Source organism: Aquabacterium sp. A08, from assembly GCF_011742065.1.
On record NZ_JAAQQT010000616.1, the window covers coordinates 1 to 53,714 of the forward strand.

The 53,714-nt window shown below is 67.9% G+C and carries 56 protein-coding genes, 1 tRNA gene, 1 pseudogene and 1 riboswitch; of the genes and pseudogenes, 32 read left to right on the forward strand and 26 right to left on the reverse strand.

The window, feature by feature from the left end; all coding sequences use genetic code 11:
- Positions 1-410: pseudogene (locus HA630_RS10595) on the forward strand (endonuclease Q family protein); the annotation flags it as partial.
- Between the two features lie 52 nt (positions 411-462).
- Here HA630_RS10595 and HA630_RS10600 read toward each other — a convergent pair.
- Positions 463-858, reverse strand: a complete 396-nt coding sequence (locus tag HA630_RS10600) for a carboxymuconolactone decarboxylase family protein (protein WP_101049508.1) — start codon at positions 856-858, stop codon at positions 463-465.
- A gap of 54 nt (positions 859-912) precedes the next feature.
- Between HA630_RS10600 and dinB the strand changes: the two genes are divergently transcribed.
- Together dinB and HA630_RS10610 are read left to right on the forward strand one after the other, a co-directional pair.
- Complete coding sequence (gene dinB / locus HA630_RS10605; RefSeq protein WP_166834580.1) at positions 913-2,163, forward strand: DNA polymerase IV; 1,251 nt, start codon at positions 913-915, stop codon at positions 2,161-2,163.
- A gap of 187 nt (positions 2,164-2,350) precedes the next feature.
- The gene (locus HA630_RS10610; protein ID WP_166834582.1) at positions 2,351-3,928 is read left to right on the forward strand and encodes a PAS domain-containing methyl-accepting chemotaxis protein; all 1,578 of its coding nucleotides are present in this window, start codon (positions 2,351-2,353) and stop codon (positions 3,926-3,928) included.
- Between the two features lie 61 nt (positions 3,929-3,989).
- On the opposite strand, the gene queF is transcribed toward HA630_RS10610, so the two are convergent.
- Genes queF through yaaA form a run of 3 tightly spaced genes read right to left on the reverse strand, consistent with a single transcriptional unit; the run spans position 3,990 to position 6,547 of the window.
- Entirely contained in the window at positions 3,990-4,844 is an 855-nt protein-coding gene (gene queF / locus HA630_RS10615) for an NADPH-dependent 7-cyano-7-deazaguanine reductase QueF (RefSeq protein ID WP_166834584.1), read from the reverse strand.
- A gap of 12 nt (positions 4,845-4,856) precedes the next feature.
- Entirely contained in the window at positions 4,857-5,753 is an 897-nt protein-coding gene (locus HA630_RS10620) for a 2OG-Fe(II) oxygenase (RefSeq protein ID WP_166834586.1), read from the reverse strand.
- Positions 5,754-5,770: 17 nt separating this feature from the next.
- Positions 5,771-6,547, reverse strand: a complete 777-nt coding sequence (gene yaaA, locus HA630_RS10625) for a peroxide stress protein YaaA (RefSeq protein WP_166834588.1) — start codon at positions 6,545-6,547, stop codon at positions 5,771-5,773.
- On the opposite strand from yaaA, the gene HA630_RS10630 reads away from it, so the two are divergent.
- Positions 6,546-7,259: a pseudouridine synthase gene (locus HA630_RS10630; RefSeq protein WP_166834590.1), complete on the forward strand. Its 714-nt coding sequence runs from the start codon at positions 6,546-6,548 to the stop codon at positions 7,257-7,259. The two genes, yaaA and HA630_RS10630, sit on opposite strands and share 2 nt — an antisense overlap.
- 110 nt (positions 7,260-7,369) lie before the next feature.
- Entirely contained in the window at positions 7,370-10,435 is a 3,066-nt protein-coding gene (locus tag HA630_RS10635; protein ID WP_166834592.1) for a valine--tRNA ligase, read from the forward strand.
- Positions 10,436-10,536: 101 nt separating this feature from the next.
- On the opposite strand, the gene HA630_RS10640 is transcribed toward HA630_RS10635, so the two are convergent.
- Complete coding sequence (locus tag HA630_RS10640; RefSeq protein WP_166834594.1) at positions 10,537-10,764, reverse strand: sulfurtransferase TusA family protein; 228 nt, start codon at positions 10,762-10,764, stop codon at positions 10,537-10,539.
- Between the two features lie 93 nt (positions 10,765-10,857).
- Positions 10,858-11,826, reverse strand: a complete 969-nt coding sequence (cysM, locus tag HA630_RS10645; protein ID WP_166834596.1) for a cysteine synthase CysM — start codon at positions 11,824-11,826, stop codon at positions 10,858-10,860.
- A gap of 66 nt (positions 11,827-11,892) precedes the next feature.
- Here cysM and HA630_RS10650 point away from each other — a divergent pair.
- Together HA630_RS10650 and HA630_RS10655 are read left to right on the forward strand one after the other, a co-directional pair.
- Positions 11,893-11,980, forward strand: a tRNA-Leu gene (locus HA630_RS10650).
- Between the two features lie 113 nt (positions 11,981-12,093).
- A complete protein-coding gene (locus HA630_RS10655) occupies positions 12,094-13,419 on the forward strand; it encodes a tyrosine-type recombinase/integrase (RefSeq protein ID WP_166834598.1) in 1,326 nt (441 codons plus the stop codon).
- Positions 13,420-14,030: 611 nt separating this feature from the next.
- On the opposite strand, the gene HA630_RS10660 is transcribed toward HA630_RS10655, so the two are convergent.
- Positions 14,031-14,612 (reverse strand): recombinase family protein, encoded by a 582-nt coding sequence (locus tag HA630_RS10660; RefSeq protein ID WP_166834600.1) that lies wholly within the window; start codon positions 14,610-14,612, stop codon positions 14,031-14,033.
- Positions 14,613-14,825: 213 nt separating this feature from the next.
- Here HA630_RS10660 and HA630_RS10665 point away from each other — a divergent pair, with 213 nt between their 5' ends.
- Together HA630_RS10665 and HA630_RS10670 are read left to right on the forward strand one after the other, a co-directional pair.
- Positions 14,826-15,926: a type I restriction endonuclease gene (locus tag HA630_RS10665; RefSeq protein WP_166834602.1), complete on the forward strand. Its 1,101-nt coding sequence runs from the start codon at positions 14,826-14,828 to the stop codon at positions 15,924-15,926.
- Positions 15,927-16,279: 353 nt separating this feature from the next.
- Entirely contained in the window at positions 16,280-17,260 is a 981-nt protein-coding gene (locus HA630_RS10670) for a calcium/sodium antiporter (protein ID WP_166834604.1), read from the forward strand.
- On the opposite strand, the gene HA630_RS10675 is transcribed toward HA630_RS10670, so the two are convergent.
- On the reverse strand, positions 17,233-18,162 hold the full coding sequence (locus HA630_RS10675; RefSeq protein WP_166834606.1) for an SDR family oxidoreductase: 930 nt from the start codon (positions 18,160-18,162) through the stop codon (positions 17,233-17,235). The two genes, HA630_RS10670 and HA630_RS10675, sit on opposite strands and share 28 nt — an antisense overlap.
- Before the next feature lie 78 nt (positions 18,163-18,240).
- On the opposite strand from HA630_RS10675, the gene HA630_RS10680 reads away from it, so the two are divergent.
- Positions 18,241-19,272 (forward strand): CDP-6-deoxy-delta-3,4-glucoseen reductase, encoded by a 1,032-nt coding sequence (locus HA630_RS10680; protein ID WP_166834608.1) that lies wholly within the window; start codon positions 18,241-18,243, stop codon positions 19,270-19,272.
- A gap of 56 nt (positions 19,273-19,328) precedes the next feature.
- Here HA630_RS10680 and HA630_RS10685 read toward each other — a convergent pair whose 3' ends face one another.
- The 5 genes from HA630_RS10685 to HA630_RS10705 are packed head-to-tail and all read right to left on the reverse strand — an operon-like array spanning position 19,329 to position 23,418.
- Positions 19,329-19,934 carry an SCO family protein gene (locus HA630_RS10685; protein WP_166834610.1) on the reverse strand — a complete coding sequence of 202 codons (606 nt, stop codon included), beginning with the start codon at positions 19,932-19,934 and terminating at the stop codon, positions 19,329-19,331.
- Positions 19,935-19,939: 5 nt separating this feature from the next.
- Positions 19,940-20,845, reverse strand: a complete 906-nt coding sequence (cyoE, locus tag HA630_RS10690) for a heme o synthase (RefSeq protein ID WP_166834612.1) — start codon at positions 20,843-20,845, stop codon at positions 19,940-19,942.
- Positions 20,842-21,993 (reverse strand): heme A synthase, encoded by a 1,152-nt coding sequence (locus HA630_RS10695; protein WP_166834614.1) that lies wholly within the window; start codon positions 21,991-21,993, stop codon positions 20,842-20,844. The genes cyoE and HA630_RS10695 overlap by 4 nt, the downstream gene beginning before the upstream one ends.
- A 2-nt stretch (positions 21,994-21,995) precedes the next feature.
- Positions 21,996-22,721: a hypothetical protein gene (locus HA630_RS10700; protein ID WP_208300060.1), complete on the reverse strand. Its 726-nt coding sequence runs from the start codon at positions 22,719-22,721 to the stop codon at positions 21,996-21,998.
- Positions 22,678-23,418, reverse strand: coding sequence for an SURF1 family protein (locus HA630_RS10705; protein WP_166834616.1), 741 nt, complete (start codon positions 23,416-23,418; stop codon positions 22,678-22,680). The genes HA630_RS10700 and HA630_RS10705 overlap by 44 nt, the downstream gene beginning before the upstream one ends.
- Before the next feature lie 15 nt (positions 23,419-23,433).
- On the opposite strand from HA630_RS10705, the gene HA630_RS10710 reads away from it, so the two are divergent.
- Positions 23,434-23,658, forward strand: a complete 225-nt coding sequence (locus tag HA630_RS10710; RefSeq protein WP_166834618.1) for a twin transmembrane helix small protein — start codon at positions 23,434-23,436, stop codon at positions 23,656-23,658.
- 99 nt (positions 23,659-23,757) lie between these two features.
- On the opposite strand, the gene HA630_RS10715 is transcribed toward HA630_RS10710, so the two are convergent.
- The 8 genes from HA630_RS10715 to HA630_RS10745 form a co-directional block, all read right to left on the reverse strand.
- The gene (locus HA630_RS10715; protein ID WP_166834620.1) at positions 23,758-24,639 is read right to left on the reverse strand and encodes a cytochrome c oxidase subunit 3; all 882 of its coding nucleotides are present in this window, start codon (positions 24,637-24,639) and stop codon (positions 23,758-23,760) included.
- 55 nt (positions 24,640-24,694) lie between these two features.
- Positions 24,695-24,901 carry a DUF2970 domain-containing protein gene (locus HA630_RS10720; protein ID WP_166834622.1) on the reverse strand — a complete coding sequence of 69 codons (207 nt, stop codon included), beginning with the start codon at positions 24,899-24,901 and terminating at the stop codon, positions 24,695-24,697.
- Complete coding sequence (locus HA630_RS10725) at positions 24,898-25,509, reverse strand: cytochrome c oxidase assembly protein (RefSeq protein WP_166834624.1); 612 nt, start codon at positions 25,507-25,509, stop codon at positions 24,898-24,900. The genes HA630_RS10720 and HA630_RS10725 overlap by 4 nt, the downstream gene beginning before the upstream one ends.
- 5 nt (positions 25,510-25,514) lie before the next feature.
- Complete coding sequence (locus HA630_RS23645; RefSeq protein ID WP_243855445.1) at positions 25,515-25,625, reverse strand: cytochrome oxidase small assembly protein; 111 nt, start codon at positions 25,623-25,625, stop codon at positions 25,515-25,517.
- A gap of 19 nt (positions 25,626-25,644) precedes the next feature.
- A complete protein-coding gene (gene ctaD / locus HA630_RS10730) occupies positions 25,645-27,264 on the reverse strand; it encodes a cytochrome c oxidase subunit I (RefSeq protein ID WP_166834626.1) in 1,620 nt (539 codons plus the stop codon).
- Between the two features lie 35 nt (positions 27,265-27,299).
- Complete coding sequence (gene coxB, locus HA630_RS10735; RefSeq protein ID WP_166834628.1) at positions 27,300-28,496, reverse strand: cytochrome c oxidase subunit II; 1,197 nt, start codon at positions 28,494-28,496, stop codon at positions 27,300-27,302.
- Positions 28,497-28,596: 100 nt separating this feature from the next.
- Positions 28,597-29,079 (reverse strand): DUF2244 domain-containing protein, encoded by a 483-nt coding sequence (locus HA630_RS10740; RefSeq protein ID WP_371809240.1) that lies wholly within the window; start codon positions 29,077-29,079, stop codon positions 28,597-28,599.
- A 127-nt stretch (positions 29,080-29,206) separates the two neighbouring features.
- Complete coding sequence (locus tag HA630_RS10745) at positions 29,207-30,136, reverse strand: biotin synthase (RefSeq protein WP_166834632.1); 930 nt, start codon at positions 30,134-30,136, stop codon at positions 29,207-29,209.
- A 38-nt stretch (positions 30,137-30,174) separates the two neighbouring features.
- Between HA630_RS10745 and HA630_RS10750 the strand changes: the two genes are divergently transcribed.
- Positions 30,175-30,897 carry a ComF family protein gene (locus HA630_RS10750; protein ID WP_166834634.1) on the forward strand — a complete coding sequence of 241 codons (723 nt, stop codon included), beginning with the start codon at positions 30,175-30,177 and terminating at the stop codon, positions 30,895-30,897.
- Positions 30,898-30,907: 10 nt separating this feature from the next.
- Entirely contained in the window at positions 30,908-31,369 is a 462-nt protein-coding gene (gene trmL, locus HA630_RS10755; RefSeq protein ID WP_166834636.1) for a tRNA (uridine(34)/cytosine(34)/5-carboxymethylaminomethyluridine(34)-2'-O)-methyltransferase TrmL, read from the forward strand.
- Positions 31,370-31,381: 12 nt separating this feature from the next.
- Here trmL and HA630_RS10760 read toward each other — a convergent pair whose 3' ends face one another.
- Both HA630_RS10760 and HA630_RS10765 read right to left on the reverse strand, forming a co-directional pair.
- Positions 31,382-31,837 carry a MaoC family dehydratase gene (locus HA630_RS10760; protein ID WP_166834638.1) on the reverse strand — a complete coding sequence of 152 codons (456 nt, stop codon included), beginning with the start codon at positions 31,835-31,837 and terminating at the stop codon, positions 31,382-31,384.
- Positions 31,838-31,896: 59 nt separating this feature from the next.
- Positions 31,897-32,667, reverse strand: a complete 771-nt coding sequence (locus HA630_RS10765) for a sulfite exporter TauE/SafE family protein (RefSeq protein WP_166834640.1) — start codon at positions 32,665-32,667, stop codon at positions 31,897-31,899.
- A gap of 41 nt (positions 32,668-32,708) precedes the next feature.
- Here HA630_RS10765 and HA630_RS10770 point away from each other — a divergent pair, with 41 nt between their 5' ends.
- The 13 genes from HA630_RS10770 (at position 32,709) to tolA (ending at position 42,405) form a co-directional block, all read left to right on the forward strand.
- Positions 32,709-33,347, forward strand: a complete 639-nt coding sequence (locus tag HA630_RS10770; protein ID WP_166834642.1) for a trimeric intracellular cation channel family protein — start codon at positions 32,709-32,711, stop codon at positions 33,345-33,347.
- Positions 33,348-33,369: 22 nt separating this feature from the next.
- A complete protein-coding gene (locus tag HA630_RS10775) occupies positions 33,370-33,804 on the forward strand; it encodes a DUF1841 family protein (protein WP_166834644.1) in 435 nt (144 codons plus the stop codon).
- Between the two features lie 512 nt (positions 33,805-34,316).
- Positions 34,317-35,174, forward strand: coding sequence for a lytic transglycosylase domain-containing protein (locus HA630_RS10780; protein ID WP_371809241.1), 858 nt, complete (start codon positions 34,317-34,319; stop codon positions 35,172-35,174).
- A gap of 7 nt (positions 35,175-35,181) precedes the next feature.
- Positions 35,182-35,317, forward strand: a riboswitch (ZMP/ZTP riboswitch).
- 36 nt (positions 35,318-35,353) lie between these two features.
- Entirely contained in the window at positions 35,354-36,598 is a 1,245-nt protein-coding gene (gene glyA, locus HA630_RS10785; RefSeq protein WP_166834646.1) for a serine hydroxymethyltransferase, read from the forward strand.
- Positions 36,599-36,605: 7 nt separating this feature from the next.
- Positions 36,606-37,055 (forward strand): transcriptional regulator NrdR, encoded by a 450-nt coding sequence (gene nrdR, locus HA630_RS10790; RefSeq protein WP_166834648.1) that lies wholly within the window; start codon positions 36,606-36,608, stop codon positions 37,053-37,055.
- 51 nt (positions 37,056-37,106) lie between these two features.
- Positions 37,107-37,748: a riboflavin synthase gene (locus HA630_RS10795; protein WP_166834650.1), complete on the forward strand. Its 642-nt coding sequence runs from the start codon at positions 37,107-37,109 to the stop codon at positions 37,746-37,748.
- Positions 37,749-37,760: 12 nt separating this feature from the next.
- Positions 37,761-38,900, forward strand: coding sequence for a bifunctional 3,4-dihydroxy-2-butanone-4-phosphate synthase/GTP cyclohydrolase II (gene ribBA, locus HA630_RS10800; RefSeq protein ID WP_166834652.1), 1,140 nt, complete (start codon positions 37,761-37,763; stop codon positions 38,898-38,900).
- Position 38,901: 1 nt separating this feature from the next.
- Positions 38,902-39,372, forward strand: a complete 471-nt coding sequence (ribH, locus tag HA630_RS10805) for a 6,7-dimethyl-8-ribityllumazine synthase (protein WP_166834654.1) — start codon at positions 38,902-38,904, stop codon at positions 39,370-39,372.
- Positions 39,369-39,926, forward strand: coding sequence for a transcription antitermination factor NusB (gene nusB, locus HA630_RS10810; RefSeq protein ID WP_166834656.1), 558 nt, complete (start codon positions 39,369-39,371; stop codon positions 39,924-39,926). Before ribH ends, nusB begins: the two co-directional genes overlap by 4 nt.
- Positions 39,901-40,350, forward strand: a complete 450-nt coding sequence (gene ybgC, locus HA630_RS10815) for a tol-pal system-associated acyl-CoA thioesterase (RefSeq protein ID WP_166834658.1) — start codon at positions 39,901-39,903, stop codon at positions 40,348-40,350. Before nusB ends, ybgC begins: the two co-directional genes overlap by 26 nt.
- Positions 40,347-41,057: a protein TolQ gene (tolQ, locus tag HA630_RS10820; protein ID WP_166834660.1), complete on the forward strand. Its 711-nt coding sequence runs from the start codon at positions 40,347-40,349 to the stop codon at positions 41,055-41,057. The genes ybgC and tolQ overlap by 4 nt, the downstream gene beginning before the upstream one ends.
- 13 nt (positions 41,058-41,070) lie before the next feature.
- Positions 41,071-41,511: a biopolymer transporter ExbD gene (locus tag HA630_RS10825; protein WP_166834662.1), complete on the forward strand. Its 441-nt coding sequence runs from the start codon at positions 41,071-41,073 to the stop codon at positions 41,509-41,511.
- Positions 41,512-41,520: 9 nt separating this feature from the next.
- Entirely contained in the window at positions 41,521-42,405 is an 885-nt protein-coding gene (tolA, locus tag HA630_RS10830; protein ID WP_166834664.1) for a cell envelope integrity protein TolA, read from the forward strand.
- A gap of 20 nt (positions 42,406-42,425) precedes the next feature.
- Here tolA and dnaE read toward each other — a convergent pair whose 3' ends face one another.
- The 3 genes from dnaE to HA630_RS10845 form a co-directional block, all read right to left on the reverse strand.
- Positions 42,426-45,992, reverse strand: a complete 3,567-nt coding sequence (gene dnaE, locus HA630_RS10835; protein ID WP_166834666.1) for a DNA polymerase III subunit alpha — start codon at positions 45,990-45,992, stop codon at positions 42,426-42,428.
- Between the two features lie 107 nt (positions 45,993-46,099).
- The gene (locus HA630_RS10840; RefSeq protein ID WP_166834668.1) at positions 46,100-46,654 is read right to left on the reverse strand and encodes a flavodoxin family protein; all 555 of its coding nucleotides are present in this window, start codon (positions 46,652-46,654) and stop codon (positions 46,100-46,102) included.
- A gap of 52 nt (positions 46,655-46,706) precedes the next feature.
- Complete coding sequence (locus HA630_RS10845) at positions 46,707-47,408, reverse strand: pirin family protein (protein WP_166834670.1); 702 nt, start codon at positions 47,406-47,408, stop codon at positions 46,707-46,709.
- Positions 47,409-47,521: 113 nt separating this feature from the next.
- Here HA630_RS10845 and HA630_RS10850 point away from each other — a divergent pair, with 113 nt between their 5' ends.
- The 6 genes from HA630_RS10850 (at position 47,522) to HA630_RS10875 (ending at position 53,548) form a co-directional block, all read left to right on the forward strand.
- Positions 47,522-48,484, forward strand: coding sequence for a LysR family transcriptional regulator (locus tag HA630_RS10850; protein WP_166834672.1), 963 nt, complete (start codon positions 47,522-47,524; stop codon positions 48,482-48,484).
- A gap of 52 nt (positions 48,485-48,536) precedes the next feature.
- Positions 48,537-49,628, forward strand: a complete 1,092-nt coding sequence (locus HA630_RS10855; RefSeq protein ID WP_166834674.1) for an NAD(P)/FAD-dependent oxidoreductase — start codon at positions 48,537-48,539, stop codon at positions 49,626-49,628.
- Positions 49,625-50,545, forward strand: a complete 921-nt coding sequence (gene gluQRS / locus HA630_RS10860) for a tRNA glutamyl-Q(34) synthetase GluQRS (RefSeq protein WP_166834676.1) — start codon at positions 49,625-49,627, stop codon at positions 50,543-50,545. The genes HA630_RS10855 and gluQRS overlap by 4 nt, the downstream gene beginning before the upstream one ends.
- Before the next feature lie 82 nt (positions 50,546-50,627).
- Entirely contained in the window at positions 50,628-51,398 is a 771-nt protein-coding gene (gene trmB, locus HA630_RS10865) for a tRNA (guanosine(46)-N7)-methyltransferase TrmB (protein ID WP_166834678.1), read from the forward strand.
- 33 nt (positions 51,399-51,431) lie between these two features.
- Positions 51,432-52,580 (forward strand): bifunctional diaminohydroxyphosphoribosylaminopyrimidine deaminase/5-amino-6-(5-phosphoribosylamino)uracil reductase RibD, encoded by a 1,149-nt coding sequence (gene ribD / locus HA630_RS10870; RefSeq protein ID WP_166834680.1) that lies wholly within the window; start codon positions 51,432-51,434, stop codon positions 52,578-52,580.
- A gap of 20 nt (positions 52,581-52,600) precedes the next feature.
- Positions 52,601-53,548: a pseudouridine synthase gene (locus HA630_RS10875; protein ID WP_166834682.1), complete on the forward strand. Its 948-nt coding sequence runs from the start codon at positions 52,601-52,603 to the stop codon at positions 53,546-53,548.
- The last annotated feature ends 166 nt before the right edge of the window (positions 53,549-53,714 follow it).

Genomic DNA, 53,714 nt, shown 5'->3' on the forward strand with positions numbered 1-53,714 from the left:
TGCTCGACGCGTTCGTCTCGCTGTACCAGGCGGTGTGCTTTCCCATCTACCGCATCCCCCGGGTGCGCCGGGCCGACCACCTGGTCTTCGACCGCACCGACCTGCCTTACCTGAACGCGGTCGAGAAGTTCAACTGTTTTTACTGTTCTTACGGCAACGGCGTGGTGTCGTATGCGCGCGAAATCGCGGCCCGCACCGAGCAGTACTGGTGCCCCATCAAGCACGCGCGGCGCTGGCACGGGGCGCACGAGCGCTACCCGCATTTTTTCGAACACGGCGACGCCGAAGCCTTCCGCCAGGGGCTGGAGCGGCTGCGCCGGCAGTATGAAGACGGCGGCCCGATCAGCCCCCAGCACGGCGGGGGCACCGGGACCGCACCGCCACCGGCCCCGCCACCCAGCCGCCCTTGAGCGGCGGGGCCCCGCGACAGCTCGGTGGCCCGGCCGGCAGCGGCCTCAGACCTCAGGCCTTGGGGCCGTCCACCACCTCGGCGGCGGAACGGAAGGCCTCCACCGCCGTGGGCAGGCCGCAGTAGATGCTGGCGTGCAGCAGCACCTCCTGAATCTCCTCGGGTGTGGCGCCGTTGTTCAGCGCCCCGCGCACATGGCCCTTCAGCTCGTTCTGCTTGCCCATCGCGGTCAGCATGGCCACGGTGATCAGGCTGCGGGTTTTCAAATCCAGCCCCGGGCGCTGCCACACGTCGCCCCAGCCGTTGCGGGTCACGTACTCCTGGATGGGGGCGGTGAACGGCGTCAGGCCGGTGAAGGCGCGGGCGACGAAGTCCTCGCCCATCACGCGCTTGCGCGTGGCCAGGCCGGCGTCGAAATCTTTGCTGGGGGTGGGGTGCGATGGGTTCATGGGGTGTGTTCCTTGCAAAACCACAGCATAGCGGAGCCCTACACCCGCGGCGCTATGCTCGCCAGCGTGACCGACGCCTCCCGCCCGCCCCGCCCGACCCGGCGTATCGCCCACCTGGACATGGACGCCTTCTATGCCTCGGTGGAATTGCTGCGCTACCCCCAGCTCACCGGCCTGCCGCTGGTGATCGGCGGGGGCCGGCGCGCGGCCGATGCGGCGCTGGAGCGCGCCCACCCCGGTGTGGCCCCGGCCGAGCTGCCCGTGGCGGCCTTCCCCCGCCTGCGCGACTACGCCGGCCGCGGCGTGGTCACCACCGCCACCTACGCCGCGCGGCAGTACGGCGTGGGCTCGGCCATGGGGCTGATGAAGGCCGCCCAGCGCTGCCCCGACGCCATCCTGCTGCCGGTGGACTTCGACGCCTACCGCCGCTGTTCGCGCGCGTTCAAGGCCGTCATCACCGAGATCGCGCCGGTGATGGAGGACCGCGGCATCGACGAGGTCTACATCGACTTCACCGACGTGCCTGGCGGCCAGCGCGAGGGCGGCCGGGTGCTGGCGCGGCTGATCCAGAAAGGCATTTTCGACGCCACCGGCCTGACCTGCTCGATCGGCGTGGCGCCGAACAAGCTGCTGGCCAAAATGGCCAGCGAGTTCAACAAGCCCAACGGCATCTCCATCGTCCAGCCGGCGGACCTGGAGCCCCGGATCTGGCCGCTGCCGTGCCGGAAAATCAACGGCATCGGCCCCAAAACCGACGAGAAATTGCAGGCCTTGGGCGTGCACACCATCGGCGAACTGGCGGCGCAGCCGCTGGACGCGCTGCTCGAACATTTCGGCCAGAGCCTGGGCCACTGGCTGCACCACGCCGCCTGGGGCCGCGACGACCGGCCGCTGCACACCCACAGCGAGCCGGTGAGCCTGAGCCGCGAAACCACCTTCGAGCGCAACCTGCACCCGGTGCGCGACCGCGCCGACCTCAGCGCCCAGTTCACCCGGCTGAGCGAACAGGTCGCGGCCGATCTGCAGCGCAAGGGCTACCGCGGCCGCAGCGTGGCGGTCAAGCTGCGCTTCGACGATTTCCGCGTCGTCACCCGCCACCACCGGCTGCCGGCGCCGGTGGACCAGGCAGAGGCCATCCTGTGGGCGGCGCGCCAGGCCCTCAAGCGCGCCCCGCTGGAGCGGCCGTTGCGGCTGCTTGGGGTGCGGGTGGACGGCCTGCTGCGCCGGGGCGAGCCCGACGAGGCGGCGCCCCTCCCCACGGCCCGGCCGGACGAGCACGACGACCTCCAGGGTCGCCTGTTCTAACGCGCCACCCACTTGACTTGCATCAAATCCGACAGATCAAAGTCGCACAAGCAGCAGATATGGTCGCCACCCAGGGGTTTTTCGTTCACAATGCGCCGGCCGACGCCGGCCAGGCTTTGACCCCCAGGGCCGGCTCTGCAAGAATGCCCCCACACCCCGCCGCCCCCTTCCCCGCAAGGTGCCCCCGATGAAGCTGAACCTGCCCGTCACCCAGATCGAGTACGACTACCCCGGCCAGGAAATGCTGGTGTCCACCACCGACACCAAGGGCTACATCACCCACTGCAACTCGGCGTTCGTGTCGGTCAGCGGCTACAGCCACGACGAGCTGATCGGGCAGAACCACAACATGATCCGCCACCCGGACATGCCGGCCGAGGGCTTCAAGGACCTGTGGGCCACCGTGGGGCGCGGCAAACCCTGGACCGGGCTGGTGAAAAACCGCCGCAAGAACGGCGACCACTACTGGGTGGTGGCCAACGTCACGCCCATCCTGCAGGGCAAAAAGCCGGTGGGCTACCTGTCGGTGCGGGTCAAGCCCACGCGCGACCAGATCCAGGCCGCCGAAACCCTGTACGCCCAGATCGCGCGCGAGCGCGACAGCGGCCGCCCCACCGTCACGCTGAAAGGTGGCCACGTGCGCCTGCTGGGCTGGCGCGGCTGGCTGGAAGCGCACCGCCACGCCACCTTCAGCCAGCGCCTGGCGCTGACCCTGGGCGCCGTCACCCTGCTGGGCATGGCGCCGGCGGTGGTGCGCTACGTCCGGCCCGACCTGGTCGGCGACTTCGCCGGCCTGGGCCTGCAGTTGGGGGTGATGCTGCTGGGCATCGGCGGCATCATGGCCTGGTTCCAGGGCAAGTTCGCCGCCGGTGTGGCCGAGGCCGACCAGTTCGCCGCCGACCTGGCCAGCTGCAACCTCACCACCCAGGTCAGCGGGCGCTACCCCGAACCCATGGGCTCGCTCATCCGCAAGCTGGTGCAGGTGCAGGTCAACCTGCGCGCCGTCATCGGCGACGTGCGCACCGAAATCGCGGGCTTCAGCCAGTCGGCGCAGGAAATCGCCGCGGGCAGCCTGGACCTGTCGGCCCGCACCGAGTCGCAGGCCAGCAGCCTGGAGGAAACCGCGGCGTCGATGGAAGAACTCTCCAGCACCGTGCGCCAGACCGCCGACACCGCCCACGAGGTGGCGCAGCAGTCCCAGCACAGCCGCCAGACCGCCACCCAGGGCCAGCGGGTGATCCGTTCGGTGGGCGAGTCGATGGACAACATCGAACGCTCCTCGCGCAAGATGAGCGAGATCATCGGCGTCATCGAAAGCATCGCCTTCCAGACCAACATCCTGGCGCTGAACGCGGCGGTGGAAGCCGCGCGCGCCGGCGAGCAGGGCCGGGGCTTTGCGGTGGTGGCCTCGGAGGTGCGGGCCCTCGCCCAGCGCAGCGCGACCGCGGCCAAGGAAATCCGCGACCTCATCAGCGACTCGGTGCAGCAGGTGGGCCAAGGCGCGCAGCAGATGCACGCCGCGTCGCAGACCATCGACAGCGTGGTGCAGGAGGTGCAGCGGGTGTCGGACCTGGTGCTGCAGATCACCAACGCCACGCAGGAGCAGTCGCAGGGCATCGCCCAGGTGAACGAGGCGGTGACCCAGCTCGACGCGGTGACCCAGCAGAACGCGGCGCTGGTGGAACAGTCCACCGCCGCGGCCGAGAACCTGAGCCAGGGCACGGTGAGCCTGCAGCGCGCGGTGGAGGTGTTTCGCCTGCCCTGAGGCGCCCGTCGGGTTTCCGCCCCAGCCTGCCAGGCGGTCCGTCAACCGCCCCGGCCCGCGCTCACTGCCGGGCGGTGCGCACGTTGTCGGGCGGCTGCTGCGGGTGGCTGGTGCGCCAGGGGTTGATGTCCAGCCCGCCGCGGCGGGTGTAGCGCGCGGTCACGCTCAGGCGGGTCGGCCGGCAGCGCGTCCACACGTCCATGAAGATGCGCTCGACGCACTGCTCGTGGAATTCGTGGTGGTTGCGAAAGCTCACCAGGTAGCGCAGCAGGCCGGCCTGGTCGATGGGCGCACCGGTGTAGGCGATGCGCACGCTGCCCCAGTCGGGCTGGCCGGTCACCAGGCAGTTGCTTTTCAGCAGGTCGCTCACCAGCGCTTCCTCCACCGCAGGCTGGCTGGCGTCGGCGCGCAGCAGTTCGGGCGCGGGGGTGTAGTGGGTGCACTCCACGTCCAGGCGGTCCAGGCTCAGGCCGTCCAGCGGGGCCACACGCTCCTGCGGCCACTGGGCCGGGGTCAGCACGCGCACACCCACGCTGCCCTGGCGGCCCGCGCCACGCCACACCGCCTCGGCCAGGTCGGCACGCAGCCGGGTCTGCACCGCCTCGGCGTCGTCGAACACGCTCTGGTTGAAGCTGTTCAGGTAAAGCTTGAAGGACTTGCTCTCGACGATGTTGGGCGTCTCGCAAGGCACGGTGATGTGGGCGAGGGCCACCTGCGGCTTGCCGCGCGGGTTGAGCCAGCTCAGCTCGAACGCGGTCCACAGGTCGGCGCCCAGGAAAGGCGGCGCGCCGGCGATGCCGATTTCCGCGCGCTTGGGCGCGCGCGGCAGCGGGAACAGCAGGCCCGGGTCGTAGCGGTCGGCGTAGGCCGAGGCCTTGCCCAACTGGGAATCTTCGGGGCGGGGGGCAGAGGTCATGGGCAGGCAGGGTCAGGTGAACTCGCGCTCGCGCAGCCACTTGGTGGCCACCCACTTCTCGCCTTCGAGCACGGGGGCGCCGCCGTGCAGCGTCTGGGTGGCGGGGTGCGGGCGGTCGTAGGCAAAAAAGACGGCGTTGCCGCGCTGCGGCGCCACCTCCAGGCCCACGTCGGGGAAGGTGGTGCCGCCGCCGCGCACCGGCTCGTTCAGGTATATCACCAGCGTCGCCACGCGCTGGCCACCGCGCTGGGTGATTTTGGCCGTGCCGGGCTCGCGCGGGTCGAAATAGTCGTAGTGCGGCTTGTATTCGGCACCGGGGCGGTACTGCAGCACCTGCAGGCCCTCGCCGTGCGACACCGGCCAGTGCAGCAGCCGGGCGATGCGCGCCTCGATGCGGGCGATCAGCTCGGTTTCGCCGCGGCGGAAAAACATGCCCTGGCTGGTGCGGTCGGCGTTCAGGGCCTCGCCGCCGGTCTGGGTTTCCACGGTGAGCGAGCGGCTCATGCGCGGGCGCGCGGCGGCCACCAGGGCCTCGCACTCCTCGGGCGCCAGCAGGTTGCCGAACACCACCAGCTGCGGCCGGCGCAGGCTGGCCAGCACCGCCACCTCGCGGTCGCCGGCGTCCAGCAGGCGGGGCGCGCCGCGCAGGTCGGGCTGGGGCAAGGCGGGGGCAAAGGACGCCGCGCCGTCGGCCGGCGCGCTGGCGCGGCGCCGCGGCGGTTGCGACACCGGCTGGGCCGGCGCCCGCTGGGCCAGGTGTTCGCTCAGGGTGTGCTCCAGCGCGTCCAGGGCCACGGCCTCGGTCCAGCCGGCCTCGACCATGGCCCGCAGCACGGCGTCGGGCGCGAAGCCGGCCGTGGCCTGCGCGACGATCCAGGCGCGCAACTCGGGGGTCACGGTCTGCGACATGGCGGCTCCCGGTCGGCTCACCGTTGGGCGTCGCGGCGGAACACCAGCCGGTCCGGCTCGGACGCGGCGGGCACGTAGGTGTAGCCTTCGCGGTCGAAGGTCTTGAGGTCGTCCACCGTCTCGGCGCCGCGCTCCACCGCGTGGCGCACCATCAGGCCGCGCGCGCGCTTGGCCATGAAGCTGATGACCTTGTATTTACCGGTCTTGAACTCCTCGAACACGCAGGTCACCACGCGCGGTTTCAGTGCCTTTTTGTCCACCGCCTTGAAGTACTCCTCGCTGGCGAGGTTGACCACCACCGGCGCCAGTTCGGCGGCGGCGCGCTGGTTCAGGTAGTCGGCGATCTGGGTGCCCCAGAACTGGTACAGGTTCTTGCCACGGGCGGTGGCCAGGCGGGTGCCCATTTCCAGCCGGTAGGGCTGCATCAGGTCCAGCGGGCGCAGCACGCCGTACAGGCCGCTGAGGATGCAGACGTGCGCCTGCGCCCACTGCAACTGGTCTTCGCTCAGGGTCTTGGCGTCCAGGCCCTCGTACACGTCGCCGTTGAAGGCCAGCACCGCGGGCTTGGCGTTCTGCGGGGTGAATTCGGGCACCCAGGCCTGGTAGCGGGCCACGTTCAGGCCGGCCAGCGGGTCGCTCAGGTCCATCAGCGTGGCAATGTCTTGCGGCGTTTTGTCGCGCAACACCCCGATCAGCTCCGCCGCCTGCGGCACGAACAGCGGCTGGGTGTGCCGGTCGGTGACCGGCGGGGTCTCGTAATCCAGGGCTTTGGCGGGGGACAATAGAAACAGCATGCTGACCATCCTTTATCAAGACGATTATCTGGTATCCGTGGACAAGCCCGCGGGCCTGCTGGTGCACCGCACCGGGCTGGACGCGGGCGAAACCCGCTTCGCCCTGCAACTGCTGCGCGACCAACTGGGCCGCCCGGTCTGGCCGGCGCACCGGCTGGACAAAGGCACCAGCGGCGTGCTGCTGTTCGCGCTGGACGCCGACACCGCGCGCGCCCTGGGCCTGGCCTTTGAGCACGGCGAGGGCTTGCGCAAAAGCTACCACGCCGTGGTGCGTGGCTGGCCGGCCGACGCCGGCCGCATCGACCACCCGCTCAAGCGCCTGCCCGACGACATGCGCCAGCCGCGCACCGAGGTGCAGGCCGCACGCACCGACTACCAAACCCTGGTCCACTACAGCTTGCCGCTGCCCCAGGGCCACTTTGCCACCACCCGCTGCGCCCTGGTGGCGCTGGAACCCCACACCGGCCGCCGCCACCAGCTGCGGCGCCACCTCAAGCACATCGCCCACCCCATCGTGGGCGACGCCACCCACGGCAAAGGGCCGCTGAACCGGGCCCTGGCCGAACGGCTGGGCCTGCAACGGCTGTGGCTGCACGCCAGCCGGCTGCGGCTGACGCACCCGGTGACCCAGGCCCCGCTGGACATCCAGGCGCCGCTGTCCTCCGCCTGGGACCTGTGGCGCACCTGGACCCACCCGGCGCCCACGGCCTGAACCCCAGCGGGGGCCACCCCGTAAAATCGCCCCATCCGACCGCGCCCCACGGCGCCGGCCCGCGCCCCGCGCGGGTGGGTCGCCCTGTCCTGTTTTTCCCCTCATCCGCCATGTCCGACGCCATCGCCCAACCCGGCCTGCAAGCCCTGTCCAAATCGTTCGAGCCCGCCGCGCTGGAGGCCCACTGGGGCCCCGAGTGGGAGCGCCGGGGCTACGGCGTGGCCGGCTTCCGGGGCACCGCCCAGCCCAGCGCCGAAGCCGCCGCGGCCGGGAAGAACTTCGCCATCCAGCTGCCGCCGCCCAACGTGACCGGCACGCTGCACATGGGCCATGCCTTCAACCAGACCATCATGGACTCGTTGACGCGCTACCACCGCATGGCCGGGTTCAACACCGTGTGGGTGCCGGGCACCGACCACGCCGGCATCGCCACCCAGATCGTGGTAGAGCGCCAGCTGCAGGGCCAAGGCATCAGCCGCCACGACATGGGCCCCACGCCCGAAGAAGCGCGCAAGAACTTCGTGGCCAAGGTGTGGGAATGGAAAGAGCAGTCGGGCAACACCATCACCAACCAAATGCGCCGCATGGGCGACAGCGTGGACTGGACGCGCGAGTACTTCACCATGGACGACAAGCTCTCCAAGGTGGTGACCGAGACCTTCGTCAAGCTCTACCAGCAGGGCCTGATCTACCGCGGCAAGCGCCTGGTCAACTGGGACCCGGTGCTGATGAGCGCGGTGAGCGACCTGGAAGTGGAGAGCGAAGAGGAAGACGGCTCGCTCTGGCACATTGCCTACCCCCTGGCCAGCGGCGAAGGCCAGCTGGTGGTGGCCACCACCCGACCCGAGACGCTGCTGGGCGACGTGGCCGTGATGGTGCACCCCGAAGACGAACGCTACGCCCACCTGATCGGCCAGTACGTGAAGCTGCCGCTGTGCGACCGCGAGATTCCGGTGATCGCCGACGACTACGTGGACCGCGCATTCGGCACCGGCGTGGTGAAGGTCACCCCCGCACACGATGCCAACGACTACGCCGTGGGCCAGCGCCACCAGCTGCCCCTGATCGGCGTGCTGACGCTGGACGCCAAGATCAACGACCACGGCCCCGCGAAGTACCGCGGCCTGGACCGCTTCGTGGCCCGCAAAGCCATCGTGGCCGACCTGGAAGCCGCCGGCCTGCTGGTGGAAGTGAAGAAGCACAAGCTCATGGTGCCGCGCTGCGCCCGCACCGGCCAGGTGGTCGAGCCCATGCTGACCGACCAGTGGTTCGTCGCCATGAGCAAGGTCAGCGAACAGGACCCGACCGGCAAGAGCATCGCGCAAAAAGCCATCGACGCCGTGCAAAGCGGCCAGGTGACCTTCGTGCCCGAAAACTGGGTCAACACCTACAACCAGTGGATGAACAACATCCAGGACTGGTGCATTTCCCGCCAGCTGTGGTGGGGCCACCAGATTCCCGCCTGGTACGACGTGGAAGGCAACGTGTATGTGGCTCACAACGCCGACGAAGCACTGACTCAACTGCAAGCCTACGCCGCCAACCTCAGTGAAACCCAGCGCACCGCCCTGCTGGCCGGCGGCCTGAAGCGCGACGACGACGTGCTCGACACCTGGTACTCCAGCGCCCTGGTGCCCTTCAGCACCCTGGGCTGGCCCAAAGCGGTCACCCACCAGGAAGCCGCTGGCGGCGCCGGGCGCGAACCGGGCGATTTCCCGGCCGCAGGACGGATGAGCCCGGGCGCGTCCGGTGCTGACAGCGGCGTGCCTGCCAACGCCCATGGCCTTCAAGATTACGACCTCTACCTGCCCAGCAGCGTGCTGGTCACCGGCTACGACATCATCTTCTTCTGGGTCGCCCGGATGATCATGATGACCACCCACTTCACTGGCCAAGTGCCGTTCAAGCACGTCTACATCCACGGCCTGGTGCGCGACGCGCAGGGCCAGAAGATGAGCAAGTCCGAGGGCAACGTGCTCGACCCGGTGGACCTGATCGACGGCATCGCCCTGCCCGAACTGCTGGACAAACGCACCACCGGCCTGCGCAAGCCCGAAACCGCGCCCAAGGTGCGCAAGCAGACCGAAAAGGAATTCCCCGACGGCATCCCCGCCTACGGCGCCGACGCCCTGCGCTTCACCTTCGCGGCGCTGGCCTCGCTCGGCCGCAGCATCAACTTCGACAGCAAACGCTGCGAGGGCTACCGCAACTTCTGCAACAAGCTGTGGAACGCCACCCGCTTCGCGCTGATGAACTGCGAAGGCCACGACTGCGGCCTGGGCGACCACACCGCCGACCAGTGCGTGCCGGGTGGTGGCTACCTGCACTTCAGCCAGCCCGACCGCTGGATCGTCTCGCGCCTGCAGCGGATCGAGGCCGAGGTGGCCAAGGGCTTTGCCGACTACCGGCTGGACAACGTCGCCAACACGATTTACGACTTCGTCTGGAACGAGTTCTGCGACTGGTACCTGGAAATCGCCAAGGTGCAAATCCAGACCGGTACGCCCGAGCAGCAGCGCGGCACCCGCCGCACACTGATCCGCACGCTCGAAACCATTCTGCGCCTGGCGCACCCCATCATTCCCTTCATCACCGAAGAGCTGTGGCAGAAGGTGGCGCCGGTGGCCGGCCGCGCGGGAGCGTCGGTCGGCATCGCCGCCTACCCGGTGAGCGAGCCCAGCCGCATCGACGAGGCCGCCGAAGCCCATGTGGCCCAGCTCAAGGCCCTGGTGGACGCCTGCCGCAACCTGCGCGGCGAAATGAACGTGTCACCGGCCCAGCGCCTGCCCCTGTATGCGGTGGCGGGCACCGCCGAAGGCGCCGCCTTCCTGAACGGCGTGGCCCCGGTGCTGCAGGCGCTGGCCAAGCTGAGCGAGGTGCAGGTGTTTGCCGACGAAGCCAGCTGGAGCGCCGCCGCCCAGGCCGCCCCGGTGGCGGTCGTGGGCGATGCCCGCCTGTGCCTGTTCATGGAAATCGACGTGGTGGCCGAAAAAGCGCGCTTGGCCAAGGAAGTGGCCCGCCTGCAAGGCGAGATCACCAAAGCCAACAGCAAGCTGGGCAACGAGGCCTTCGTGGCCAAGGCCCCGCCGGCGGTGATCGACCAGGAAAAGAAGCGCCTGGCCGACTTCAGCGCCACCGTGGCCAAGCTGCAGGAACAACTGCAACGCCTGGGCTGACCGCGGCCCCCCGCGGGGGCTCTGCACCATGAAAAAACCGCCTCCATGGGCGGTTTTTTCATGGGCGCATGCGCAACCGCAGGCCGCGGCCAACAGCGGCTTCAGCGGCGGCGCAGCACCGACACGTAGTCCGGGCCGGCGGCGTCCTGCTCCACCAGTTCGTTGCCGGTCTGTTTGGCAAACGCCTGGAAGTCGCGCACCGACCCCGAGTCGGTGGCGATCACCTTCAGGGTCTGGCCGCTGGTCATTTCGGCCAGCGCCTTCTTGGCTTTCAGGATGGGCAGCGGGCAGTTCAAGCCCCGCGCGTCGAGTTCGCGGTCAACGTTCATGGTCGGTGTCCTTTACGCCCGAGATTGTAAGCCGAGGCCTTGCCAAGCGCTGACGCCCACGCTATGCCCCCCCAACCGCCACACGGGCCCGGCTCAGGCCGGGAACACCCCGGTGGACAGGTAGCGGTCGCCCCGGTCGCACACCACAAACGCAATGGTGGCGTGCTCCACCTGCGCCGCGATCTGCTGGGCCACCCAACAGGCCCCCGCGGCCGAGATACCGGCAAAAATGCCCTCCTCCCGCGCCAGCCTGCGGCACATCTCCTCGGCGTCGGCCTGGCTCACGTACACCAGCTCGTCCACGCCTGTGGGGTCGTAAATTTTGGGCAGGTACGCCTGCGGCCATTTGCGGATGCCGGGAATGCGCGAGCCCTCGCTGGGCTGCGCGCCGATGATGCGGATCGCCGGGTTCTTTTCCTTCAGGAAGCGCGACACCCCGGTGATGGTGCCGGTGGTGCCCATGGCACTGACGAAGTGGGTGATCTGCCCACCGGTCTGCGCCCACAGCTCCGGTCCGGTGGTTTCATAGTGGATGCGCGGGTTGTCCGGGTTGGCGAACTGGTCCAGCACCTTGCCCTTGCCCTCGGCCACCATCTTGTCGGCCAGGTCGCGCGCGTACTCCATGCCGCCGCTCTTGGGCGTCAGGATCAGCTCCGCGCCAAACGCCTTCATGGTCTGGGCGCGCTCGATGCTCAGGTCCTCCGGCATGATCAGCACCATGCGGTAGCCCTTGATGGCGGCGGCCATGGCCAGCGCGATGCCGGTGTTGCCCGAGGTCGCCTCGATCAGGGTGTCGCCGGGGGCGATTTCGCCGCGCTCCTGCGCGCGCTGGATCATGGACAGCGCCGGGCGGTCCTTCACCGAACCGGCGGGGTTGTTGCCTTCGAGCTTGCCCAGCACCACGTTGCCCCGTGCGCGGTTGGCCTCGGCGCCGATGCGCTGCAGCGCCACCAACGGGGTGTTGCCGATCGCGGCTTCGATGGTGGGGTAGCTGCGCGGCTTGCGGCGGGCGGCCGGCTTGCGGGCCGGGGCGGTGGCGGGGGTGGGTTTGGCGGTGCTCATGGCAGGATTTTGCACCGAGGCCAAAGAACCGCCCAGCGGTGTGACATAATTTCGGTCTGCTATGCAGCCGGAGTGGCGAAATTGGTAGACGCAGCAGATTCAAAATCTGCCGGAGTAATCCTCCGTGCCGGTTCGAGTCCGGCCCCCGGCACCATCAAAAAAGCCTAAGTAGTTGATCTACTTAGGCTTTTTCCTTTGTAGCGAGCTTCTTTGTGGTAGAAACTGTGGTAGTTCTGCCCCATGCTCCTGACATTTGGCCCCTTGCAAGTGAAGATCAAGTACACCTACACCCGAGGTAACACTGTCTTCTACCAACGTGCCGTCCCCGCTGATCTGCACGACCGTTACCCGAACAAAAACGTCAAAGTCAACCTGAAGACCTCGGACCCGCTCAAAGTGGCCCGAAAGGTTGAGCGACTCAACAGGCACTACGAGTCCGAGTGGGAGGCCATGAGGACTGCGCCTGAACTTTCACCAAAGGCACTGGCAGTCCATGCGGACAAGTGGCTTGAGGGATGGGGACTGAAGCCGTTCAGTCAGGACAACGATCCGATGGCGCTGGAACTCCTGCGTGACCACATTGACGAGAAAAAACAAGAGTGGGCAGCAAGGCAGGAAGACCCAGAACACGCCTACGAGTATGCGGATTCGGAGCAGTATCTGACACCAGTAGAGATCGAGGCTGGTCGAAGATTGTCTGGCAAGAAGGACACCCGCTTATCTGATGCACTAGCCCTGTACCTCAGCGTTCACAAACGCCGCAACAATGCGAAGTTCGTTGAGGACCAGACCCGGACGATGAACGGCCTGACTGCTATCGTTGGCGATAAGCCCATAGACACATTCGTCAGGGCAGACGCTCGCCTGTACGTAGAGAAGTGCCTAGAAGCTGGGCAGAAGACAACAACTGTCAGGCGTCGGTTGAATGTGCTGACTGCCATCTTCAACACATGGATTCACGAAAACAGCCTAACGATAGCTAACCCCTTCGCCCGGCTTGCCATACCCGATGAGGGCAAGGACAAGATCAAGCGCAAGGTGTTCACAGGCGATGAGCTTCAGACCATCTATCGCCAGTGTCAATCGCTTGATGATGACCTTCGCTGGCTGGTAGCCTTGATGATCGACACTGGGCCAAGGATTGCTGAAGTGGCTGGCTTGGCCTTGTCTGACATCGTGCTTGATCACCCAGTCCCCCACATCGTCATTCAGGAACACCCTTGGCGCTCTCTCAAGAACGAAGGCAGCGCCCGTAAGGTGCCACTGGTGGGTGCGTCCCTATGGGCCGCGCAGCGGATCGTGAGCAGCGTCAGGCCGGGGCAGCGGTTCGCCTTTCCTCGCTACACCTCCGACAAGGGGTGCAAGGCCGACTCAGCCTCAGGTGCAGCCAACAAGTTCATCAGGCAGGCTGTCACGGACGGCACCTCCCATTGCTTCCGCCACACACTCGCTGACAGACTTCGTAACGCTGGGTGTCCAAGAGAGGTGCTTTTTGCCATCGACGGTCATGCGTCAAAAGATGTGGGGGACAAGTACGGGTATGGTCATGGGCTTGAGATCAAGCGTGAGTGGCTGGAAAAGGTGGGGCTATAGGTCAGTAAAAAAAACCTCCCATGACAGCCTGTTTTTGGACAGGCTCCCCGAAGAAGGGGCAGAGGTCATGAGAGGTTGACGAGGTTAGAACTGGATCGTGAGTAAATCATCATCACCACCAACTGTTCGGTAACACTGTAGGGAACCTAAGGTGAAACTGAAGAGGAAGTCTTCACCAGCCACCTTAGATTCCCCGCTACCCAGCACACCCCATGACTTGATGGGTCGTCCGAGTTCGACAGGGGGCTACCACCTCCCCTACCTCTCGTGTCTGATGTTCCCCCCGGTGCGGTGGGTCAACTACCCGTTTGGGGTAGGACCACGGTCCACAACGAAGAGTCAGAGACGTAAAGTGCCAGTTAGCGGGAACGAGTACGCAGTCTTCACCGAGCGCACCTTGAGTTCCCCGGAGGAGTTTCTCCCCCATAACTGTGTGGTAATAGCGTGACTGTGATCGATGGATGCCCCAGAACAGAAGCCACCATAAAGCCACCCAAAAGCCATGAGGAGCCGTTTTTGATTGAGATGGAACCCACCCTACTCAAAGCGAAGAAAAAGGCCATAGCGGGCCTCTGAGCGGCTTTTTGGGCTTCCTGCACAGATGATGCCGTCTATCGAGCAGGCAAAGCGGACCTCAACGCCTGACACGCCCTCTTGACCGATGCCGTCGAGATACCGAAGTGATCCGCCGTGGCCTTGATGCTGGCGCTGCTGTCGTCTCGCCACTGGGCCACCGTGGCATCGTCGATCACCTTCTCTCGCCCAAGGTTCTTACCTTCAGCCCTCGCCCTCTCAATCCCGGCCATCTGTCGGGCCTTGATGTTATCCCTCTCCAGCTTCGCCACAGCGGCAAGCATGGTGAGCATGAACTCTCCTGCTGGGGTTGCCAAGTCGAACCCCTCCCGCATGGACACCAAGGACACCCCCTTGGCCTTGAGCGTTTCGACCGTGGTCAGTACGTCGATGGTGTTGCGTCCGAGTCGATCGATGGCTGTCACGATCACTGTGTCACCCTCCCGCACATAGGCCAGAAGCTGGGCCATAGCGGGCCGCTGAGCGGCTGGAATCACTCCAGAAATACCTTCCTCCCGAAACCACTTGGAAACGCTGTAGCGGGCCTCTATGTCCCTCTTCTGGTTCTCCGTGGTCTGGTCATCGGTGCTGACACGGACATAGGCAATTACTGCTGACATGGGTCACTCTCTCCTGCAAGAACACATAGGATCAAAACCTATGGCTCAAATTTTGCAGGGTGGCTCATTGAATGTCAACAGCTTTGATCCAACATGGAGGATGGTCCCGAAGGATGGCTCATGGGGTGCACCTTCCGAGCCAACTTATGCAGCAGAATGATCACCTTGGTGGTAATACACTAGAACATCAATAACCTAACAGTGGAGTGGCCTGTGGATCTCATCGACCGTTTGACCGAATTGTCCAACCGCATTAAGAGGCAGCGCGATCATGTGAAGACGGAGGAGGCTGTGAAAACGGCATTCATCCTCCCCTTCATTCAGGCTCTTGGCTATGACGTTTTCAACCCCGCAGAGGTCATCCCAGAACACACCGCTGATCATGGAGTGAAGAAGGGGGAGAAGGTTGACTATGCGATCAAGCTCGACAACAAGATCATGATCTTGATCGAGTGCAAGCAGGTTGATGCACCTCTCGAAGCCAAGCACGCTGGGCAACTGTTCCGCTACTTCACGGTCACGGAAGCCCGTTTCGGTGTTTTGACTGATGGGGCAAGGTACTTGTTCTACACGGACTTGGAGGCGCCCAACAAGATGGACGAACGGCCTTTCTTTGAGTTCAATCTGCTGGACTTCAACGAAGCTGCTGTGAACGAACTCAAGAAGTTCAGCAAGCCCGGGTTTGATGTCGAGACCATCGTCAGCACGGCAAGCAACCTCAAGTACCTCCGCGCTCTCTTGACAGAGATTCGGAATGAGTTTGCCAGTCCATCGGAAGACTTGGTACGTTTGCTGGTAAGTCGTGTCTTGCCCGGCGCCAGATTCACTGCTCAGGTCAAGGAACAGTACACGGAATTGACTCGTCGGGCCTTGGAAGCATTCATGAATGACTCAATCAACTTGCGGTTGAAGTCAGCCATGACCGATGCGCCTGCTGTGGTCACGCCCACATCTGCACCCGCATCTGCAACTCCGAACGAAGTAACGCAAGATGCGTCGTCGGATGACCGTGAAATCATCACCACAGAAGAAGAAGTGGCGGCCCATCGAATCATCCAAGCGATTGGGTCCGAGATCGTCGATCCCGAGGATATCGTGATGAGGGATGCGAAGTCCTACTGCGCGATCCTTTACAAAGACAACAACCGCCGACCGATTGCCCGCCTGTACTTCAACAGGAAGAAGGCCCTTCAAGTTGGGATCTTCATTGAAGACGGTGAGACAAAGCACGACATTGAACGACTCACTGACCTCTTCAAGCACAAGGCGTCCGTCCTTGCGAGCATCCAGCAGTACCTGCCCAAGGATAAGTAAGCCCCAAAATTGCCGGCCCTTGCCACCCGGGCACGGGGGGATTCACGGTATTCGCTCAATGCTGGTCGTGGCTGAGATTTGTTCGGAAAATGTTCCCACCCACGATGGTTTGACCACCACACAGTGACGCCACACCGCCACACCGCCACTTGAGTCGCTGGGGTCATCACCTTGCGTGGTAATATCCGTGGTAGTTATTCATCAACTTCCACAAAGAAGTTCTTGAAAATCAATCACTTAGAGATTTTTTTGAGGTGCCTGAGGTCCGGCCCCCGGCACCAAACTCTAAAAAGGGCAACATTCACAAGATGTTGCCCTTTTTCTTTGTTTTCCCAACGCACAGGAACTGAACCATGTGGATGCCTTTGCTGGCGGTTTTGGCGGGTCTGGCCATTCTGGTCTGGTCGGCCGACAAATTCATCGACGGCGCGGCCGCCGTGGCCCGTCATTTCAGCCTGCCGCCCCTGCTCATCGGGGTGGTCATCGTCGGCTTTGGCACCTCGGCCCCCGAAATGGCGGTGTCGGTGCTGTCTGCCATGGAGGGCAGCCCCGGCATCGCGCTGGGCAACGCCTACGGCTCCAACATCGCCAACATCGCCCTCATCCTGGGCCTGACGGCGCTCATCAGCCCCATCGTGGTCCAGTCCAGCATCCTGCGCAAGGAACTGCCCATCCTGGCCGGCATCACCGCCCTGTCGGTCGGACTCGTGTGGGACCTCGACATCGGCCGCACCGACGCCTGGATCCTGCTCGGCGTCTTCGGCCTGCTGCTGGCCTGGTCGGTGCGTGAAGGGCTGCGCAGCGGACCCGACGCCCTGGGCACCGAAACCGAGGCCGAGCTCGACGCCCACCCCCTGGCCATCGGCAAGGCCTGGTTCTGGCTGGCCGCCGGCCTGCTGCTGCTGGTCGCCAGTTCGCGGCTGCTGGTGTGGGGCGCGGTCACCATCGCGCAGAGCCTGGGCGTGAGCGACCTGGTCATCGGTCTGACTGTGGTGGCCGTGGGCACTTCGCTGCCCGAACTGGCCTCGTGCGTGGCGGCGGCACGCAAGAACGAGCACGACCTGGCGCTGGGCAACGTGCTGGGCTCCAACCTGTTCAACACCTTGGCGGTGGTGGGTCTGGCCGGGGCCATCCAGCCCATGGCGGTGGAGTCGGCGGTGCTGACGCGCGACATGGCGGTGATGGGCGCCCTGACGCTGGCGCTGTTCGTGCTGGGCTACGGCCACCAAGGCCAACCCGGGCGTATCAACCGCTGGGAAGGCGCCCTGCTGGTGCTGACCTTTGCCGGCTACACCGCCTGGTTGCTCTACACCACCCTGGGCACCCCGGCCTGAGCCTGCAGCCCCTCGCGCACCGTGGGGTAGCGCGGGGTCCAGCCCAGTTCGCGCTTGAGCCGGTCGTTGCGCAGGCGGCGCGACTCGTTCATGAAGCTCAGCACCATCAGCGACACCCGGTGCGGAGCCTCGGCCCGAGCGATGCGTTGGGGTCGAGGCAAGCCCAGCACATCGGCGGCCAGGTCGAAGTAGTCGCCCATCTTCAGGTCGGTGTCGTCGCAGGCGTGGTACACCCGCTGCGCCGGGGCGCGCCAGAGCGCGCGCACGCAGGCCTGGGCCAGGTCGTCGGCCTGGACATGGTTGGTGTACACGTCGTCCTCGGGGCGCAGCACCGGCGTGCCCCGCAGCAGGCGCTCGCGGGCGCCGCCGGCCCGGTCGTGGGCGTAGATGCCCGGAATGCGCAGCACCGCCACCGCCACCCCATAGGCTCGGCCCCACCAACGCAGGTAGCCCTCGGCGTCCACCCGGCGCCGGGCCCGGGGGGTGTCGGGCGCCACCGGACGGGTTTCGTCCACCCAGGCGCCCTGGCAGTCGCCGTACACCCCGGTGGTGGAACCGTACACCAGGCGCACCGGGCGGCCGCGCCGCGCCAGGGCCTGGGCCAGGGCGCGGCTGCGCGGGTCTTGCACCCCGCCGGCCGGCTCGTTCGGCGGCGGCGCCAGGTGCAGCACCCGCGTGGCCAACCCCGCCAGGCGCTGCAAGCTGCGCGGGTCGTCCAGGTTGCCCAGCAGAGGCGTCACCCCGGCCTGGCGCAAGCCGGGCACCCGTTCGGGCGACGAGGTCAGGGCCAGCACCCGGGCACGCCGGCCCGCGCCCAGCCCCTGCACGCTGCGCAGCCCCACGTCACCACACCCCACCACCAACACCCGTTCGCGGCGGAACCGCGCCGGCAAAGCCCCCATCCAGACCATGCAGCCTCGCAAATTTGAGAAAATCCCCGGCTCTCGGGCGCACCGGGCGCCCGCACCACCCCGCACAGTATGACATTCCAGATCACCGTCCAGCCCAGTGGGCGCACCTTCACCGCCCAGCCCGACGAGGCCATCCTGGCCGCCGGCATCCGCCAAGGCATCGGCCTGCCCTATGGCTGCAAGGACGGCGCCTGCGGCTCCTGCAAGTGCAAAAAGCTCGAAGGCAGCGTGGTGCACGGCCCGCACCAGAGCAAGGCCCTGAGCGCCGACGAAGAAGCCGCCGGCTTTGTGCTCACCTGCTGCGCCACCGCCACCAGCGACGTGGTGCTGGAGTCGCGCCAGGTGACCGAGGCCGGGGCCTTTCCGATCAAGAAGATGCCGGTGCGCGTCACCGCCCTGGCCAAGGCCTCTCCCGACGTGATGGTGCTGACGCTGCAGCTCCCGGCCAGCGACACCTTCCAGTACCACGCCGGCCAGTACGTCGAGTTCCTGCTGCGCGATGGCGCACGCCGCAGCTACTCCATGGCCACCGCGCCGCACCGCCAGGCCGAAGCCCCGACCATGGAACTGCACATCCGCCACATGCCCGGCGGCAAGTTCACCGACCACGTGTTCGGCGGCATGAAAGAAAAGGAAATCCTGCGCATCGAAGGCCCCTACGGCAGCTTTTACCTGCGCGAGGACAGCGACAAGCCCATCGTCCTGCTGGCCTCGGGCACCGGCTTCGCGCCGATCAAGGCCCTGATCGAGCACCTGCGCTTCAAGAACATCCAACGCCCGGTGAGGTTGTACTGGGGCGGCCGCCGCCCCGCCGACCTGTACCAAAGCGACTGGGTCGAGGCCCAGTGCGCCGACATGCCGCAGCTGCGCTACGTGCCGGTGGTGTCCGACGCCTTGCCCGAAGACGGCTGGACCGGCCGCACCGGCTTTGTGCACCGCGCGGTGCTGGAAGACTGCCCCGACCTGTCGGGCCACCAGGTCTATGCTTGCGGCGCGCCCATCGTGGTCGAGTCGGCGCAGCGCGACTACCTGGCCGCCGGCCTGCCGGCCGACGAGTTCTACGCCGACGCTTTCACCTCGGAGCAGGACAAACTGGGCTGACGCGGCCCATCACCTGGCCCGGTCGCCCCGGGCCGGGTGCCGCGCCGTCCGGTGGCTCACTCCGACAGCAGGCGTTTGACGTCGCTGGCCAGCGCCTGGGCGCCGCTGCCGTAGCGGTGGTACAGGCGGATGCGCCCTTTCGGGTCGTACACGTAGCTGCCCGCCGAATGGTCCATGGTGTAGCTGGTCGGGGTCTGGCCCTCGACCTTTTTGTAGTACACCTTGAACGATTGGGCCAGCGCCGGCAAAGCCTCGGGCGTGGTGTACAAGGCCAGAAAGCTGGGGTCGAAATTGGCCATGTACTCGCGCATCACCTCCGGCGTGTCGCGCTCCGGGTCCACGCTGACGAACAGGCCCTGCAGCCGGTCGCCGTCGGCACCCAGCAGGGCCTTGGCCTGCGCCAGTTCCCCCAGCGAGGTCGGGCAGACGTCCGGGCACTGGGTGAAGCCGAAGAACACCACCACCGCCTTGCCCTCAAAGTCCTTCAGGGTGCGGCGCTGGCCGTTGTGGTCGGTCAGGTCGAAACCGGTGGCGTAATCGGCCCCGGTGATGTCGATGCCCACGAAGGCCGGCTGTTCGCTGCAGGCCGTCAGGGCCCAGGGCAACACGGCGGCGATGGCCAGGGCCCACAGGGCGCGGCGACGGGAAGACACAACAGGCATAGGGCTCACACCAGGTAATGGTCCAGCAGCATCGCCGCGAACAGCAGCGACAGGTGGATCAGGGAAAAACGGAAGGTTTTGCGGGCCAACTGGTCGGAATAGTTGCGCCACAGCGCCCAGGCGTAGCCGGTGAAGCCCACGCTCAGCGCCACCGCCACCGCCAGGTAGAGCCAGCCGTTCATGCGCAGCATGAAGGGCAGCAGGCAGGCCGCGAACAGGATCAGGGTGTAGAGGAAGATCTGCAGCCGGGTGAATTCGGAGCCGTGGGTCACCGGCAGCATCGGCAGGCCGGACTTGCGGTAGTCCTCCACCCGGTACAGGGCCAGCGCCCAGAAGTGCGGCGGCGTCCACAGGAAGATGATCAGGAACAGCACCAGCGCCTCGGGCGTCACGGTGTCGGCCATGGCGGCCCAGCCCAGCACCGGCGGCATGGCGCCCGAGGCCCCGCCGATCACGATGTTCTGCGGCGTCAGCGGCTTGAGCACCACGGTGTAAACGATGGCGTAACCGACAAAGGTGGCAAAGGTCAGCCACATGGTCAGCGGGTTGACCCAGACGTAGAGGAGGACCGAGCCCAGCGCACACAGCAGCGCCGAAAACGTCAGGGTCTGGGCGTTGGTCAGTTCGCCCTTGGCGGTCGGCCGCCAGGCGGTGCGCTTCATCTTGGCGTCGATGTGCTGCTCGACCACACAGTTGAACGCCGCCGCCGCACCGGCCACCAGCCAGATGCCCAGACAGGCCAGTGCGGCCGTGCCCACCTGCGCCGCGCTGGGCACCCCGGGCACGGCCAGCACCATGCCGATCAGCGCGCAAAAGACGATGAGCTGGATGACGCGGGGCTTCATCAGCGCGTAAAACTGCCGCCAAGTGGGCGGCAAGGGAGCGGTCAGGGAGGTCTCGGTGGCACTCATGCGGGGTATCCGTGGGCGGTCGGGGGTGGCGCGGTCTCAACACCACGGGGGTGGGCCTGGGTCAGCCAGCCGGTCAGCACCACCACCAGGGCGGCGGCGCCGCCGGTGTGGGCCACGGCGGCCACCAGCGGCCACTCGAGCACCACGTTGGACAGGCCGGTCAGCAACTGCCAGCCGCCCAGCAGCAGCAGGGTGCGGGCCTGGTCGGCGCGGCCTTCGCGGCGGTGCAGGTGCCAAGCCAGGGCCGCCAGGGCCAGCAGCACGCCGTAGGCCACCAGGCGGTGGGTGTAGTGGATGGCGGTCAGGGCCGGGAAGGGAATGGCGTCGCCCGAGCGGCGCTGGCCCAATTCGCGCCACCACTCGAAGCCGCCGGCAAAGTCCATGACCGGCCACCAGCTGCCCTGGCAGGTGGGGAAGTCGCGACAGGCCAGCACCGCGTAGTTGGTGCTGACCCAGCCACCCAGCGCAATCTGCACCCAGAGCAACCCGAACATGGCCCACAGCGCCCAGCGGGTACCGGCACCCGGGCGTTGGTGGGCCGACGGTGGTTCCAGCAACTGCTGGTAGCGCACCGCCTGCAGCCGCAGCAAGGCCAGCAGGGCCATGCCGCCCAGCAGGTGCAGGGTGACGATGGCCGGAAACAGCTTCATGGTCACCGTCAGGGCGCCAAACGCGCCCTGCAGGCAGACCCAGAACAGGGTCACCAGGGGCCAGAAGAGCGACTGCTGCAGGCGCCGGCGCTCGAACCAGCTCACGCTGGCCAGCACCAGAATCAGCACCCCCACCGCGGTCGCCAGGTAGCGGTGGATCATCTCAATCCAGGCCTTGGAGAACGTCACCGGCCCGGTGGGCATGGCTTCCTGGGCCGCGGCGATGGACGCGCTCGCCCCGATGGGACTGGCACTGCCGTAGCAGCCGGGCCAGTCCGGGCAGCCCAGACCAGAATCGGTCAGCCGGGTGAAGGCGCCGAACAGCACCAGGTCAAAGGTCAGGAACAGGGTCAGGCCGGTGAGCCAGGCCAGGCGCTGGGCCGGGCTGGCGTCGCGCCGGCGCAGCCAGACCCAGGCCAGTGGCCCCAGGGCGATCACCAGGCCCAGCCCCATCAGGCGCAGCACGGGGCTGTAGTCGTACAAGGCTTGTGCGTCCATGCTCAGCGCCCCGCCCGGTCCCAGAAACTGGAGGCGCGCAAGAGCCGGTCCAGGTCGCGCCGCACCTTGGCGGGCTCGGCCTCGGCCGGGAAACGCATCATCCAGTTGCCCAAGGGGTCCACCACGTACAGGTGGTCGCTCAGCCGCTGGCCCGGGGCCGGCTCGAGCCAGCCGGCGATGTCGGATTCCGGCAGGTGCAGCACCACCGCCGTTTCGGTGGCCTTCTTCAACACGTCGGACAACTCCGGGGCGCCGGTGCGCAACCACACCCAATCCATCCGATCCTTTTCGCGGCCCAAGCCCTCGCGCAGCTGGTGCTGCAGGTACAGGTGCCGCTCGCACTGGGCGTTGCAGGCGCTGTCGGCCACGCTGATGAACAGCCACTGGTGCTTCAGGTCGGTCAGCACCTGGGGCTGGCCGGCGTTGTTGGTCCCGCGCAGCGCCGGCATGGGCCGCTGCGGCTCGATCAGCTCGCCGTAGTTGCGCCGGCCTTCAGGTCGGATGACGTAGTAGGTCAGGTAGGAAGCGATGACCGGCGAGGCGCACACCAGCAGCACCAGGAACATCTTCCAGCGACCCGACCGGGTCATGGCCGGGTCGCGCGCGGTGCCGGGCTCGGCGCGGGGCAGGGAATGCACCGTCAGGGTCAGCGGTTCGTCGCGGGCGGTCTGGCGGGCGTGGGCGTCAGCCGCGCCGGCGCCGTGGGACGAGGATTTGGAACCAGACATACAAGATCGTGATGAGCGCACCCAGGCCAAACCATTGCAAGGCGTAGCCGTAGTGCTTGTGGACGTCGGCCCCAACGCGGGGCCAATCGCGGGTCATGCCGTCGGGGGTATCGGGTGCGGACTGCTGCAGCGACAGGGGGTGGAGCCGCAGCGACCATTCGGCCCCATAGGCCGACAGGTCGATATTTTGCCGGATCGGCCCGGGGGCGTCCTCGCCGAAGGCATAAAGCTGCGAAGGGGCTGGGGCCAAACGCCCGGCCACGGCCACTGTGCCGTCGGGCTGGGGCACCGGCGGCAACGCGGTGCGGTCGTCCATGCGGCGCGGCACCCAGCCCCGCTGCACCAGCAAGGCCGGCCCGCCGTGGCTGGGCAGCAAGGGCGTGACCACGATGAAGCCGGTGCGGCCGTTCATCGGGCGGTTGTCCAGGAACACCGTGGCCTCGTGCAGCCAGCGGCCCTGCAGCGTGGCACGGCGGTCGTGCAGGCCGCTCGTGTCGCCGCCCGGCTGCACCGAGTCCAGCGCCTCCCAGCCCACCGGGGCCAGGGTCTCGCGGGCTTCGCGCTGTGCCCACAGGCCGGCCTTCAGCTCGGCCCGCCCCAGCTGCCAAAACCCCAGGGAAGCGGTCACCGCCACCCCGACCGCCGCAGCCAAAGCCACCCACCAACGGCGGGCCGACGCGCGCAAGGCGCGACTCATCGGATAATTCCCGTCATGACTTACCTTGTGATCCTGGCATTTGTGCTCATCGTCGGCAGTTTGGGCGTGGCCCTGGTCTCCATGATGCGCGGCCACTCCAACGACGCCAACGCCACCAAGTCGCGCCGCATGGCCCGCGCCCTGACGGTGCGCATCGGCCTGTCGGTGCTGCTGTTCATCGCGGTCCTGGTCGCTTACCTGATGGGCTGGATCCAGCCCACCGGACTGCCCTTGCGCTGACACCCGACATTTTCGTGGCGCCAAGCAGAACGGCCTGCGCCACCACAACAAAAAAGCGCCCCAGGGCGCTTTTTTGTCTTGCCGGGTTCGGCCGACCCATCACATCCAGTAAACCAGGATGTACAGACCCAGCCACACCACGTCCACAAAGTGCCAGTACCAGGCGGCGCCTTCGAAACCGAAATGGCGCTCCTTGGTGAAATGACCCTTTTGCAGGCGCAGGGTGATGAACAGCAGCATCAGCATGCCCACGAAGACGTGGAAGCCGTGGAAGCCGGTCAGCATGTAGAAGGTGGAACCAAAGATGCCGGAGTCCATGCGCAGGTTCAGGTCGGCGTAGGCGTGGGAATACTCGTAGCCCTGCACGAACAGGAACACCACGCCCAGCAGCACCGTCAGCCACATGAAGGCGATGGTCTTGCTGCGGTTGCCGTCCTGGATCGCGTGGTGGGCGATGGTCAGGGTCACGCCCGAGGTCAGGAGCAGCGCGGTGTTGATGGTGGGCAACCAGAACGGACCCATGGTCTGGAAGGGCTCGACGATGCCAGCGGGCGACGCGGTGACGCCGGCCATGACCGACGGCCAGATCGACTGGAAGTCGGGCCAGAGCAGCGCGTTTTCGATGTTGCCCAGCGCCGGCACCGAATGGGTGCGGGCCCACCACAGCGCGGTGAAGAAGGCGCCAAAGAACATCACCTCCGAGAAGATGAACCAGCTCATGCTCCAGCGGTAGGAGATGTCGATCTTGCGGCCGTAGAGGCCACCTTCGCTCTCGGCCACCGCATCGCGGAACCACTGGTACAGCACGATCAGCCACCAGGCCAGACCGAAGGCCACCGAGAATTTGCCCCAGGCCACGCCGTTGATCCACTGGCCGGCGCCGAGCGCGACAAAGAACAGACCGATCGCGGACATGACCGGGTGCCGGGACAGCCCGGGGACGAAATAGTATGGCGTCTGGCCATGCGTTGCTGCGGACATGCTCACTCCTACTTGCGCTTGATTGTTAAATTAAATTCTTTGCCCAGTGCAGCGGTCAACGGGTCACCCAGAAGACGACACCCATCAGGACGGCCACGAACACAATGGCCAGCACCACCCCGACCACCAGCAAGTGGATCGGGTTGAGCTTGGCGATGTCGTGCTGAAAATCGCTTTTGCGCCGCACCCCCAGAAAACCCCAGAGCACCGCCCGGACCGTGTCCAGCAAGGCGCCCTTGCGTGTGTGTGCGGGGGTGTTCATGAAGCCTCCGCCGCCGTGATGGCTGGCACCACCCGGGGCGCCAGCTGCGCGGTCGGCGCCTCCGGCGTTTTGCCGCCCACCTCGAAGAAGGTGTACGACAGGGTGATGGTGGTCACATCCTTGGGCAGGCGCGGGTCGATGACGAAGGCCACCGGCCACTCTTTCTTCTCGCCGGGAGCCAGGGTGTACTGCGTGAAGCAGAAACACTCGACCTTGCTGAAATGGTTGGCCGCCTGGCGCGGCGCGTAGCTCGGAATCGCCTGCGCCGCCATGGTGCGGTTCTGGATGTTCTGGAACTCGTACATCACCGTGGTCAGCTCGCCCGGGTGGACCTCCATCGAGCGCACCAGGGGCTTGAAGTCCCAGGGGCCACGCACGTTGGTGTCGAACTCGATGGTGATCTTGCGCGAGGTGTCCACCTGGGTGTTGGCCGGCAGCGTCGGGCCCATGCCCGGGACCTGACGCTCCGAAAGCGCCAACACGTTGATGCCCGTCATCTCGCAAATGGCGCGGTAGATGGGCACCAGCGCGTAACCGAAGGCAAACATGCCCAAGGCAATCACGGCCAGTTTGCCGGTCACCTTGAGGTTTTCCTTGCGCAGCGACATACGGCTCACTTTCCAAACAGCACGAACTTGCCCACGAAGCCGACCAGGAAGGCCAGCGCCACCGAAGCGAGGATCAACCCCAGCTTGACGTTGTGCTTGCGTTGTTCAGGCGTCATGGTGGTGCGTGGTGTCGGTTCAGCCGATGACCTTGGTGGCGGTCACGTCCAGCTTGGGCGGGTTCTCAAAGGTGTGGTGCGGGGCCGGCGACGGCACTTCCCATTCCAGGCCCTCGGCACCTTCCCAAGGCTTCTGCACGGCCTTTTCGCCCTTGCCCTGCATCGCGGGGATGATCACGAACAGGAAGAAGTAAACCTGGGCAAAACCGAAGGCAAAGGCACCCACCGACGCGATGGCGTTGAAGTCGGCGAACTGCATCGGGTAGTCGGCGTAGCGGCGGGGCATGCCGGCCAGACCCAGGAAGTGCATCGGGAAGAAGGTGATGTTGAAAGAGATCATCGACCACCAGAAGTGCAGCTTGCCGCGGAATTCGCTGTACATCACACCGGTCCACTTGGGCAGCCAGTAGTAAACACCCGCGAACATGGCGAACAGCGAGCCGGCCACCAGCACGTAGTGGAAATGGGCCACGACGTAGTAGGTGTCCTGGAAGTTGATGTCGATGGGGGCCATCGACAGGATCAGGCCGGTGAAGCCACCGATGGTGAACACGAAGATGAAGCCCACGGCCCACATCATCGGGGTCTCAAAGGTCATCGAACCCTTCCACATGGTGGCGATCCAGTTGAAGATCTTCACACCCGTGGGCACGGCGATCAACATGGTGCTGTACATGAAGAACAGCTGGCCGGTCACCGGCATGCCGGTGGTGAACATGTGGTGCGCCCACACGACGAAGGACAGGATGGCGATGGAGCCGGTGGCATACACCATGGAGGCGTAACCGAACAGCTTTTTGCGCGCGAAGGCGGGCACGACCTGGCTCACGATGCCGAAGGCCGGCAGGATCATGATGTACACCTCGGGGTGGCCGAAGAACCAGAAGATGTGCTGGTACATCACCGGGTCACCGCCGCCGGCGGGGTTGAAGAAGCTGGTGCCGAAGTGGCGGTCGGTCAGCGTCATGGTGATGGCGCCAGCCAGCACAGGCATCACGGCGATCAGCAGGTAGGCGGTGATCAGCCAGGTCCAGGCGAACATCGGCATCTTCATCAGTGTCATGCCCGGGGCGCGCATGTTGAGGATGGTCACGATGATGTTGATCGAGCCCATGATGGACGAGGCGCCCAGGATGTGCATCGCGAAGATGGCGGCGTCCATGGACGGACCCATCTGCAGCGTCAGCGGGGCGTACAGCGTCCAGCCGGCGGCGGGGGCGCCACCGGGCATGAAGAACGACAGCACGATGATGATGGCGGCGGGCACCATCAGCCAGAAGCTGAAGTTGTTCATGCGGGCAAAGGCCATGTCGGAGGCGCCGATTTGCAGCGGCAGCATCCAGTTGGCGAAACCCACAAAGGCCGGCATGATGGCCCCGAACACCATGATGATGCCGTGCATGGTGGTGAAGGAGTTGAACAACTCCGGGTTCACCAGTTGCAGACCCGGCTGGAACAGCTCGGCGCGGATCAGCAGGGCCAGCACGCCGCCCACCATCAACATCGCAAAGCTGAACAGCAGGTACAGCGTGCCGATGTCTTTGTGGTTGGTGGCGAACACCCAGCGGCGCCAGCCGGTGGGCGCGTGGTGGTCATGATCGTGCGCGTGCGCGTCGTGGTGATCAAGAACTGCACTCATGGCATTTTCCTCGTTTCAGTAATTCCAAAGCCGGGTCACTTGCGCGCGGCCAGCACTTCAGCGGGCTGCACCAGCTGCTCGGTGTTGTTCGACCAGCTGTTCTTCGCAAAGGTCATGACAGCGGCAATTTCCGTGTCCGACAGTTGTTTCCAGGACGGCATGGCCCCACCGGCAGCGCCGTTGAGCAGGATCTGCACGAACTGCGACGGATCGGCAGCGGTGACCACCGCGGCGCCGTCCAGCGGCTTGATCGGGCCGGCGCCCTTGCCATTGGCCTGATGGCAGGCCACGCAGTTGGCGGCGTACACGGACTCGCCGCGCTTGACCAGATCGGCCAGGGTCCAGACCTTGTTCGGGTCGTCGGCCTTGGCGGCCATCAGCTTCTGCTGGGCATCGACCCAGGCGGTGTATTCCTCGGCCGAGACCACTTTGACATGGATGGGCATGTAGGCGTGTTCCTTGCCGCACAGCTCGGCGCACTGGCCGTAGTAGTCGCCGGTCTTTTCGGCGCGGAACCAGGTGTCGCGCACGAAACCGGGGATCGCGTCTTGCTTGATGCCAAAGGACGGCACCATGAAGGCATGGATCACGTCGTTGGCGGTGGTGATGATGCGAACCTTCTTGCCGACCGGCACCACCATCGGGTTGTCCACCTTCAGCAGGTAGTTGTCCACGGCTTCGGGCTTGCCCGAGTCGGAGGCGACGCGCTGGCTGTTGTCCAGGGTGGACAGGAAGCCAATACCCTCACCCTCGCCCTTGATGTAGTCGTAGCCCCACTTCCACTGCATGCCGGTGACCTTGATGGTCAGGTCGCTGTTGGTGGTGTCTTTCTGGGCCACCAGCACTTTGGTGGCGGGCAACGCCATGCCGATGACGATCAGCAGGGGCACGATGGTCCAGCCCAGCTCCACCCAGATCGGCTCGGGCAGCTCCTGAGACTTGTGGCCCACGGATTTGCGGTGCTTGACGATGGAGTAGAACATCACCCCGAAGACGATCACGAAAATGACCGAGCAGATGGCCATCATGAACCAGTGCAGCCAGTGCTGCTCTTCGGCGATCTTGGTGACGGGCGGGTGGAAGTTCAGCTGGTTGACCGCTGGGCCACCCGGCAGATCGCTCACCGCGTGCGCCGCGGTGGAGACCCAGGCGGCCGCCCCCAGGGACAGGGTGCCGATGCCGGCTTTGGCGCTGGCCCACAGCCGGCGCAACGAATGTCCTGACTTCTTCATCGTGCTCACTTTTCTCGCCTCAAATATAAGCATTGATTTATATCAACACCGATTACACCAAACTTTTGACCTCTGTGCATCCTCAAAGACCCCAGCCGGCTCAGGCGCCGTGCAAGGCCTGGCGAATTTCCCGGGCCAGCTGCTCGCGCAGGTCGGGCCGCAGAAAACGCCCCACATACACGGTTTGCCCGGCCACCTGCAGCGCCACCAGCGCGCTGCGCTGGGTGACCGGCCGAACCCGCACGCCCTGGCGTGCCCCTTCGTGCCGGCACACGCGCCCACCGTCTTCCCATTCCAGCACCAGGCTGGCGGGGCCGAGGCGGATCTGCTCGCGGTCGGCCGCATGGCGGGCGTACCAGAGAAACGCCGCCGCCAAAGCCAGCAATTCCAGCGCGGTGAAAGGCAACACCCAAACCGCACCGATGGACCAGAACAGCGCGGCCACCGACAGGGACAACACACACAGCCCACCATACGCCGCCAGGAGCTGCGCCGGGGTCAGGGAACAGTTGCGCTTGAGGGTCCAGCACAAGCCCTGCGGCGTGACGGTGGCGAATCGGTAGGACTGCATGGCTGAAGACACGGAAAGCACCTTCTGAAACACAGGCGAGGCCTGGGCGCCACCTTGGCGGGCACGCTCCAGACCTTGATCTATGTCAATTGTAGCCGGGCTTTCCGCCGAATCCCTGACAAAGCCCGTCCAGGGGCTTTCAGGAACGGGGCCGCGGCTGGCGCAGCATGGCGCGCATGTCTTGCAGCGGCACCTGGCTGCTGGCCGCCAGTTTGACGCGGGGCTCGGGTTTGAAAGCGTGACCATAGATCACCTCCACCGTGACCGCCAGGCTGCCGTCGGGCTGGCGCGGCAGGTACCGCTCCACGGCGTCGAGCCACGCCTGCCTGTACCCCTTGCCACGCAGGCCACGGGGCCGCTCGCGGTGCAGGTTGCGCCCCCAGGCGCGCAGGTCGGCCAACAGGCGCTCCGCACTCGGGTAGGTCAAGGTCAGGCGCTCCATGTCCACCACCGGCTCGGCGAAGCCGGCCTCGACCAGCATGTCGCCCCAGTCGTGCATGTCGGTCAGGGGGTGGGCCGGCGGGCACCAGTCCATGCGGGCATGCACGGCCCGCAGTTCGTGCAAGGTGTCGGGCCCCAGACCGGAGAACATGACAAAGCCCCCCACCCGCAGCAGCTCACGCCAGCGGTTGAGCAAGGCCATGGGCTGGGGATGCAGGTGCAGCGCCAGGTTGGCCCAGACCAGGTCGGCCAGGCCCTGTCCGCCATCGGGCACCGGCGCAGGACCGGGTTCTGCCCGGCCCACCAGCCGCTGCGTCCATCCCCTCCATCCGTCCGGCGGCGGCGCGAGCACACGCCGGGCCGCCTCGGCCTGCTCCCCGGCGAGCCACTCGCGGGCCTGCGGGTAGCGCTCGCTCAGGGCCCGGTGGCCGCGCAGCCCTCCCCAGAGCGGCGCCCAGTGCACCCAGTCCTGGGGCACCTGACGCATCCAGTCCAGGCGCTGGGCCATGCGGGCAGCAACTTCTTCGCAAAGCCAGGGGCTCTCGGTGCGCGGGTGTTGGCGCCAGCGGGCCGCCGCCACCGGGTCCAGGTCGGGCACGGCGGGCGTCGGGTCTGAAGGGGCGTTCATGGAGTGGCTCGGCAAGGTCGCGGCAGTATAGTCTTGACATGTCCTTGTTGCCCGACGCCTGGCGCTGGCCCGCCACCTGCGAACTGTGTGCCCGCTGGCCGGCGCGCCCGGTGTGCGACGGTTGCCGGCAGGACTGGGGCCAGATACAGCGCCGCTGCCCCGGCTGTGCTCTGGCCCTGGCGCCCGGATTGGAGCGCTGCAACCGCTGTACGCAGGAGGGCCCGGGGGTGCTGCACCGCTGCCTGGCCCGGGTGGACTACGCTTACCCTTGGACCGGCCTGGTGCAGCGCTTCAAGTTCCAGCAAGAGCCGGCCTGGGCCCGACATCTGGCCGAGCTGATGCGGGAAGACCCCGACGTGACCGAGGCCTTGCGCACCGCCGACCTGCTGGTCCCGATCCCCCTGCCCACCCCACGGCTGCTGGAGCGGGGCTACAACCAGGCTTGGGAACTGCTGCGGCAACTGCGCCGCCAGACGCCCGGCAGCGCCCCGGCGCAGGCCCAGCTGCTGCAACGCAGCGTCGGCGGGGCCGCGATCCACACCCTGCCCCGCGCCCAGCGCATCGACGCCGCCCAGCAGGCTTTCACTGCCGATCCGCGGTTCACCGGCGGGCTGGCCGGCGCCCAGGTGCTGCTGGTCGACGACGTGATGACCACCGGCGCCACCCTGCAGGCGGCCGCCCAGGTCTTGCGGGCGGCCGGCGCGGCCTGGGTGAGCGGGCTGGTGTTCGCACGCACGCCCGCGCCCGACCGCGTGGAATAATCCGCACCCCATGTTTCACATCGTCCTGGTCCAGCCCGAAATCCCACCCAACACGGGCAACGTCATCCGGCTCTGCGCCAACACCGGCTGCCGGCTGCACCTGGTGGAGCCACTGGGGTTTTCCATGGACGACAAGCACATGCGCCGCGCCGGACTGGACTACCACGAGTACGCCGACGTCCAGCGCCACGCCGACTGGGACAGCTTGGTGCGCACCGCCCAACCCGCCCCCGACCGCCTGTTTGCCATGACCACCCGCGGCACCCGTGCGGTGCACGAGGTGGCCTTTCGGCCCGGCGACTGGCTGGTGTTCGGCTCCGAATCCCGCGGCCTGGGCCCGGCCTTGCGCGACAGCTTTGCGCCCGCGCAGCGTCTGCGCCTGCCGATGCGGCCCGGCCAGCGCAGCCTGAACCTGTCGAACGCGGTGGCGGTGGTGGCCTACGAGGCCTGGCGCCAGCAGAGCTTCGCCTGACCCAGGCGCCGTTCAGGCATAGCTGCGGGCCAGGAACTCGGCCACACAGACCGGTTTGTCGCTGCCCTCACGCTCCACGCTCACGTCCCAGGTCGATTGTCGCCCGCGCGGCTCGATCGGGTCGCAGGCTTTCAGCGTGAAATGCGCGCGCAACCGGCTGCCCACCGGCACCGGCGCGGTGAAGCGCACCCGGTTCATGCCGTAGTTGACCCCCATGCGCACCTCGTCGACCCGCAGGGCCGACTCCAGAAACGCCGGCATCAGCGACAGGGTCAGGAAACCGTGCGCCACAGGCGCGCCGAACGGCCCCTGCCGCGCGCGCTCGGGGTCCACGTGGATCCACTGGTGGTCGCCGGTGGCGTCGGCGAAGCGTTGAACCTGGGCCTGGGTGACTTCGTGCCAGTCGCTCACGGCCACGGGCTGGCCGACGCAGGCCGCGAGTTCGTCGAGGGTGCAAAAAGTGCGCATGCCGCCACTGTAGTCCGAGCGGCGGACGCGCCCTGTCCGGCCAGCGACAGGCCAGCGTCTCAGAACCAGCCGTCCCAAACCAGCTTGACGCCGGTCAGGCCCATGCCCCAGTGGATCAGCCAGTAAAACAGCCGGGCGTCGATGCGGCGCGCCAGCGTCACCCCGATCCAGACCCCCAGCGGCGCCAGCGGCAGCAGCACCAGCGAAGTAGCGAAGTTGCGCGTGTCCAGCAGCCCCAGCCACGCATAGGGCAGCCATTTGCTGAGGTTGACCGCGAAAAACAGAAAAGCCATGGTGGCGGTGAACACCACCGGCCGCAGCCGCAAGGGCAGCACGTAGGCGTTGACCGGCGGGCCGCCCGCGTGCGCCACAAAACTGGTGAAACCGGCGGTGACCGTCAGCACCGCGCCCACCCAACGGGGCGGGGCCGGGGCGTCGGCGCGCGGGGGAAACAGCAGCCGCTGGGCCAGGAACAGCAAGGTGACCACGCCGACGACACCGGCCACCAGTCGGGCATCGACGACCCGGAACAGCACCGTGCCCAGCAGCGTGCCCAGCAGGGCAAACGGCAGCAGAAAGGCCAGCAGCCGGCGGTCCAGGTCTTTGCGGAAGGCGGCCATGCCCAGCACATCCATCACCAGCAGCAACGGCATGAGGATGGCCGCGGCCTGCGGCACGGTCACCGCCAGGGCCATCAAAGGCACCGCGAGCGAACCGAAACCAGAGCCGAATCCGCTTTTGCTGATGCCCATGAGCAGCACGGCCGGCACCGCCACGGCGTAGAACCACGGGTCGGCAATGGGGGCAAAGGGTAAAGCGGCAAAGTCCATGGCTGGGCAGGCATGGTAGCGGAGCGCTACCATCGCAGCCCATGCAAGACCTCAATCCCTGGGCCGAGCACCTGCGTCTGGCGGTCGAAGTGGCCGCCACGCTGGCGTTTGCCCTGTCGGGCCTGTTCGCGGCCGCGCGCAAGCGCCTGGACGCGGTGGGCGTGTTCACCGTGACCTTTCTGGCCGCATTCGGCGGCGGCACCCTGCGCGACCTGCTGCTGGACCAGCGCCCCTTCTTCTGGGCCGCCCACGTGCACTGGCTCTGGGCCCTGATGGCCCTGACCGTGGGCGCCATGCTGTTTGTGCGGCACCGCCACTTCGAGCCCACCGAGCGCGCGATGCAGTGGCCCGACGCGCTGGGCCTGGGCCTGTTCGCGGCCGCCGGGGTGAGCAAGGCCCTGCACAGCGGCTCGCCTATGCTGGTGGCGGTGCTCATGGGCGTGGTCACCGGCGTGTTCGGCGGCGTGCTGCGCGACATGGTGTGCAACGAAATCCCGCGCGCCTTCCACGACCACCAGCCCTACGCGGTCTGCGCCTTTGTGGGCGGCTGGGCCTACGTCGGCTGGTGGCAGTTCAGCGGCTCCCCGAGCCAGGCCCTGCTGGTGTGCGTGCTGGTGACGGCCGGCCTGCGCGGTCTGGCACTGTGGCGCAACTGGTCGCTGCCGGCCTGGCGCATCTGATCCTTTTTTTGAACCGATAGCCATGTTCGCCCCCTCCCAAGCCGATGTGCGCCGCTTCTTCTGTGCGGTGTACGACAAAGCCCAGCACGCCGCGCCGATGGAGGCCATCGAGGTGCTGGCCCATGAGTGGATCCAGCGCCACCCCGAATACCACGCCGAGTTGGCCGACGTGGACGCGGCCTTGCGCCGCATGCACGAGGCCGCCGAAGCGCGCGACAACCCGTTCTTGCACCTGTCCATGCACCTGAGCATCAGTGAACAATGCTCGATCGACCAGCCCCTGGGCATCCGCCAGGCGGTGGAACTGCTGGCCGCGCGGCTCGATTCGGTGCACGACGCCCACCACCAGGTGATGGACTGCCTGGGCCGCATGCTCTGGGAAAGCCAGCGCAGCGGCCGGCCGCCCGACGGGCAGGCCTACATCGACGCGGTGCGGGCCCGCGCGACCCGGGACTGAAAAGAAAAAGCCCCGGCAGGCTGCACCCGCCAGGGCTTTCGGCAGAACCCAGTTCGTGCCGATGGGCGGAATGGAAGTTGGATGTCTCACCCCGCCGGAAGCAAGGTATTGCTTCCCGTTGATTGCCAGGCAATCCAGCGGACTGGACCGCGGGCAGTGGCCGGTGGGAACTGTGCTTGAAGCGTCACCACCGACAGTTTCAGTGTAGTGGCATTGGCCCCTGTGGCCAACTGATTTTGCCAATCGCCCACCCCCCGTTCATTGGCATTTTTTTGCCCACGGGCGCCCCTGCGGCGCCGAATTCATATTCTTTTTATTGCATAAAAAGAATGTTCATAAGTATTGACTGGTAATGTCGATCCCCCTAACATCGCGCCACTTTCATCCGTGAGAACCCTTAGACGCCGCCGAAACCGGCCCAGTTGACCGCACCATGGCGGTCGATGGCGACCCCCCAATCTCGCGCCGCCGGGCTTCAACCGCCCGCCCCGACGCCCAGAAAGGAGAGTGCTATGCCAGCGCCCCAAATGCCCCGCTTGTCCGGGGCCCTGCAAGTGACCCAGACCGCGTTCAAGGACGTGGCCCAGGGTTTTGTGTCCGTGACCCACAACAGCCTGGCCCTGCTGGGCCTGCTGCTCGCCGCCTGCCTGGTGCTGTTCGTCAGCCAGCCGGACCTGCGCAGCAGCGCCGAACGCCAGCTGTTCGGCTGGCTGGAAGAGCGCCAGTCGCAGAACGGCGAGATCCCCGCCGACCCCAGCGCGGTGGACCGCGTGACCGCGACCAACCCCAAGGCCCTGCCCCGCGAGCAGGCCCAGGTGGCCGACTGGCTCAGCCGCAAATACCGCGTGGCGCCGGAACCCATCGGCGCGCTGGTGGCCGAGGCCTTCGAGATCGGCGACCGCGCCCGCCTGGACCCGACGCTGATCCTGGCGGTGATGGCGATCGAATCGCGCTTCAACCCGTTCGCGGCCAGCCCGGTGGGCGCCCAGGGTCTGATGCAGGTGATGACCCGGGTGCATGCCGACAAGTACGAGGACTTCGGTGGCCGCCTGGCCGCGTTCGACCCGGTGAGCAACCTGCGGGTCGGGGCCCAGGTGCTGCAGGAAACCATCCGCCGCGCCGGCAGCGTCGAAGGTGGGCTGCGCCTGTACGTCGGCGCGGTGTCCAGCAGCGGCCAGGACTACATCGACAAGGTCCTGTCGGAGCACGAGCGGCTGCAGCGCGTGGCCCAGGGCCAGCGCGTGGCCTTCAACGCCCACCAGCGCCGCACCGTGGTGCCCACAGGCCCCCAAGCGCCACAGAGCGTTGACGCCGAACTGGAAGCCGAAGCCAGCCCAACCCAGACCGGGGCGCTGCCGCAGGCGTCCTGATAAAATCCCGTTCGCGCGCGACTGGCGATAGGTCCCGCCGGCCCTGGCCGGCGCCAAGTGACTGACGTGGGCTTACCACGGGGAAGCGCGCCGCCCTGCCGTCACCGCCGGCGGGTGTTGTGCCGTTCGCCTGGGCAGCCCTTGGTCACCAAGGGTCATTCGACGACTCCAGGACTGCCATGTACGACCGCAACATCCTCATCGAACAGACCGACCCCGAGCTGTTCGCCGCCATCCAGGCCGAAAACGCGCGCCAGGAACACCACATCGAGCTGATCGCCAGCGAAAACTACGCCTCGCCGGCCGTGATGGCTGCCCAGGGCACCCAACTCACCAACAAGTACGCCGAGGGCTACCCCGGCAAGCGCTACTACGGCGGCTGCGAGTACGTGGACGTGGCCGAACAACTGGCCATCGACCGCGTCAAGCAACTGTTCGGTGCCGACGCCGCCAACGTGCAGCCGCACTGCGGCGCCTCGGCCAACGAGGCCGTGTTCCTGGCCTTCCTCAAGCCCGGCGACACCATCATGGGCATGAGCCTGGCCGAAGGCGGCCACCTGACCCACGGCATGCCGCTGAACATGTCGGGCAAGTGGTTCAACGTCGTGTCCTACGGCCTGAACGCCCAGGAAGAAATCGACTACGACGCCATGGAAGCCAAGGCGCGCGAGCACCGCCCCAAGCTGATCGTGGCCGGCGCGTCCGCCTACAGCCTGCGCATCGATTTCGAGCGTTTCGCGAAGATCGCCAAGGAAATCGGCGCCATCTTCATGGTGGACATGGCCCACTACGCCGGCTTGATCGCCGCGGGCGTGTACCCCAACCCGGTGCCGTTCGCCGACGTGGTGACCTCCACCACCCACAAGAGCCTGCGCGGCCCGCGCGGCGGCATCATCCTGATGAAGGCCGAGCACGAGAAGGCCATCAACAGCGCCATCTTCCCCGGCCTGCAGGGCGGCCCGCTGATGCACGTCATTGCCGCCAAGGCCGTGGCCTTCAAGGAAGCCTTGACCCCCGAATTCAAGGCCTACCAGCAACAGGTCGTGAAGAACGCACAGATCGTGGCCGAAACGCTGACCCAGCGCGGTCTGCGCATCGTCAGCGGCCGCACCGAAAGCCACGTGATGCTGGTGGACCTGCGCGCCAAGGGCATCACCGGCAAGGAAGCCGAGGCCGTGCTGGGTGCCGCCCACATGACCATCAACAAGAACGCGATTCCGAATGACCCGGAAAAGCCGATGGTGACCAGCGGCGTGCGCATCGGCACCCCGGCCATGACCACCCGCGGCTTCAAGGACGAAGAGGCCCGCGCCACCGCCCACCTGATCGCCGACGTGCTGGACAACCCGCGCGACCCGGCCAACATCGAAGCGGTGCGTGCCAAGGTCAACGCCCTGACCGCCCGCTTCCCGGTGTACAAGTAAACCGGCCATGAAGTGCCCCTTCTGCGGCCACGCCGACACCCAGGTGGTGGAGACGCGTGTCGCCGAGGAGGGGACCTTCATCCGCCGCCGACGCCGCTGCGGCGCCTGCGACAAACGCTTCACCACCTACGAACGGCCGGAGGTCACCTTCCCGGCCGTGGTGAAAAAGGACGGCCGGCGCATCGACTACGACCCGGCCAAACTGCGCGCCAGCTTCGCCCTGGCCCTGCGCAAACGCCCCGTCAGCACCGAACAGGTGGACGCGGCCATGGAACACATCGAGGAAAAGCTGCTGAGCCTGCCCGCGCGCGAGGTGCCCTCGCACCGCCTGGGCGAAATGGTGATGCGCGAGCTGAAAAAACTCGACCAAGTGGCCTACATCCGCTTCGCCAGCGTGTACCGCAGCTTCGAGGACATCGACGAGTTCAAGACCCTGGTCGACGAAGTGCGCCAGTGACCGGCCGGCCACCGCCGCCCGGGGCCGGGCCAATCCTGCGACAATAGCGGGATGTTCACCGGCATCATCACCGGCGTGGGGCGCATCGCCGCCGTCCACCCCTTGGGTTCTTCTTCGCAACACGGCAAACGCCTGACCCTGGAGGCGCCGCCCGGCTACCTCGACGACGTGGGCCTGGGCGACAGCATCGCGCTCAACGGCGCCTGCATGACCGTGACCACCCTGGACCCGGCGCAGCAGCGCTTCACCATCGACATCTCGGCCGAATCGCTGGACAAGACCGCCGGTCTGGACCAGCCCGGCCCGGTGAACCTGGAAAAGGCGCTGCGCGCCCACGACCGCCTGGGCGGGCACATCGTGTCGGGCCACGTGGACGGTATCGGGCACGTCAGCCACTTTGCGCGCGTGGGCGAAAGCTGGGAACTGCGGGTGCGGGCGCCCGCCGCCCTGGGCAAGTACCTGGCCTACAAAGGCTCGATCACCGTCAACGGCGTGAGCCTGACCGTCAACCGGGTGCAAGACCTGCCCGAAGGCTGCGAATGCAGCATCAACCTGATCCCGCACACGGTGGAACACACCGCCCTGGGCCAGCTGCAAAGCGGCAGCCCGGTGAACCTGGAAATCGACCTGATCGCGCGCTACGTCGAGCGCATGCTGGGCGCCCCGGCCACCGCCGCGACGGCCAGCGCCTGAACCCCACCTCCCATGACCACCCCCAACACCCCTCTGGCGCCGGTCGCCATCTCGCCCGTGGAAGACATCGTTGCCGACATGAAGGCCGGCAAGATCGTCATCCTGGTGGACGAGGAAGACCGCGAGAACGAAGGCGACCTGGTGCTCGCCGCCGACCACGTGACGCCCGAAGCGATCAACTTCATGGCGCGCTTTGGCCGCGGCCTGATCTGCCTGACGCTGACGCGCGAACGCTGCGAACGCCTGCAACTGCCGCCCATGGTGCCGCGCAACGGCACCAAAATGGGCACGGCCTTCACCGTGTCCATCGAAGCGGCCGAGGGCGTGACCACCGGCATTTCGGCCGCCGACCGCGCCCGCACCGTGCAGGTGGCGGTGGCCGCCAACGCCCAAGCCGCCGATCTGGTGCAGCCTGGTCACATCTTCCCGCTGCAGGCGGTCGAGGGCGGGGTGCTGATGCGCGCCGGCCACACCGAAGCCGGCTGCGACCTGGCGGCCATGGCCGGCTGCTCGCCGTCGGCGGTGATCTGCGAGATCATGAAGGACGACGGCACCATGGCGCGCCTACCGGACCTGCAGCTGTTCGCCGCCGAGCACGGCCTGAAGATCGGCACCATTGCCGACCTGATCGAACACCGCAGCCGGGTGGAAAGCCTGGTGGAGAAGGTGGGCCAGCGCCCGCTGCAGACGGCGTTTGGCGAGTTCACCGCGCACGCCTACCGCGACCAGCCCAGCGGCGCGGTGCACCTGGCCCTGGTCAAGGGCAGCTGGGGCGCCACCGACACGGTGAGCGTGCGGGTACACGAGCCGTTGAGCGTGCTGGACGCGCTGGAGGTGGACCGCGCCATGCACTCCTGGACGCTGGAAACCAGCCTGCGCCACATGGCCGACCGGGGCCGCGGCGTGGTGGTGCTGCTGAACTGTGGCGAAAGCGGTGAGCAGCTGCTGGCGCAGTTCGAGGGCACCGCCCGCTCGGCGCAAGCGCCGGAGCGCGGCCGCATGGACCTGCGCACCTACGGCGTGGGCGCGCAAATCCTGCGCGACTGCGGCGTGCACAAGATGCAGTTGCTGGGCACGCCGCGGCGCATGCCCAGCATGACCGGCTACGGCCTGGAAGTGACCGGCTTTTTGAGCAAAACCGAAGGAAATTGAGATGTTGGGTGCCAACAAGGGCAGCGCCGGTGCGCTGGACGGAACGAATTTGCGCATCGGCGTCGTGCAGGCGCGCTTCAACCAGGGCATCACCGACGCCCTGGCGCAGGCCTGCGTGGGTGAGCTGCAGGCCCTGGGCGTGCAGGCCGGCGACATCGAGCACGTGCAGGTGGCCGGCGCGCTGGAGGTGCCCACCGCGCTGCAGGCCATGGCCGAAAGCGAGCGCTTCGACGCGCTGATCGCGCTGGGCTGCGTCATCCGCGGCGAAACCTACCACTTCGAGCTGGTGTGCAACGAATCGGCCGCGGGCGTGACCCGGGTGGCACTGGACCACCAGATCCCGGTGGCCAACGCCATTCTGACGACCGAAAACCTGCCGCAGGCCGTGGCCCGCCAGGAAGAAAAAGGCCGCGACGCCGCCCAGGTGGCGGTGGAAATGGCGCGCCTGCTGCAACGGTTGAACCGCGCATGAGCCAGCCCACCCCCCCCACGGGCACCGAGCGTCCGCGCAAGGCCGCCGACAAGTCGGCCCGCACCCGCGCCCGCGAATTCGCGCTGCAGGCCCTCTACCAGCACCTGGTCGGCCGCAACGAGGCCGAAGACGTGGACCAGTTCACCCGCGACCTGAGCGGTTTCCACAAGGCCGACAGCGCCCACTACGACGCGCTGCTGCACGGCTGCATCGCCGAGGCGGTGGAGCTGGACGCGGCCATCACCCCCTGCCTGGACCGCCCGCTGGCCGAGATTTCGCCGATCGAGCGCGGCGTGCTGTGGATCGGCGCCTACGAGTTCCGCCACTGCGTGGACGTGCCGTGGCGGGTGGTGATCAACGAGTGCATCGAACTGGCCAAGTCTTTCGGTGGCACCGACGGGCACAAGTACGTCAACGGCGTGTTGAACCAGTTGGCGCCGCAGTGGCGTGCGCTGGAGGTGGAGCGCGACCAGAAGCGCGGCCACGGCCGGCCGGCCAAGGCGGTCGTGCCCACCAGCGCACCGGCCGATGCGCCGCCGGCCGCCGACGCCTGAGGGGAGCACCCAGGTGTTTCAATGGCCGGTGCGGGTGTATTGGGAAGACACGGATGCGGGCGGCATCGTCTTCTACGCCAACTACCTGAAGTTTTTTGAGCGCGCCCGCACCGAGTGGCTGCGCAGCCTGGGGGTGGAGCAGCAGCGGCTGCGCGACACCACCGGCGGCATGTTCGTGGTCACCGGCACCGAGCTGCGCTACCACCGCCCGGCGCGGCTGGACGATTTGTTGCAAGTCAGCGCCCGGGTGACGGAACTTGGCCGCGCCTCCATGACACTGCAACAGGAGGCCTGGCTGCTGCGCGATGGCGCCCCCGAGCAGCGGCTGTGCGAAGGCACGATCCGCATCGGCTGGGTGGACGCCGCCCGCCTGCGGCCCGGCCGCATCCCCGATTCCATCCTCCACGCCCTGACGCCCCCATGACCCACGACTTTTCCATCGTCTCGCTGATGCTCAACGCCAGTTGGGTGGTGCAGGCCGTGGTGGCCCTGCTGATAACGGTGTCGGTCATCAGCTGGGCCGCGATCTTCCGCAAGGTGGTCGCCCTCAAGCGCGTGAACGGCCTGACCGAGACCTTCGAGCGCGACTTCTGGTCGGGCGCCAACCTGAACGACCTGTACGACGCGGCCAGCCGCAACGCCCAGGCCGGCAGCCCGATGGAGCGGATTTTCGCCAGCGGCATGCGCGAGTTCCAGAAGCTGCGCGAGCGCCGCATCACCCAGCCGGACGCACTGCTCGACGGCGCGCGGCGCGCCATGCGCGCGAGCTACCAGCGCGAGGTGGACGCGCTGGAGGTCAACCTCTCCTTCCTCGGCTCGGTCGGCTCGGTGTCGCCCTACGTCGGGCTGTTCGGCACGGTCTGGGGCATCATGCACGCCTTCACCGGCCTGGCGGCGCTGACGCAGGTGACCCTGGCCACGGTGGCCCCCGGCATCGCCGAGGCGCTGGTGGCCACGGCCATCGGTCTGTTCGCGGCGATTCCGGCGGTGGTGGCCTACAACCGCTTCACCCACGACATCGACCGCGTGGCCAACCGGCTGGAGACCTTCATGGAAGAGTTCTCCAACATCCTGCACCGCAACGTCGGGGCCGCGGGTGCGCCCGCCGGCCTGGCCCCGGCCGGCCGCTGACCGGAACGCCGCCATGCCCGCCCTCGCCTCTCGCGGCAAAGGCCGCCGCACGATGAACGACATCAACATGGTGCCGTTCATTGACGTGATGCTGGTGCTGCTGATCATCTTCATGGTGACTGCGCCGATGCTCGCACCGAGCCAGATCGAGCTGCCCAGCGTGGGCAAGAGCGCGGCGCCGCCCAAGCGCTTTGTCGAGGTGCTGATCGACAAGGAAGGCCGGACCGCGGTGAAGGAAGGGGGCAGCCCCGGCCCGGGCGAGCCGGTGACCGCGGCCAACCTGGTGGGCCGGGTGCAAGCGCTGCAAGGCACCCCAGCCGCGGGCGAAGGCCCGGCACCGGTCATCATCAGCGCCGACAAGGCGGTGCAGTACGAGGTGGTGGTGCAGGCCATGAACGCCTTGCAGGTGGCCGGCGTGGCCCGCGTGGGCCTGTCGGTGCAACCCGGCCGCTGACCCCAGGCGATGCAGGCCACCGCCGACACCCTGGACCTGAACCCGCCCGACGGCGGCCGCTGGCGCGGCCCGCTGGGCTGGGCTCTGGGCGTGCACGCGCTGCTGGTGCTGGCCCTGACCTGGGGTGTGGGCTGGCAGACCGACACGGTGGTGGTGGCCGAGGCCGAGCTGTGGTCGCGCCTGCCGCAGGTGGCGGCGCCCAAGCTGGTGGCGCCGGAACCGACGCCTGCGCCGGCCCCCGCCCCCAAGCCGCGGCCCGCCGAACCGCCCCCGCCCGACGTGTCGCAGGCGCGGCGCGACGCCGACATCGCCCTGGCCCAACAACAGAAAAAGGCGCGCGAGGAGCAAGCCCGGCAACAGGCGCTGGCGCGTGAGGCGGAACACAAACGGCGGGAGCAGGAACGCCGGGAGCGGCAGGCCCAGGAGCGGGCGGCCCAAGCCAAGGCAGACCAAGAAAAAGCCGCCCAGCTGGCGCGCGACAAAGCGGCGCGCGCCAAGGCCGAGGCCGCCAAACAAGACGCCTTGCTGGAGGCCGAACGCCAGAAAAACCTGGCCCGCATGATGGGGCAGGCCGGGGCCACCGGGTCGGCGGGTGCGCGCGGCACGGCCCAGCAGTCCAGCGGGCCGTCGGCCGGCTACGCGGGCAAGCTGGTGGCACGCATCCGCCCCAACATCGTCTTCGCCGACGCCGTGGCCGGCAACCCGCGTGCCGAGGTGGAGGTCAGAACCCTGCCCGACGGCACCATCGTGGGCAGCCGCTTGCTGCAGTCCAGCGGCCACCCGGCGTGGGACAACGCGGTGCTGCGCGCGGTGGAACGCACCGGCAAACTGCCGCAGGACGAGAACGGCCGGGTGCCCGGCACGCTGATCCTGGGCTTCCGGCCGCAGGACTGAACAACCGCTCGGGCGCGGGGTCAGTCGAACACGATTTCGGCGCGGCGCTCGTGGGCCTGGGCCTTCCAGGCGGCCAGGGCCGCGTCCGACGGGAACACCAGCGCCTGCTCGCCCAGCTGGATGTCGCAGCGCGCGGTCCCGCGCAGCACCTGCAGGCGCACCGGCAGGCCGCGCACCAGTTCGCCCTGCTCGCTCATCTCGCGCTTGGCCGGGAACTCGCGCAACAGCGCCGCCACGTCGGGCGCCTGGCCATTGACCGCCACGCGCAGGTATTTGCCAAAGCGGCAACGCGCCGCGCCCAAATCCCACAATTGCTGCACCTTGAGCCGCAAGCCGCCCGAGAAGCGGTCCGGCTGCGCCAGCACCTGGGCCAGCACCAGTTCGTCGTCCTTCAGCAGGTTTTTGTGCTGGTTGATGAGGGCTTCATCGGCGGTGGCTTCCAGCGTGCCGGTCTTGTCGTCCAGCTTGAAAATGGCGACCTTGCCGCGCTGGCCATTGATGATGCGCAGGTCGGTGACGATGCCGGCGAGCAGCACCGGGTCGCGGCTGTCCACCACGTCACCGATGGGGGTGCGGGCGAAGCGGCGCACCTCGCGCTCCACCTCGTCGAACAGGTGGCCGCTGAGGTAGAAGCCGATGGCGGTTTTCTCGTGCGTCAGGCGTTCCTTGATGCCCCAGGGCAGCATGTCCACCAGGTCGGGTTCCTGGGTGCTGGCGCCGTGGTCGTCGGCACCGAACATGTCGAACAGGCCGCCCTGGTTGGCGTTGGCCTGCTGGGCGTTGGCGTAGTCGAAGGCCCGCTCCACCGAGGCCAGCAGCGCCGCGCGGTTGAGGTCGAAATGGTCGAAGGCGCCGGCCTTGATCAGTGCCTCCACCGTGCGCTTGTTCAGGCGGCTGCGGTCCACCCGGTTGCAGAAGTCGAACAGGCTCTTGAACGGGCCCACGGTGTCGCCGGCCGGGCCCACGCCCTTGCCCTCGCGGGCCGCCACGATGGCTTCAATGGCCTGCTGGCCGGTGCCCTTGACGGCGCCCAGGCCGTAGCGGATGACCTTGTCGCTGACCGGCTCGAAGCGGTAGGTGCCGCGGTTCACGTCGGGCGCCTCGAAGGTGATGCCGAACTTGAGCGCGTCCTCGAACAACACCTTGAGCTTGTCGGTGTCGTCCATTTCGATGGTCATGTTGGCGCAGAAGAACTCCGCCGTGAAATGGACCTTGAGCCAGCCGGTGTGGTAGGCCAGCAGCGAGTAGGCGGCGGCGTGCGACTTGTTGAAGCCGTAGCCCGCGAACTTTTCCATCAGGTCGAAGACCTCGTCGGCCTTGTCTTGGCCGATGCCGTGGGTGGCCAGGGCACCGGCGCGGAACTTCTCGCGGTGCTCGGCCATTTCCTCGGCCTTTTTCTTGCCCATGGCGCGGCGCAGCAGGTCGGCGCCACCCAGGCTGTAGCCGCCCAGGATCTGCGCGGTCTGCATCACCTGCTCCTGGTAGACCATGATGCCGTAGGTCTCGGACAGCATGTCGGCCACCGCCGGGTGCGGGTACTCCACTTCTTCGCGGCCGTGTTTGCGCGCCACGAAGCTGGGGATCAGGTCCATCGGGCCCGGGCGGTACAGCGCGTTCAGGGCGATCAGGTCTTCCAGCCGGGTGGGCTTGGCGTCGCGCAGCATGCCCTGCATGCCGCGGCTTTCAAACTGGAACACCGCTTCGGTCTTGCCGTCCTGAAACAGTTTGTAGGTGGCTTTGTCGTCGAGCGGGATGTTCTCGAACGCAAAGCCGGCCTGGCTGGGGTGGCGCCGCAGAATGAATTCTTTGGCCAGTTCCAGAATGGTCAGCGTGGCCAGGCCCAGGAAGTCGAACTTCACCAGGCCCACGGCCTCCACGTCGTCTTTGTCGTACTGGCTGACGGCCGATTCGCTGCCTGGCTGCTGGTACAGCGGGCAGAAATCCGTCAGCTTGCCGGGCGCGATCAGCACCCCCCCGGCGTGCATGCCGATGTTGCGCGTCATGCCTTCGAGCTTCTGCGCCAGCTCGATCAGCTGCTTGACCTCTTCCTCTTTCTGGATGCGCTCGGCCAGTACCGGCTCCATGGCGATCGCGTAGTTGTTCTTGTCGCCGGGCTTGGGCGGGTCGGGCGGGTACTGCAGCGTCACGCTCATGCCCGGCTTGTTGGGAATGAGCTTGGAAATGCCGTCGCAGAAGCCGTAGGCAAAGTCCAGCACCCGGCCCACGTCGCGGATGGCCGCACGCGCCGCCATGGTGCCGAAGGTGGCGATCTGGCTCACCGCGTCCTTGCCGTACTTGTCCTTGACGTAATCGATGACGCGGTCGCGGTTGGTCTGGCAGAAGTCGATGTCGAAGTCGGGCATGGACACCCGCTCCGGGTTCAGGAAGCGCTCGAACAGCAGGTTGTACTGCAGCGGGTCCAGGTCGGTGATGAGCAGCGCGTAGGCCACCAGCGAACCGGCGCCGGAACCCCGGCCCGGCCCCACCGGGCAGCCGTTTTCCTTGGCCCACTGGATGAAGTCGCCCACGATGAGGAAGTAGCCCGGGAAGCCCATCTTGAGGATGGTGTTGAGCTCGAACTCCAGCCGTTCCACGTAGCGCGGGCGCTCGGCTTCGCGCTGGGCTTCGTCCGGATAGAGGTGGATCAGGCGCGCCTTCAATCCCTCGTGCGAGACGTGGCGGAAGTAGTCCTCCACCGACATCACCACGCCATCGACCGGCGGAATGGGGAAGTTGGGCAACTGCGGCTTGCCCAGCGTGAGCGTGAGGTTGCAGCGCTTGGCGATTTCCACCGTGTTGGCCAGGGCACTGGGCACATCGGCGAACAGCGCGGCCATTTCTTCGGACGACTTGAAATACTGGTCGCGGGTGAACTTGCGCACCCGGCGGTGGTTGCCCAGGATTTCGCCTTCGGCGATACAGACACGTGCTTCGTGGGCTTCGTAGTCGTCCGGGCCCAGGAACTGCACCGGGTGGGTGGCCACCACCGGCAGCTTGAGCCGAGCGGCCAGGGGCACGGCGGCGGCCACGTGGCGTTCGTCATCGGGGCGGCCGGCACGTTGCAGTTCGATGTAGAAACGGTGCGGAAAGGCGCCGGCCAGTTGCAGCGCCAGGTCGGCGGCCTTGGCCTCGTCGCCGGCCAGCAGGGCCTGGCCCACCGGGCCGCTGTGGGCGCCGGACAGCACGATCAGCCCGTCGTTCAGCTCCTGCAACCACTCCCACTTGACGCCGGCCTGGTCGCGCACCACGTTGCGCGTCCAGGCGCGCGCCAGCAGCTCGCACAGGTTGAGGTAGCCCGGGTGGCTTTGCACCAGCAGCAGCAGGCGCGGCAGGCTCTGCGCCTGCACCGACGCGCCGGGGGCGACCTCGCCGCCCAGGCCCTGCACAAACACCTCGGCACCGATCACCGGCTTGACGCCGGCGCCGCGCGCGGCCTTGTAGAACTTGACCGCGCCGAAGAGGTTGCTCAGGTCGGTGATGGCCAGGGCCGGCTGGCCATCGGCCGCGGCGGCCTCCACCGTTTCGTCAACGCGGGTGGTCCCATCGACCACGGAAAATTCGGTGTGCAGGCGCAGGTGGACAAACATCCGGGGATTGTAGAGGCCCCCCCTGGCGCAGGGGGCCGGCAGGCCAAGCCCGGGGCGACCCCGTCGCCGGGCACGAGACGCATCACCGCGGCCCAGCCTAGGTCAGGTCAGCCGCGCAACTTGGCCGCCACCGCGGCCACCCGCGCGCCGTACAGGCGGGCGGTGTCCAGGTCGCCTTGGGGGATTTTGTCGGCGCCGGCGTCGGACGGCGACTGCACCAACAGGCCGACCGAGCCGCCCAGGTTGTTGACGTCTTGGCGGGTGGCGGCCAGGGTGTTGGCCGGCAGCAGCCCCAGGCTGACCCACAGCCCACCGTGTTGCGACGCCAGGGTCTGGAGCTGGATCAGCGTGGCGCCCTTGTCGCCGTTCAGGCTGGCGCTGTTGGTGAAACCGCCGAACACCTTGTCCTGCCAGGCGCGACCGAACCAGGCCTTGGACGACGCGTCGGCAAACTTCTTGAACTGCCAGCTCGGGCCGCCCATGTAGGTGGGGGTGCCGAAAATGATGGCGTCGGCCGCGTTCAGCGTGTCCCAGCCGCCGTCGGGCAGGTTGCCGTCGGCGTCGATGGGCAGCAGCTCGGCTTGGGCGCCTTCGGCCACGAGCTGGGCCACGCGCTGGGTGTGGCCGTAGCCGGAATGGTAAACAACAACGACTTGGGTCATGGAAACAACTCCTGCAAGGGAAGGGCCCGGGCGGGCCGAGGGGGTGAAAAATTCAGGGGGCCAGGTCGAACACCAGCACTTCGGCCTCACAGCCCTGGTCGAGCCGCAGGGACGATTCGTCCTGGAGCATCAGCGCATCGCCAGCGCTCAGCGGCTGGCCGTTGGCGCGCAGGCGGCCGCGCACCAGGTGCACGTAGGCCTTGCGGGCCGGATCCAGGGCCAGTTCGGCGGTTTCCGGGCCGTCGAACAGGCCGGCGTACAGGCGCGCATCGGCGTGCAGGGTCACCGCGCCGTCGGCGCCGTCGGGCGCGGCCACCAGGCGCAGGCGGCCGCGTTTGTCGGCCTCGGCAAAGGCTTTTTGCTCGTAGCCGGGGTCGATGCCGCGCTCGCTCGGTTCGATCCAGATCTGCAGGAAATGCGTGGTCTGGTTCGGGGCGTGGTTGAACTCGCTGTGCGTCACGCCACGGCCGGCGCTCATGCGCTGCACCTCGCCGGGGGGGATGCCCTGCACGTTGCCCAGGCTGTCGCGGTGGGCCAGGTTGCCGGCCAGCACGTAGCTGACGATTTCCATGTCGCGGTGGCCGTGGGTGCCAAAGCCGGTGCCCGGAGCGATGCGGTCTTCGTTGATGACGCGCAGGTTGCCCCAGCCCATGAAGGCGGGGTCGAAGTAGTCGGCGAAGGAAAAGGAATGGTGGCTTTGCAACCAACCGTGGTCGGCGTGGCCACGCTCTTGCGAGCGGCGCAGTTGCATCATGGCGGTCTCCGGTGTGGGGTGGCGAGGACTCCACTGTAGCCCGCGGCGGCCGGGGTGACGGCGCAGCGGTTTGCTGGCATGATTCAAAAATACTGAACACTCCAGACCCTTGCATGCAAAAACAGCGCGCCGCCCTGTCACCCGAAAACCTCACCCTGATCGGCACCGTGGCACGCGCCGGCAGCATGGCCGCGGCCGCGCGCGAACTGGGCCTGGTGCCCAGCGCCCTGACCTACCGGGTGCGCCAGGTGGAGGAGGCGCTGGACGTGTTGCTGTTCGACCGCCACGCGCGCCGCGCCCAGCTCACCCCCGCCGGCGCCGAGCTGCTGCGCGTGAGCGAGCACCTGCTGCTGGAACTGGACGCGGTGGCCCAGCGCGTCAAGCGCATCGCCACCGGCTGGGAGCCGCAGCTGACCATCACCGCCGACGCCATCGTCTCGCGCACCACCCTGTTCGAGCTGTGCGAGGCGTTTTACGAACTGGGTGCGCCCACCCGGCTGCGGCTGCGGGCCGAAACCCTGTCGGGGACGCTGGAGACGCTGCTGACCGGCCAGGCCGACCTGGCGCTGGGGGTGACGCTGGACAGCGTGAACGCCCAGGGTCTGCACAGCGCGCCGCTGGGCGAGGTGCAATTCGTGTTTGTGGTGGCGCCGCACCACCCGCTGGCCCAGGCCACCGAAGCGCTGACCCCCGCCGACCTGCAACCCCACCGGGTGGTGGCGGTGGCCGATTCGACCCAGCGCGGCAGCGGCCTGACCTTTGGCCTGCTGCCCGGCCAGGACGTGCTGACCGTGCCCACAATGCAGCACAAGCTGGAGGCGCAACTGCGCGGCCTGGGTTGCGGCTCGCTGCCGCTGCCGCTGGTGCAACCGTTTGTGGACGCGGGCCGGCTGGTGGTGAAGGCCACCACGCTGCCGGCGCGCCTGTACCGCCCCAGCTACGCCTGGCGCGGCCACGCGGCCCCCGGTGGGCGCCGCGGCAGCGGCCAAGCGGGCCGCGCCCTGGCCTGGTGGACCGCCCAGCTGGCCCGACCCGCCACCCGACACGCCCTGCTGCACAACCACCACGCCCGCTGAGGCCCGCAGGGCTGGTACAGTGGCTGCACACACCGCCCTGGAGACCCCCACCATGCCCGCACCGCGCCGCCGCACCGCTCCCAGCGCCTCCCCTGCTGAACCCCGCCACATCGCCGTCGTCGGGGCCGGCATGGCCGGCGTGGCCTGCGCCCGCACCCTGGTGCAGGCCGGCCACCGCGTCACCCTGTTCGAGAAAAGCCGGGGCGCCGGCGGTCGCATGGCCACCCGCCGCAGCGACTTCGGCGGCTTCGACCACGGCGCCCAGTTCTTCACCGTGCGCGACCCGCGCTTCCAGCAGGCGCTGGACACGGTGCCCGGCCTGACCGCCCCGTGGCGGGTGAACACCGTGCGCGTGCTGGACCACCTGGGCCAGACCATGGCCAGCGCCCCACCCCCGCGCGAGGCCCACTGGGTGGCCACCCCCGGCATGAACGCACTGGTGAAAACCTGGGCCGCGCCCCTGGCCGACGGCAGCCTGAACGCCCAGACCGTGCTCGAAACCCAGGTCACGCGGCTGGAGGCCGACGCCGTCTCGCCCCTGCGCTGGCAGCTGCGCACCCAAGGCCCGCAAGGCGCCCAGCAGGTGCATGGCGGCTTTGACCAGGTGGTGCTGGCCGTGCCGCACCCCCAGGCCCAGGCGCTGCTGCGCGACAGCGGCCTGGCCCCAGCCTGGCAGACCCAGCTGGACGCGGTGGCGGTGGCCCCCTGCTGGACGCTGATGGTCGCCTTTCCCCAGGCGACGCAGGCCGGTGCCGCGGGCTTTGGGCCGCGCTGGCACGCCGCGCGCGGCGACCACCACCGCATCCGCTGGCTGGCGCGGGAAACCAGCAAACCCGGCCGCAGCCCGGTGGAGCGCTGGACGGTCCAGGCCAGCCCGGCCTGGTCGGCCGAACACCTGGAAGACGACGCCGAGCGCGTGACGGCCAAACTGCTCAAGGGTTTTGCCGAGATCACCGGCATCCGCGCCCAGCCCGGGCACGCCGCGGTGCACCGCTGGCGCTACGCGCAAACGCAAACCCCGCTGGGCCTGCCCTTCTTGTGGGACGCGCGCCAGGGCCTGGGCCTGTGCGGCGACTGGTGCCTGGGGTACCGGGTGGAAAACGCTTTCGTGTCGGGCCTGGAACTGGCACTCGCCATGGCATGACGGCGCGGCCCGCCGGCTACCACGGGCGCTTCGCGCCCTCGCCCACCGGGCCCTTGCACGCGGGCTCGCTGGTGGCGGCGCTGGCCAGCTGGCTGGACGCCCGCGCCCACCACGGCGTCTGGCGGGTGCGCATCGAGGACGTGGACGCGGGCCGCTGCGTGCCGGGGGCCGACGCGCAGATCCTGCAGCAACTGGCCGCGCTGGGCCTGCACCCCGACGGGCCGGTGTGCTGGCAATCGCGGCGCGGCGCGCTGTACCAGGCCGCGCTGGACCGACTGGTGGCTGCGGGGCTGGCCTACCCCTGCGCCTGCACCCGCAAGGACATTGCACAGGCGCTGGCGGCCCAGGGCTGGGCGCACGAACGGCACGTGGAACGGCCCTACCCCGGCACCTGCCGCCCGGAACGCGGCGGGCTGCAGGGCCGCCCCGCGCGCGCCTGGCGGCTGCACGTGCCGGCGGCCTTGGCCGCCACCGGCAGCGCCACGCCCCTGCGCTGGCACGACGCGCGCCTGGGCGCGCAGCACCAGGACGTGGCCCAGGCCGTGGGCGACTTCGTGCTGCGCCGCGCCGACGGCCTGTGGGCCTACCAGCTGGCGGTGGTGGTGGACGATGCGGACCAGGGCATCACCCATGTGGTGCGTGGCGAGGACCTGGCCGACAACACCGCACGGCAAATCCTGCTGCAGCGGGCGCTGGGCCTGCCCACGCCGCGCTACCGCCACACCCCGCTGGTGCGCGGTGCGGACGGCGAAAAACTCTCGAAGCAACACGGCGCCCCGCCGCTGGACGTGCGCGACCCGCTGGCCGCCCTGAACGCCGCCGCCCGGGCGCTGCACCTGCCCGCCCAGCACGGCCCGGTGGAAGCGGCGCTGGCCGCCTGGACCGAGCACTGGGCCCGGCGGGCGGCGCTGACCTGACCCCCGCGCCGCCCGCGTGCGCCGCCATGGTGGCCAGCCGGCACATGGCCAGCAACGGCCCGGGTGCCTACAATGCCGGGCTGTGAACGCTACCCCATCCCCCACCCCGGGCGACACCGCCCCCCACCAGCCGCCCGCCGACGCGGCCGGTGCGCCCCAGGGCGTGCCGCACCCCAAAACCATCAAGAGCTTCGTCAAGCGCGCGGGCCGCACCACCACCGGCCAGGCCAAGGCCTTTGCCGACCTGGGGCCGCGTTTTCTGCTGCCTTACGCGCCGCAGGCGCTGGACGCACCCGCCGCCTTCGGCCGCAGCGCGCCGCTGATTCTGGAAATTGGCTTTGGCATGGGCGAAGCCACGGCGCACATCGCCCGGGTGCGCCCGGACGAGAACTTCCTGTGCTGCGAAGTGCACGAGCCCGGCGTGGGCGCGCTGCTCAAACGCATCGGCGAGCAGGCGATTGCCAACATCCGCATCCTGCAGCACGACGCGGTGGAGGTGCTGGACCACATGCTGCCCGAGGGTACGCTGGACGGGGTGCACATCTTCTTCCCCGACCCCTGGCACAAAAAGAAGCACAACAAGCGCCGCCTGATCCAGCCGCCGCTGGTGGCCAAGCTGGTGAGCCGGCTCAAGCCCGGTGGTTACATCCATTGCGCCACCGACTGGCAGCCCTACGCCGAGCAGATGTTGGAGGTGCTGACCGCCGAGCCGCTGCTGGCCAACACCGCCACCGACGCCGGCCTGGGCGGCTACGCACCCAAGCCCGAGTACCGGCCGCTGACCAAGTTCGAGAACCGGGGCCTGCGCCTGGGCCACGGCGTGTGGGACCTGGTGTTCCGCCGCCCGGCCTGAACCGCGCCGCCCCCGGCCGCACGGCGCGCTGACATGAACGCCCCCTCCCCCGCCCCCTGCCCGCCCGAGTGGCTGGACGGCCTGGACGCGTTGGCGGCCCAGGCCATCGGCCTGTCCGACCCGAACCCGCGGGTGGCGTGCCGGCTGGTCACCCGCAACGGGCAGGTGTTTGAGGGGCACACCCAAGCAGCCGGTGGCGCACACGCCGAAGTGGTGGCGCTGCGCGCCGCCCAGGCCTCTGGGGCCGACCTGCGTGGGGCCACCGCCCTGGTCACGCTGGAACCCTGCAGCCACCACGGCCGCACCCCGCCCTGCTGCGACGCGCTGATCGCCGCCCAGGTGGGGCGTGTGGTCGTGGCCCTGCCCGACCCCAACCCGCTGGTGGGCGGCCAAGGGCTGGCGCGGCTGCGCGCCGCTGGCATTGACGTGCACCTGCTGGACCCGCAACACCCCCTGGCCGTGGCCAGCCGCGAGCTGAACATCGGCTTTTTGAGCCGCATGGAACGCGGCCGGCCCTGGGTGCGCCTGAAAATTGCGGCGTCGCTCGACGGCACCACCGCGCTGGCCAACGGCGTGAGCCAGTGGATCACCAGTGAAGCCGCCCGCACCGATGGCCACGCCTGGCGCCGGCGCGCATCGGCCGTGCTGACGGGCATCGGCACCGTGCTGGAAGACGACCCCCGGCTCGATGTGCGGCTGGTGCCCACCCCGCGCCAGCCGCTGCGGGTGGTGGTGGACTCCCGGCTGGAGATCGCGCCAGCCGCGCGCATTCTGCCGCCGCCGGGCGAGGTGTTGATCTACACCGCCAGCGACCCGCCCGCCACCGCCGCCCAGCGCGCCGCGCTGGCGCAAGCAGGCGCCACCGTGGTGGACTGTCCCGGTGCCCCCGGCGCTGCGGGAGCGCACGCCAAGGTGGACCTGGCCGCCATGCTGGCCGACCTGGCCCGGCGTGGCGTGAACGAACTGCACCTGGAGGCCGGCCACAAGCTCAACGGCTCCTTTCTGCGCGAAGGGCTGGTGGACGAACTGCTGCTCTACCTGGCGCCGCAATTGCTGGGCCCCGGCGCCGGGCTGGCGAACATCGGCCCGTTCACCGAACTGGACCAAGGGCCCAAGCTGGCTTTCCACGAGGTGACGCCCGTGGGGCCGGACCTGCGGGTGCGCGCCCGCTTCCTGCGCTGACCGCGCCCCCAAAAGCCACCATGGCCCACGTGCCCAAAAACGCGTCCATCCCCATGCGCGACGGGGTCTCGCCCAGTTGCGTGGCGCTGCCGCGCATGCGCGTGGCGCCCTGGCCCACGCTGCTGGACTTTCTGGCCGAGCGCCTGCCGCGCGTGCCGCGCACCGAATGGCTGCAGCGCATGCAAGCCGGCGAGGTGGTGGGCGACGACGGCTTGCCCTTGCCACCCGAAGCCCCTTACGAGAACGGCGCCCGCGTGTACTACTGGCGCGCGCTGCCGCAGGAGCCGGTCATTCCGTTCGAGGAAACGGTGGTGTTCCAGGACGAACACCTGGTGGTGGCCGACAAACCGCACTTTCTGCCCGTCACTCCCGGTGGGCGCTACGTGCAGCAGAGCCTGCTGGTGCGCCTGAAAAGACGGCTGAACCTGCCCAACCTCAGCCCGCTGCACCGCATCGACCGCGAAACCGCCGGGCTGGTGGTGTTCAGCGTGCGCCCGCAAGACCGCGACGCCTACCAGCGCCTGTTCCGCGAACGGCACATAGCCAAAACCTACGAAGCCATCGCCCCCGCTGCGCCGCACCTGGCCTGGCCGCAGACGCGCCGCAGCCACATCCTGGAGTGCGAGGACGCCTTCTACAAAATGCGCGAAGCCGCGCCGCACGAAGGCCTGCCCGACAACAGCGAAACCCACATCCACCTGCTGGAGCAGCGCGGCCCGTGGGCGCGCTACCGGCTGGAACCCGTGAGCGGCAAACGCCACCAGTTGCGCGTGCACCTGAACGGCCTGGGCCTGCCGATGGCGGGCGACCAGTTCTACCCGGTGGTGCGGCGCGCACCGGGCGAGGCCGAAGACTTTACCAACCCGCTGCGCCTGCTGGCCCAGGCCATCGCCTTCACCGACCCGGTGACCGGCGCGCCCCGGCGCTTCGAGAGCGCGCGTTGCCTGCGCTGGCCGGACGCACCGTGACCACCGCCCGCCAACCCGGCATCGACGCGCTCAAGGTGCTGGCGTCGCAAACCATCGTGTTGCACCACCTGTCGGCCTACGGGCCGGTGGCCGAGGCCATGGAACACGCCGCCCCGGCCCTGATGGACTGGCTCTACGGCTACGGCCGCATGGCGGTGCAGGTGTT

Excerpts from the sequence above, each read along its gene's own strand:
- HA630_RS10600 (WP_101049508.1), bottom strand. The coding sequence starts at position 858 with ATGAACCCATCGCACCCCACCCCCAGCAAAGATTTCGACGCCGGCCTG.
- dinB (WP_166834580.1), top strand. The coding sequence starts at position 913 with ATGCTCGCCAGCGTGACCGACGCCTCCCGCCCGCCCCGCCCGACCCGG.
- HA630_RS10610 (WP_166834582.1), top strand. The coding sequence starts at position 2,351 with ATGAAGCTGAACCTGCCCGTCACCCAGATCGAGTACGACTACCCCGGC.
- queF (WP_166834584.1), bottom strand. The coding sequence starts at position 4,844 with ATGACCTCTGCCCCCCGCCCCGAAGATTCCCAGTTGGGCAAGGCCTCG.
- HA630_RS10620 (WP_166834586.1), bottom strand. The coding sequence starts at position 5,753 with ATGTCGCAGACCGTGACCCCCGAGTTGCGCGCCTGGATCGTCGCGCAG.
- HA630_RS10630 (WP_166834590.1), top strand. The coding sequence starts at position 6,546 with ATGCTGACCATCCTTTATCAAGACGATTATCTGGTATCCGTGGACAAG.
- yaaA (WP_166834588.1), bottom strand. The coding sequence starts at position 6,547 with ATGCTGTTTCTATTGTCCCCCGCCAAAGCCCTGGATTACGAGACCCCG.
- HA630_RS10635 (WP_166834592.1), top strand. The coding sequence starts at position 7,370 with ATGTCCGACGCCATCGCCCAACCCGGCCTGCAAGCCCTGTCCAAATCG.
- HA630_RS10640 (WP_166834594.1), bottom strand. The coding sequence starts at position 10,764 with ATGAACGTTGACCGCGAACTCGACGCGCGGGGCTTGAACTGCCCGCTG.
- cysM (WP_166834596.1), bottom strand. The coding sequence starts at position 11,826 with ATGAGCACCGCCAAACCCACCCCCGCCACCGCCCCGGCCCGCAAGCCG.
- HA630_RS10660 (WP_166834600.1), bottom strand. The coding sequence starts at position 14,612 with ATGTCAGCAGTAATTGCCTATGTCCGTGTCAGCACCGATGACCAGACC.
- HA630_RS10670 (WP_166834604.1), top strand. The coding sequence starts at position 16,280 with ATGTGGATGCCTTTGCTGGCGGTTTTGGCGGGTCTGGCCATTCTGGTC.
- HA630_RS10675 (WP_166834606.1), bottom strand. The coding sequence starts at position 18,162 with ATGGGGGCTTTGCCGGCGCGGTTCCGCCGCGAACGGGTGTTGGTGGTG.
- HA630_RS10680 (WP_166834608.1), top strand. The coding sequence starts at position 18,241 with ATGACATTCCAGATCACCGTCCAGCCCAGTGGGCGCACCTTCACCGCC.
- HA630_RS10685 (WP_166834610.1), bottom strand. The coding sequence starts at position 19,934 with ATGCCTGTTGTGTCTTCCCGTCGCCGCGCCCTGTGGGCCCTGGCCATC.
- cyoE (WP_166834612.1), bottom strand. The coding sequence starts at position 20,845 with ATGAGTGCCACCGAGACCTCCCTGACCGCTCCCTTGCCGCCCACTTGG.
- HA630_RS10695 (WP_166834614.1), bottom strand. The coding sequence starts at position 21,993 with ATGGACGCACAAGCCTTGTACGACTACAGCCCCGTGCTGCGCCTGATG.
- HA630_RS10700 (WP_208300060.1), bottom strand. The coding sequence starts at position 22,721 with ATGTCTGGTTCCAAATCCTCGTCCCACGGCGCCGGCGCGGCTGACGCC.
- HA630_RS10705 (WP_166834616.1), bottom strand. The coding sequence starts at position 23,418 with ATGAGTCGCGCCTTGCGCGCGTCGGCCCGCCGTTGGTGGGTGGCTTTG.
- HA630_RS10710 (WP_166834618.1), top strand. The coding sequence starts at position 23,434 with ATGACTTACCTTGTGATCCTGGCATTTGTGCTCATCGTCGGCAGTTTG.
- HA630_RS10715 (WP_166834620.1), bottom strand. The coding sequence starts at position 24,639 with ATGTCCGCAGCAACGCATGGCCAGACGCCATACTATTTCGTCCCCGGG.
- HA630_RS10720 (WP_166834622.1), bottom strand. The coding sequence starts at position 24,901 with ATGAACACCCCCGCACACACACGCAAGGGCGCCTTGCTGGACACGGTC.
- HA630_RS10725 (WP_166834624.1), bottom strand. The coding sequence starts at position 25,509 with ATGTCGCTGCGCAAGGAAAACCTCAAGGTGACCGGCAAACTGGCCGTG.
- HA630_RS23645 (WP_243855445.1), bottom strand. The coding sequence starts at position 25,625 with ATGACGCCTGAACAACGCAAGCACAACGTCAAGCTGGGGTTGATCCTC.
- ctaD (WP_166834626.1), bottom strand. The coding sequence starts at position 27,264 with ATGAGTGCAGTTCTTGATCACCACGACGCGCACGCGCACGATCATGAC.
- coxB (WP_166834628.1), bottom strand. The coding sequence starts at position 28,496 with ATGAAGAAGTCAGGACATTCGTTGCGCCGGCTGTGGGCCAGCGCCAAA.
- HA630_RS10745 (WP_166834632.1), bottom strand. The coding sequence starts at position 30,136 with ATGAACGCCCCTTCAGACCCGACGCCCGCCGTGCCCGACCTGGACCCG.
- HA630_RS10750 (WP_166834634.1), top strand. The coding sequence starts at position 30,175 with ATGTCCTTGTTGCCCGACGCCTGGCGCTGGCCCGCCACCTGCGAACTG.
- trmL (WP_166834636.1), top strand. The coding sequence starts at position 30,908 with ATGTTTCACATCGTCCTGGTCCAGCCCGAAATCCCACCCAACACGGGC.
- HA630_RS10760 (WP_166834638.1), bottom strand. The coding sequence starts at position 31,837 with ATGCGCACTTTTTGCACCCTCGACGAACTCGCGGCCTGCGTCGGCCAG.
- HA630_RS10765 (WP_166834640.1), bottom strand. The coding sequence starts at position 32,667 with ATGGACTTTGCCGCTTTACCCTTTGCCCCCATTGCCGACCCGTGGTTC.
- HA630_RS10770 (WP_166834642.1), top strand. The coding sequence starts at position 32,709 with ATGCAAGACCTCAATCCCTGGGCCGAGCACCTGCGTCTGGCGGTCGAA.
- HA630_RS10775 (WP_166834644.1), top strand. The coding sequence starts at position 33,370 with ATGTTCGCCCCCTCCCAAGCCGATGTGCGCCGCTTCTTCTGTGCGGTG.
- HA630_RS10780 (WP_371809241.1), top strand. The coding sequence starts at position 34,317 with ATGCCAGCGCCCCAAATGCCCCGCTTGTCCGGGGCCCTGCAAGTGACC.
- glyA (WP_166834646.1), top strand. The coding sequence starts at position 35,354 with ATGTACGACCGCAACATCCTCATCGAACAGACCGACCCCGAGCTGTTC.
- nrdR (WP_166834648.1), top strand. The coding sequence starts at position 36,606 with ATGAAGTGCCCCTTCTGCGGCCACGCCGACACCCAGGTGGTGGAGACG.
- HA630_RS10795 (WP_166834650.1), top strand. The coding sequence starts at position 37,107 with ATGTTCACCGGCATCATCACCGGCGTGGGGCGCATCGCCGCCGTCCAC.
- ribBA (WP_166834652.1), top strand. The coding sequence starts at position 37,761 with ATGACCACCCCCAACACCCCTCTGGCGCCGGTCGCCATCTCGCCCGTG.
- ribH (WP_166834654.1), top strand. The coding sequence starts at position 38,902 with ATGTTGGGTGCCAACAAGGGCAGCGCCGGTGCGCTGGACGGAACGAAT.
- nusB (WP_166834656.1), top strand. The coding sequence starts at position 39,369 with ATGAGCCAGCCCACCCCCCCCACGGGCACCGAGCGTCCGCGCAAGGCC.
- ybgC (WP_166834658.1), top strand. The coding sequence starts at position 39,901 with ATGCGCCGCCGGCCGCCGACGCCTGAGGGGAGCACCCAGGTGTTTCAA.
- tolQ (WP_166834660.1), top strand. The coding sequence starts at position 40,347 with ATGACCCACGACTTTTCCATCGTCTCGCTGATGCTCAACGCCAGTTGG.
- HA630_RS10825 (WP_166834662.1), top strand. The coding sequence starts at position 41,071 with ATGCCCGCCCTCGCCTCTCGCGGCAAAGGCCGCCGCACGATGAACGAC.
- tolA (WP_166834664.1), top strand. The coding sequence starts at position 41,521 with ATGCAGGCCACCGCCGACACCCTGGACCTGAACCCGCCCGACGGCGGC.
- dnaE (WP_166834666.1), bottom strand. The coding sequence starts at position 45,992 with ATGTTTGTCCACCTGCGCCTGCACACCGAATTTTCCGTGGTCGATGGG.
- HA630_RS10840 (WP_166834668.1), bottom strand. The coding sequence starts at position 46,654 with ATGACCCAAGTCGTTGTTGTTTACCATTCCGGCTACGGCCACACCCAG.
- HA630_RS10845 (WP_166834670.1), bottom strand. The coding sequence starts at position 47,408 with ATGATGCAACTGCGCCGCTCGCAAGAGCGTGGCCACGCCGACCACGGT.
- HA630_RS10850 (WP_166834672.1), top strand. The coding sequence starts at position 47,522 with ATGCAAAAACAGCGCGCCGCCCTGTCACCCGAAAACCTCACCCTGATC.
- HA630_RS10855 (WP_166834674.1), top strand. The coding sequence starts at position 48,537 with ATGCCCGCACCGCGCCGCCGCACCGCTCCCAGCGCCTCCCCTGCTGAA.
- gluQRS (WP_166834676.1), top strand. The coding sequence starts at position 49,625 with ATGACGGCGCGGCCCGCCGGCTACCACGGGCGCTTCGCGCCCTCGCCC.
- ribD (WP_166834680.1), top strand. The coding sequence starts at position 51,432 with ATGAACGCCCCCTCCCCCGCCCCCTGCCCGCCCGAGTGGCTGGACGGC.
- HA630_RS10875 (WP_166834682.1), top strand. The coding sequence starts at position 52,601 with ATGGCCCACGTGCCCAAAAACGCGTCCATCCCCATGCGCGACGGGGTC.